Annotated in this window: 53 protein-coding genes (2 of these 53 cut by a window edge); 41 read left to right on the top strand and 12 right to left on the bottom strand. The window is 64.7% G+C overall.

Features of this window, described 5'->3' with window-relative positions; genetic code table 11:
- Positions 1-708, bottom strand: partial view of a helix-turn-helix domain-containing protein gene (locus WH303_RS17840; RefSeq protein ID WP_116926318.1) — the 5' portion only. 45 nt of this gene lie to the left of the window's left edge; the window shows 708 of its 753 coding nt (coding positions 1-708); it begins with the start codon at positions 706-708; its stop codon lies beyond the left edge, outside the window.
- Positions 709-799: 91 nt separating this feature from the next.
- Here WH303_RS17840 and WH303_RS17835 point away from each other — a divergent pair, with 91 nt between their 5' ends.
- Genes WH303_RS17835 through WH303_RS17825 form a run of 3 tightly spaced genes read left to right on the top strand, consistent with a single transcriptional unit; the run spans position 800 to position 4008 of the window.
- Positions 800-1654 carry a hypothetical protein gene (locus WH303_RS17835; RefSeq protein WP_339520124.1) on the top strand — a complete coding sequence of 285 codons (855 nt, stop codon included), beginning with the start codon at positions 800-802 and terminating at the stop codon, positions 1652-1654.
- 55 nt (positions 1655-1709) lie between these two features.
- A complete protein-coding gene (locus WH303_RS17830; RefSeq protein WP_339520123.1) occupies positions 1710-3686 on the top strand; it encodes an MFS transporter in 1977 nt (658 codons plus the stop codon).
- Between the two features lie 28 nt (positions 3687-3714).
- A complete protein-coding gene (locus WH303_RS17825) occupies positions 3715-4008 on the top strand; it encodes a putative hemolysin (RefSeq protein ID WP_339520122.1) in 294 nt (97 codons plus the stop codon).
- Between the two features lie 83 nt (positions 4009-4091).
- On the opposite strand, the gene WH303_RS17820 is transcribed toward WH303_RS17825, so the two are convergent.
- The 3 genes from WH303_RS17820 to mdeB all read right to left on the bottom strand — a co-directional run bounded on the left by WH303_RS17820 (position 4092) and on the right by mdeB (position 9252).
- The gene (locus WH303_RS17820) at positions 4092-5000 is read right to left on the bottom strand and encodes a dienelactone hydrolase family protein (RefSeq protein ID WP_339520121.1); all 909 of its coding nucleotides are present in this window, start codon (positions 4998-5000) and stop codon (positions 4092-4094) included.
- 151 nt (positions 5001-5151) lie between these two features.
- Entirely contained in the window at positions 5152-6357 is a 1206-nt protein-coding gene (locus tag WH303_RS17815; RefSeq protein WP_021028330.1) for an ABC transporter substrate-binding protein, read from the bottom strand.
- A 255-nt stretch (positions 6358-6612) separates the two neighbouring features.
- The gene (gene mdeB, locus WH303_RS17810) at positions 6613-9252 is read right to left on the bottom strand and encodes an alpha-ketoglutarate dehydrogenase (protein ID WP_339520120.1); all 2640 of its coding nucleotides are present in this window, start codon (positions 9250-9252) and stop codon (positions 6613-6615) included.
- Between the two features lie 224 nt (positions 9253-9476).
- On the opposite strand from mdeB, the gene WH303_RS17805 reads away from it, so the two are divergent.
- The 3 genes from WH303_RS17805 to WH303_RS17795 are packed head-to-tail and all read left to right on the top strand — an operon-like array spanning position 9477 to position 11295.
- On the top strand, positions 9477-9977 hold the full coding sequence (locus WH303_RS17805; protein ID WP_021028332.1) for a YiaA/YiaB family inner membrane protein: 501 nt from the start codon (positions 9477-9479) through the stop codon (positions 9975-9977).
- A 38-nt stretch (positions 9978-10015) separates the two neighbouring features.
- Complete coding sequence (locus WH303_RS17800) at positions 10016-10492, top strand: hypothetical protein (protein ID WP_339520119.1); 477 nt, start codon at positions 10016-10018, stop codon at positions 10490-10492.
- A gap of 17 nt (positions 10493-10509) precedes the next feature.
- Positions 10510-11295, top strand: a complete 786-nt coding sequence (locus WH303_RS17795; RefSeq protein WP_339520118.1) for a DUF2145 domain-containing protein — start codon at positions 10510-10512, stop codon at positions 11293-11295.
- On the opposite strand, the gene WH303_RS17790 is transcribed toward WH303_RS17795, so the two are convergent.
- Both WH303_RS17790 and tgt read right to left on the bottom strand, forming a co-directional pair.
- Positions 11292-12713 (bottom strand): GGDEF domain-containing protein, encoded by a 1422-nt coding sequence (locus WH303_RS17790; RefSeq protein ID WP_148293327.1) that lies wholly within the window; start codon positions 12711-12713, stop codon positions 11292-11294. The two genes, WH303_RS17795 and WH303_RS17790, sit on opposite strands and share 4 nt — an antisense overlap.
- A 386-nt stretch (positions 12714-13099) precedes the next feature.
- Positions 13100-14272, bottom strand: coding sequence for a tRNA guanosine(34) transglycosylase Tgt (tgt, locus tag WH303_RS17785; protein ID WP_339520117.1), 1173 nt, complete (start codon positions 14270-14272; stop codon positions 13100-13102).
- A 125-nt stretch (positions 14273-14397) separates the two neighbouring features.
- Between tgt and WH303_RS17780 the strand changes: the two genes are divergently transcribed.
- A complete protein-coding gene (locus WH303_RS17780; RefSeq protein WP_339520116.1) occupies positions 14398-14883 on the top strand; it encodes a universal stress protein in 486 nt (161 codons plus the stop codon).
- A gap of 76 nt (positions 14884-14959) precedes the next feature.
- On the opposite strand, the gene WH303_RS17775 is transcribed toward WH303_RS17780, so the two are convergent.
- Entirely contained in the window at positions 14960-15493 is a 534-nt protein-coding gene (locus WH303_RS17775; protein WP_312986278.1) for a MarR family winged helix-turn-helix transcriptional regulator, read from the bottom strand.
- A gap of 116 nt (positions 15494-15609) precedes the next feature.
- On the opposite strand from WH303_RS17775, the gene WH303_RS17770 reads away from it, so the two are divergent.
- Genes WH303_RS17770 through WH303_RS17710 form a run of 13 tightly spaced genes read left to right on the top strand, consistent with a single transcriptional unit; the run spans position 15610 to position 28880 of the window.
- Positions 15610-17937 carry a bifunctional salicylyl-CoA 5-hydroxylase/oxidoreductase gene (locus WH303_RS17770; protein ID WP_339520115.1) on the top strand — a complete coding sequence of 776 codons (2328 nt, stop codon included), beginning with the start codon at positions 15610-15612 and terminating at the stop codon, positions 17935-17937.
- Positions 17938-17949: 12 nt separating this feature from the next.
- A complete protein-coding gene (locus WH303_RS17765) occupies positions 17950-18723 on the top strand; it encodes an SDR family NAD(P)-dependent oxidoreductase (RefSeq protein WP_339520114.1) in 774 nt (257 codons plus the stop codon).
- A 23-nt stretch (positions 18724-18746) separates the two neighbouring features.
- On the top strand, positions 18747-19601 hold the full coding sequence (locus tag WH303_RS17760; RefSeq protein WP_339520112.1) for an enoyl-CoA hydratase family protein: 855 nt from the start codon (positions 18747-18749) through the stop codon (positions 19599-19601).
- Position 19602: 1 nt separating this feature from the next.
- The gene (locus tag WH303_RS17755) at positions 19603-20778 is read left to right on the top strand and encodes an acyl-CoA dehydrogenase family protein (RefSeq protein ID WP_339520110.1); all 1176 of its coding nucleotides are present in this window, start codon (positions 19603-19605) and stop codon (positions 20776-20778) included.
- A gap of 59 nt (positions 20779-20837) precedes the next feature.
- On the top strand, positions 20838-22469 hold the full coding sequence (locus WH303_RS17750; protein ID WP_339520108.1) for a benzoate-CoA ligase family protein: 1632 nt from the start codon (positions 20838-20840) through the stop codon (positions 22467-22469).
- Between the two features lie 44 nt (positions 22470-22513).
- The gene (locus WH303_RS17745; protein ID WP_339520106.1) at positions 22514-23698 is read left to right on the top strand and encodes an ABC transporter substrate-binding protein; all 1185 of its coding nucleotides are present in this window, start codon (positions 22514-22516) and stop codon (positions 23696-23698) included.
- A gap of 3 nt (positions 23699-23701) precedes the next feature.
- Positions 23702-24622 (top strand): branched-chain amino acid ABC transporter permease, encoded by a 921-nt coding sequence (locus tag WH303_RS17740; RefSeq protein ID WP_312986286.1) that lies wholly within the window; start codon positions 23702-23704, stop codon positions 24620-24622.
- Positions 24615-25625 (top strand): branched-chain amino acid ABC transporter permease, encoded by a 1011-nt coding sequence (locus WH303_RS17735; RefSeq protein WP_339520105.1) that lies wholly within the window; start codon positions 24615-24617, stop codon positions 25623-25625. The genes WH303_RS17740 and WH303_RS17735 overlap by 8 nt, the downstream gene beginning before the upstream one ends.
- An 11-nt stretch (positions 25626-25636) precedes the next feature.
- Positions 25637-26401, top strand: a complete 765-nt coding sequence (locus WH303_RS17730) for an ABC transporter ATP-binding protein (RefSeq protein ID WP_339520103.1) — start codon at positions 25637-25639, stop codon at positions 26399-26401.
- Positions 26401-27111, top strand: coding sequence for an ABC transporter ATP-binding protein (locus WH303_RS17725; protein WP_339520101.1), 711 nt, complete (start codon positions 26401-26403; stop codon positions 27109-27111). The genes WH303_RS17730 and WH303_RS17725 overlap by 1 nt, the downstream gene beginning before the upstream one ends.
- A 1-nt stretch (position 27112) precedes the next feature.
- Entirely contained in the window at positions 27113-27568 is a 456-nt protein-coding gene (locus WH303_RS17720) for an acyl-CoA thioesterase (protein ID WP_021029000.1), read from the top strand.
- A 27-nt stretch (positions 27569-27595) separates the two neighbouring features.
- On the top strand, positions 27596-27994 hold the full coding sequence (locus WH303_RS17715) for a RidA family protein (RefSeq protein ID WP_312986293.1): 399 nt from the start codon (positions 27596-27598) through the stop codon (positions 27992-27994).
- Positions 27984-28880, top strand: a complete 897-nt coding sequence (locus tag WH303_RS17710; RefSeq protein ID WP_339520099.1) for an alpha/beta hydrolase — start codon at positions 27984-27986, stop codon at positions 28878-28880. Before WH303_RS17715 ends, WH303_RS17710 begins: the two co-directional genes overlap by 11 nt.
- 46 nt (positions 28881-28926) lie before the next feature.
- On the opposite strand, the gene WH303_RS17705 is transcribed toward WH303_RS17710, so the two are convergent.
- The 3 genes from WH303_RS17705 to WH303_RS17695 form a co-directional block, all read right to left on the bottom strand.
- Positions 28927-30117, bottom strand: a complete 1191-nt coding sequence (locus WH303_RS17705) for a phospholipase A (RefSeq protein ID WP_339520097.1) — start codon at positions 30115-30117, stop codon at positions 28927-28929.
- A 63-nt stretch (positions 30118-30180) separates the two neighbouring features.
- Positions 30181-30606: a hypothetical protein gene (locus WH303_RS17700; RefSeq protein ID WP_339520096.1), complete on the bottom strand. Its 426-nt coding sequence runs from the start codon at positions 30604-30606 to the stop codon at positions 30181-30183.
- Positions 30607-30612: 6 nt separating this feature from the next.
- Positions 30613-32691: an ATP-dependent helicase gene (locus WH303_RS17695; RefSeq protein ID WP_312986298.1), complete on the bottom strand. Its 2079-nt coding sequence runs from the start codon at positions 32689-32691 to the stop codon at positions 30613-30615.
- Positions 32692-32963: 272 nt separating this feature from the next.
- Between WH303_RS17695 and WH303_RS17690 the strand changes: the two genes are divergently transcribed.
- The 5 genes from WH303_RS17690 (at position 32964) to WH303_RS17670 (ending at position 36210) form a co-directional block, all read left to right on the top strand.
- On the top strand, positions 32964-33668 hold the full coding sequence (locus WH303_RS17690; protein ID WP_339520092.1) for a hypothetical protein: 705 nt from the start codon (positions 32964-32966) through the stop codon (positions 33666-33668).
- A complete protein-coding gene (locus WH303_RS17685; RefSeq protein WP_027011406.1) occupies positions 33665-34231 on the top strand; it encodes a GTP-binding protein in 567 nt (188 codons plus the stop codon). The genes WH303_RS17690 and WH303_RS17685 overlap by 4 nt, the downstream gene beginning before the upstream one ends.
- Positions 34228-34626, top strand: a complete 399-nt coding sequence (locus WH303_RS17680; protein ID WP_021028992.1) for a roadblock/LC7 domain-containing protein — start codon at positions 34228-34230, stop codon at positions 34624-34626. Before WH303_RS17685 ends, WH303_RS17680 begins: the two co-directional genes overlap by 4 nt.
- Before the next feature lie 109 nt (positions 34627-34735).
- A complete protein-coding gene (locus WH303_RS17675) occupies positions 34736-35095 on the top strand; it encodes a hypothetical protein (protein ID WP_021028991.1) in 360 nt (119 codons plus the stop codon).
- Between the two features lie 164 nt (positions 35096-35259).
- Entirely contained in the window at positions 35260-36210 is a 951-nt protein-coding gene (locus tag WH303_RS17670; RefSeq protein ID WP_339520090.1) for an AEC family transporter, read from the top strand.
- Here the strand turns inward: WH303_RS17670 and priA are convergent.
- Positions 36207-38318, bottom strand: coding sequence for a replication restart helicase PriA (gene priA, locus WH303_RS17665; RefSeq protein WP_445228307.1), 2112 nt, complete (start codon positions 38316-38318; stop codon positions 36207-36209). The two genes, WH303_RS17670 and priA, sit on opposite strands and share 4 nt — an antisense overlap.
- A gap of 780 nt (positions 38319-39098) precedes the next feature.
- On the opposite strand from priA, the gene WH303_RS17660 reads away from it, so the two are divergent.
- From WH303_RS17660 to WH303_RS17635, 6 genes are all read left to right on the top strand, one after another.
- The gene (locus WH303_RS17660; protein WP_339520088.1) at positions 39099-39926 is read left to right on the top strand and encodes a lysophospholipid acyltransferase family protein; all 828 of its coding nucleotides are present in this window, start codon (positions 39099-39101) and stop codon (positions 39924-39926) included.
- An 82-nt stretch (positions 39927-40008) separates the two neighbouring features.
- On the top strand, positions 40009-41025 hold the full coding sequence (locus WH303_RS17655) for a M48 family metallopeptidase (RefSeq protein ID WP_445228308.1): 1017 nt from the start codon (positions 40009-40011) through the stop codon (positions 41023-41025).
- Positions 41026-41065: 40 nt separating this feature from the next.
- The gene (locus tag WH303_RS17650; protein WP_021028985.1) at positions 41066-41497 is read left to right on the top strand and encodes a rhodanese-like domain-containing protein; all 432 of its coding nucleotides are present in this window, start codon (positions 41066-41068) and stop codon (positions 41495-41497) included.
- Positions 41498-41598: 101 nt separating this feature from the next.
- The gene (locus tag WH303_RS17645; protein ID WP_027011402.1) at positions 41599-42426 is read left to right on the top strand and encodes an ABC transporter permease; all 828 of its coding nucleotides are present in this window, start codon (positions 41599-41601) and stop codon (positions 42424-42426) included.
- Positions 42416-43798 carry an ABC transporter ATP-binding protein gene (locus WH303_RS17640; RefSeq protein WP_339520084.1) on the top strand — a complete coding sequence of 461 codons (1383 nt, stop codon included), beginning with the start codon at positions 42416-42418 and terminating at the stop codon, positions 43796-43798. The genes WH303_RS17645 and WH303_RS17640 overlap by 11 nt, the downstream gene beginning before the upstream one ends.
- Before the next feature lie 5 nt (positions 43799-43803).
- Positions 43804-46674 carry a class I SAM-dependent methyltransferase gene (locus tag WH303_RS17635; RefSeq protein WP_339520083.1) on the top strand — a complete coding sequence of 957 codons (2871 nt, stop codon included), beginning with the start codon at positions 43804-43806 and terminating at the stop codon, positions 46672-46674.
- Between the two features lie 78 nt (positions 46675-46752).
- Here the strand turns inward: WH303_RS17635 and lysM are convergent, their stop codons facing one another.
- The gene (gene lysM, locus WH303_RS17630; protein WP_021028981.1) at positions 46753-47217 is read right to left on the bottom strand and encodes a peptidoglycan-binding protein LysM; all 465 of its coding nucleotides are present in this window, start codon (positions 47215-47217) and stop codon (positions 46753-46755) included.
- Positions 47218-47393: 176 nt separating this feature from the next.
- On the opposite strand from lysM, the gene WH303_RS17625 reads away from it, so the two are divergent.
- The 10 genes from WH303_RS17625 to WH303_RS17580 all read left to right on the top strand — a co-directional run.
- Entirely contained in the window at positions 47394-48167 is a 774-nt protein-coding gene (locus tag WH303_RS17625; RefSeq protein ID WP_027011401.1) for a type III pantothenate kinase, read from the top strand.
- A 113-nt stretch (positions 48168-48280) separates the two neighbouring features.
- A complete protein-coding gene (gene rfbB / locus WH303_RS17620) occupies positions 48281-49336 on the top strand; it encodes a dTDP-glucose 4,6-dehydratase (protein ID WP_339520080.1) in 1056 nt (351 codons plus the stop codon).
- A 59-nt stretch (positions 49337-49395) separates the two neighbouring features.
- Positions 49396-50289, top strand: coding sequence for a dTDP-4-dehydrorhamnose reductase (gene rfbD / locus WH303_RS17615; RefSeq protein WP_339520079.1), 894 nt, complete (start codon positions 49396-49398; stop codon positions 50287-50289).
- A gap of 2 nt (positions 50290-50291) precedes the next feature.
- A complete protein-coding gene (rfbA, locus tag WH303_RS17610) occupies positions 50292-51182 on the top strand; it encodes a glucose-1-phosphate thymidylyltransferase RfbA (RefSeq protein WP_339520078.1) in 891 nt (296 codons plus the stop codon).
- A 4-nt stretch (positions 51183-51186) separates the two neighbouring features.
- The gene (gene rfbC / locus WH303_RS17605) at positions 51187-51735 is read left to right on the top strand and encodes a dTDP-4-dehydrorhamnose 3,5-epimerase (protein WP_021028976.1); all 549 of its coding nucleotides are present in this window, start codon (positions 51187-51189) and stop codon (positions 51733-51735) included.
- 109 nt (positions 51736-51844) lie between these two features.
- Positions 51845-53581 (top strand): type II secretion system ATPase GspE, encoded by a 1737-nt coding sequence (gspE, locus tag WH303_RS17600; RefSeq protein ID WP_021028975.1) that lies wholly within the window; start codon positions 51845-51847, stop codon positions 53579-53581.
- The gene (locus tag WH303_RS17595) at positions 53574-54848 is read left to right on the top strand and encodes a type II secretion system F family protein (RefSeq protein ID WP_021028974.1); all 1275 of its coding nucleotides are present in this window, start codon (positions 53574-53576) and stop codon (positions 54846-54848) included. Before gspE ends, WH303_RS17595 begins: the two co-directional genes overlap by 8 nt.
- A 27-nt stretch (positions 54849-54875) precedes the next feature.
- Positions 54876-55307, top strand: a complete 432-nt coding sequence (gspG, locus tag WH303_RS17590; protein WP_021028973.1) for a type II secretion system major pseudopilin GspG — start codon at positions 54876-54878, stop codon at positions 55305-55307.
- A 40-nt stretch (positions 55308-55347) separates the two neighbouring features.
- Positions 55348-55845, top strand: a complete 498-nt coding sequence (locus WH303_RS17585) for a GspH/FimT family pseudopilin (protein WP_312986317.1) — start codon at positions 55348-55350, stop codon at positions 55843-55845.
- Positions 55842-55934, top strand: partial view of a type IV pilus modification PilV family protein gene (locus WH303_RS17580; RefSeq protein WP_021028971.1) — the start only. The gene runs 348 nt beyond the window's last position; the window shows 93 of its 441 coding nt (coding positions 1-93); it begins with the start codon at positions 55842-55844; its stop codon lies off the right edge, out of view. The genes WH303_RS17585 and WH303_RS17580 overlap by 4 nt, the downstream gene beginning before the upstream one ends.

The following is a 55934-nucleotide window of genomic DNA, read 5'->3' as shown; positions in this document are numbered from 1 at the left end:
CGACAGCTCCCAGCTGCGCATGGCCAGCAGCAGGGTGTAGCCCTCGCGCTCCTTCTCGGGCAGGCGCTGGTCGGTCAGGTGCTGCTGTGCAAAGTCCTGGGCCACGCGCTGCAGGCGCTCCAAAAAGGCCGGCGCCAGGGTGCGGCTGATGGCGCCATGCACGAGCATCAAGCCCTCGCCGGATTTGTCGAAGGTGCCCGAGAAATAGTCGTGCACCGCGTTCTCGCGGAAATACTCCATCACCGGGCCATGCGGGCGCCAGCGGAAGGTCTTGGCCAGCTTAAGCCGGTAGCGGTTCATCGGGCGCAGCTCGATGATGCCGATACGGTCGAGCTGCGCCAGGTACTTGATGCCCTCGGCCTCGCTCAAGCGGTAGGTGGCCAGCACCTGCTCCAGCGTCCACTGGCTGAGCACGCAGATGGCCATCAGCAGCAGCTTCTTGTCTGCCACCACCGCCTGCTCTTGCTGCTGCGTCAGCTCCTTGATCAGCGGCTGGTTGTCGGCCACGCGGCGCGCCAGGTCGGCAAAATCGAGGCGCAGCACATGGCAGATGGCATCGATGCGCGACAGCGGCATGTCGCCCTTGGCCAGCATGCGCTTGACGCTGGACTCGGCCATGCCCAGCGCCTCGGCCAGGTCGGCATAGGTCATCTGTGCGGCCTTCAGCTCTTTCTTCAATGCCAGTACCAGATCGGCGGTGGTGCTCATGGGTATCGTCCTGTCATACTTTGGGTGCCATCATAGGGGATCGCGCCGGGATTGCGAGACGCTCTGGCGCGCCAGCGGCACAGTGCAGGCCATGACTGATACCTCCCAACCCCCAAGCCCCCGCAGCCTGGCTGCGGAATACGCGCTGTACGCCTTCTATGCCGCCATGCTGGCTCTCGCCTGCCTGGGGCCCCATGTGCCGCAGGCGGCCCATTACCATGACTTTGCCGACCAGCGCCCGCTGCTGGGCCTGGTCAATGCGGCCGATGTGCTGAGCAATCTGCCGTTCTTGCTGGTCGGCATCTGGGGCTTGCTCGCGGCTTTCAAAACGCCCGCGGAGACGCTGCGCTCCCAAGGGGCGACGCCCTGGTTGCTGCTGGTGTTTGGCGGCCTGGTGCTGACTGCCGTTGGTTCGTCCTACTACCACCTGCTGCCCGGTGATGTGCGCGTCTTCTGGGACCGCATGGGCATGGTGCCGGTGTTTGCCGGTGTGCTGGGCCTGGCGCTGCAGTCGCTGCTGAACGCCCGCGCCGCCTGGCTGACAGCACTCGCCGTGCTGCTGGGCGGGCCGCTGGCGCTGTGGAGCTGGTTGCAGACCGGGCAGTTGCTGCCCTGGGCCGTGTTGCAAGGCGCAGGCATGGTGCTGCTGGTGGTACTGGCGCTGTGGCAGCAGCGCAGCCCACCGGCCGCTCATCTCATCCGCTGGCCCCTGGCCGCCGTTGTGGCCTGGTATGCGCTGGCCAAGCTGTTCGAGCTGGGCGATGCCGCTGTCTGGGCCGGCAGCGGCCATCTGGTGGCCGGCCATGCGCTCAAGCACCTGGCCGCTGCGCTGGCGGTGTTGCCGCTGCTGCGCAGCTTGCAGCAACTGCGCCATCGGGCGCACGCAAACCGCGCGTCCGCAGGCACAATCGGGGGCGGCGCGCTGGGGGCAGGGCGTTTGCGCTGAATGCCCGGTACCGACCACCCCCACCGCCCTTGATCCGCCAGGAGATGCTTGTTCCATGAACCGTCCACATGCCCCGTCTGTGCCTGCCACTGAGGCGCCAGACCATCCCAACCAGTTTGCCTTGCTGGGCCAGCGCCGCTTTGCCCCTTTCTTCTGGACCCAGTTCGCCGGGGCCGCCAACGACAACCTGTTCAAGTTCGCCTTCACCGTCATGGTGACCTACCAGCTGCAGGTGGCCTGGATGCCGCCTGCCATGGCCGGCCTGGTGATCGGGGCCTTGTTCATCCTGCCGTTTTTGCTGTTCTCGGCCACCTCGGGGCAGCTGACCGACAAGTACGAAAAGCACCGCATGATCCGCTTCGTCAAGGATCTGGAGATTGGCGTGATGCTGATCGCTGGTGTGGGCTTCTGGATCGAGAGCCCGGCGCTGCTGCTGGGCTGCGTGTTCTTGATGGGCCTGCATTCCACGCTGTTCGGGCCGGTGAAGTTTGCCTACCTGCCCCAGGTGCTGCGCGACGATGAGCTGACCGGCGGCAATGGCATGGTCGAGATGGGCACTTTTGTCGCCATCTTGCTGGGCAATGTCGTGGGTGGCCTGCTGGTGGCTCTGCCCGGTATCGGCCATGCCGCGGTGGGCGTGGCCTGCCTGGGCCTGGCGGTGGTGGGGCGCCTCACGGCGCAAGGCGTGCCGGTGGTGCCGGCCACCGACCCGGGCCTTAAGATCAACTGGAACCCGGTGAGCGAGACCTGGCGCAACCTGAAGCTGGCGCACGGCAATGTGGTGGTGTTCCGCTCGCTGCTGGGCATCAGCTGGATGTGGTTCTTTGGCGCGGTGTTTCTGAGCCAGTTCCCCAGCTTTGCCAAGGAGGTGCTGCATGGCAACGAGCATGTGGCCTCGCTGCTGCTGGTGGTGTTTTCCATCGGCATCGGCCTGGGTTCGCTGCTGTGCGAAGTGCTCTCGCGCCGCCAGGTGGAGATTGGCCTGGTGCCCATTGGCACCATCGGCATGAGTGTGTTTGCGATTGACCTGTACTTTGCCTCGCGCGGCCTGGCGCAGCCGGCCCAGGCCTGGACGGCGCTGGCCTTCATCAGCCAGCCGGCGCACTGGCGCGTGATGGCCGATCTGGCGCTGCTGTCGCTGTTTGCGGGCCTCTACAGCGTGCCCATGTATGCGCTGATCCAGCTGCGCAGCCAACCCACGCACCGCGCCCGCATCATTGCGGCCAACAATATCTTGAATGCGCTGTTCATGATTGCCAGCTCGGTCATTGCCGGCGCCTTGCTGGGCGCGGGCTTCACGGTGCCGCAGATCTTTCTGTTCACTGGCATTGCCAATGCCATCGTTGCCACCTACATCTTCTTGCTGGTGCCCGAATACCTGCTGCGCTGCATTGCCTGGCTGGTCACCAACCTGGTCTACCGCTTTCGCGTGCAGGGCGCGCAGCACATCCCCACCAGCGGGCCGGCGCTGCTGACCTGCAACCATGTCAGCTTTGTCGACCCCATCCTGATGATGGCCGCCAGCCCGCGCCCGATCTACTTTGTGATGGACTACCGCATCTTCCGCACGCCCCTGCTGGGCTGGCTGTTCCGCCTGTGCAAGGCGATTCCGGTGGCGCCCCGCAGCGAAGACCCTGCCGTCTACGAAGCCGCCTTTGCCCGGGCCGCGCAGGTGCTGCGCGAGGGCGATCTGCTCGCTATCTTTCCCGAAGGCGGCATCACCCGCGATGGCGAGCTGCAGGCCTTCAAGGGCGGCGTGATGAAGATCCTGGAGCAGGCCCGTGCCGATGGGCTGGAGGTACCTGTGGTGCCGATGGCGCTGACCAACCTCTGGGGGTCGTTCTTCAGCCGCATCGAGCCCAAGGGCGCGATGACCCGGCCGTTCCGCCGAGGCTTCTTCAACCGCGTGACCTTGCGCATTGGCGCTGCCAGCCCGGCTGCCGAGTGCTCTGCCGAGCAGCTGCGCCAGCGCGTGGGCGAGTTGCTCGACCAGGAGAGGGGCCATGGCAGTGGCTCGCCCGCTTTGGGATAATGCAGGCTGGACAACGAATGGCTTTGTGATGACCTCTCTAACGATTCTGTACAAAAGCGTGGCAGCCCTGGTGGCCATGTCCGCCCTGGCCGCCTGCAGCAGTACTTCGGGCCTGAAGCCGCTGCATGACCCTGAAGAGAAGGAGGCTTTCACACGCGCCACCGTCTATGCCGGCCCGCGCAGCCCCGCATCGGCCTACTGCGTGCAGATGGGCGGCGCCTTGCTCAACACGCCCAAGGGCAAGAACACGGTGTGCAAATTCCCCGACGGCAAGGAAATGGACCCCTGGGACCTGTTCTGGCGCGACAACCCAATGAACTGAGCGCCCCAGCAACGACAAACCCCTGCCCGCGCATCGTGCGCTGGCAGGGGTTTTATCTTGCGGAGTCGCTGGCGATCTAGGTTTTAGATGACGCCATGCGTCTTGAACCAGTCCTGCATGCGCTTCCAGCCGTCTTCGGCCGCATCCTTGCGGTAGCTGGGGCGGTAGTCGGCATGGAAGGCGTGGCCCGCTTCCGGGTAGACATGGAAGCTCGACGCAGCAGCGGCGGCATTGCCAGCGGCACCGGCTTTTTGCAGGCTTTGCTTCATGGCTTCCACGGACTCAAGCGGAATGCCCTGGTCCTTGCCGCCGTAGAGGCCGAGCACGGGGGCCTTGAGTGCGCCGCTGAGGTCAATGGGGTGCTTGGGCTGCAACTCGCTCGCAGCGCCTTGCAGGCGGCCATACCAGGCGACACCGGCCTTGACCTTGCCGGTGGCGGCATAGAGCCAGGTGATGCGGCCACCCCAGCAAAAACCGGTGATGCCGGCGCGGCTGGTGTCGCCGCCATTGTCCTTGGCCCAGGCCAGGGCAGCGTCCAGGTCCTTGATGACCTGGGCATCGGGTACCTTGCTGACCAGCTCGCTTTGCAGCTGGCTGATTTCGGTGTATTTGCGCGGGTCGCCCTGGCGCGCAAACAGCTCGGGTGCAATGGCCAGGTAGCCCAGCTGGGCCAGGCGGCGGCAGGTGTCGGCAATGTAGTCATGCACGCCAAAGATTTCCTGGATCACCAGGACCACCGGCAGGTGGGTCTTGCCAGCGGGCGCTGCGCGGTAGGCGCTGACCTGGAAGCCGTCAACCGTGTACTGGATCGTGCCGGCCGTCAGCCCGGTATCGGGGGTCTTGATGGCGGTTTGCGCCATCACTGGCACCGCTGCTGCGGCGTAGCCTACGCCCAGCGCCATTTGCAGGGCGCTGCGGCGGGTGCTGCCGGCCAAGGTGGCGCGGCCCGGGAGAAGGGAGTCGAAATCGGCATTGCTGGGAGTCTGGGACATAGGATTTCCTTTTCTGCGGATGGCAGCCCCATTATGGGGGACGATAAAAAACAGCCCGTGACAAGGTGGCTGGCGCGCCGGCGCCGCCGTGTTCATGCAAGAAAAATGCCTGGCATCGCCAGGCATCGTGGTGGGGGTGGCTGGGCTCAGCTCACTTCCACAGCGCGCACTTGGTTTCTTCCTTGGTCGTGAAGACCTCGTCACCGGGCAGCTTCTTGACGATCTTGTAGTAGTCCCAGGTGCCCTTGGATTCCTGCGGGGTCTTGACCTGGACCAGGTACATGTCGTGGATGTAGCTGCCGTCGGCGCGCAAGGTGCCCGAGCCAAAGAAGTCGTCCATCTTCATGCCGCGCCAGGTCTCCATCACCTTGTCGGCATCGGTGGTGCCGGCAGCCTGCACGGCCTTGAGGTAGTTCATCGTGGCGGAGTAGTCGGCGGCCTGGATTTCGGTGGGGCGGCGCTGGGTTTTCTTCATGTAGGCGTCGGCAAACTTGCGCGTTGCATCGTTCATGTCCCAGTACCAGCTGGTGACGAACTGCATGCCGGCGGTGTTCTTCAGGCCCAGGCTGTGGATGTCGCTGTAGAAGACAAGCAGGGGGGCAATCTTCATCGACTTGTCGATGCCGAATTCCTTGGCCGCCTTGATGGCGTTGATGGTGTCGCCGCCGGCATTGGCCAGCGCCAGCACCTGGGCCTTGGAGCTTTGCGCCTGCAGCAGGAAGGATGAGAAGTCGGAGGCATTGAGCGGGTGGCGCACGGCCGCAGCCACGGCGCCGCCCTTGGCCTTGACGACCTTGGTGGCATCGGCTTCCATCGCATGGCCAAAGGCATAGTCGGCGGTCAGAAAGAACCAGTTCTTGCCGCCGTTGTCGACAATGGCGCCGGCCGCACCCTTGGACAGCGCCACGGTGTCATAGGCATAGTGCACGGTGTAGGGCGTGCAGGCTTCGTTGGTCAGCGCCGAGGTGCCCGCGCCGTTGTTGATCATCACGCGCTTTTTCTCATCGGCCACCTTGGCCAGCGCCAGCGCCGTGCCCGAGTTGGTGCCGCTGAAGATCATCGTCAGGTTCTGCGTGTCGATCCACTCGCGTGCCTTGCTGGCGGCGATGTCGGCCTTGTTCTGGTGGTCGACCACCAGCATTTCGATCGGCTTGCCCAGCACCTTGCCGCCAAAGTCGTCAATCGCCATCTGGATGGCGGTGGCGCCACCCTTGCCTTCGAGGTCGGCATAGAGGCTCGACAGGTCGGAGATATAGCCGATCTTGACCTTGTCCTGTGCATGGGCCGTGCCCATGGCGGCGGTCAAGCCCAGCAGTCCCAAGGTGGCCAAGGCTTGCGCCAGGCGAGTGCGTTGCATAGTTGCTCCTGATGTTTATGGTGTTGTCTCGATGCGGCAGCCGCATGGAGCAGATACTGGCATGCACAGCGCCAGGTGGTATTGGGACAATTACTGCGCTGCACCGGGTGCCTTATTGGGCACAGCTTCCATAAAAATAGCTGCCAGTGCTTGTCTCAAAAGCACGGGCAGCTATCAATTCAGGAGTTTCGCGACCGCCTGGGCGCTTGTGCACAGTGGCTTGGCTTTTTTGCGCATCCCTCGTTGAACGGGTGCTCAGCGCTGCTGGCTGCGCAGATAGGTCTGCACGATGGCGGCGGCATCGACGGCGAAATGCTGGCGCAGCGCCGCGCGCGAATCACTGCGGCCAAAGCCGTCCGTCCCCAGCGTGTAGTAATGCTGGCGCGGCAGGCCACGGTCGTCCGTGGGCAGGTAGGCGCGCACCAGCTCGGGCAAGGCGCGCACATAGTCGCTGGCGGCAATGATGGGGCCTTGCGAAGACGCCAGCTGCTGCGCAAACCAGCTGGGGGCGCTGGCCTTGCCAGCACGCCAGAGCTCCAGCTGGGCCTCGCCATCGCGGGCCAGCTCGGCATAGCTGGTGACACTCCAGACATCGGCAGCGACGCCATGCTCGCGCTCCAGAATGGCAGCGGCCTTGAGCACCTCGCCCATGATCGCGCCGCTGCCCAGCAGTTGCACCCGGCGCGGGCTGTGCGCAGAGCCGGCCTGCAGCCGGTACATGCCCCGGATGACGCCTTCATGGGCCTCAGGCGGCAGGCTGGGGTTGGCCACGTTTTCGTTGGTGACGGTGATGTAGAAGAACTCGTCGCGCTGCTCTTGCAGCATGCGCTGCATGCCATGGTCGATGATGACGGCCAGCTCGCCGGCAAAGGCGGGGTCGTAGCTCTTGCAGTTGGGCACGGTGGAGGCGCTCAGCAAGCTGCTGCCGTCCTGGTGCTGCAGGCCTTCGCCGCCCAAGGTGGTGCGCCCGGAGGTGGCGCCGATCAAAAAGCCGCGTGCGCGCTGGTCGGCAGCGGCCCAGATCAAATCGCCCACGCGCTGGAAGCCGAACATGCTGTAGAAGATGAAAAACGGCAGCATGGCCGTGCCATGGGTGCTATAGCTGGTGGCGGCTGCTGTCCAGGACGACAGCGCGCCCGCTTCGCTGATGCCTTCTTCCAGAATCTGGCCGCTGCTCGCTTCGCGGTAGAGCAGCATCGAGGCATTGTCCTCGGGCAGGTAGAGCTGGCCAAAAGGCGCGTAGATGCCCACCTGGCGGAACAGCCCGGCCATGCCAAAGGTGCGCGCCTCATCGGCCACGATGGGCACGATGCGCGGGCCCAGGGTCGGGTCCTTGAGCAGGTTGCCCAGCTGGCGCACAAAGGCCATCGTGGTGCTCATCGGCTTGCCCTCGGCCTGCAGTGCAAAGCCGGCCGTCGCCTGCAGATCGGGCACGGCCACGGGCGTGGCCTGGCCTTTGCGCGCCGGCAAAAAGCCGCCCAGCGCCTGGCGGCGCGCCAGCAGGTAGCGCATCTCGGCGCTGCCATCGGCGGGCTTGAGGAAGGCGGCCGAGGTGGCCTGGGCATCGCTCAGCGGCAGGTTGAAGCGGTCACGAAAGGCCAGCAGGTCTTCGGCGCCGAGCTTTTTTTGCTGGTGCGAGGTCATGCGGCCCTGGCCGATGCTGCCCATGCCGTAGCCCTTCATGGTCTTGGCCAGCACGACGGTGGGTTGGCCGCTGTGCGCAGCGGCGCTGGCAAAGGCGGCGTGGATCTTGACCGGGTCATGGCCGCCACGGCGCAGGCGGTCGATGTCGCTGTCGGACAGGTGGGCGACCAGCGCCGCCAGCTCCGGGCTCTGGTTGAAGAAATGCTCGCGGTTGAAGGCGCCATCGTTGGCCGACAGGGTCTGGAACTCGCCGTCGACCGTGTGCGCAAAGGTGCGCGCCAGCACATGGCTGTGGTCGCGCGCCAAGAGCGCATCCCACTCGGAGCCCCAGAGACACTTGACGACGTTCCAGCCCGCGCCGCTAAAGAGCGCTTCGAGCTCATCGACGATACGGCCATTGCCGCGCACCGGGCCATCGAGCCGCTGCAGGTTGCAGTTGATGACGAAGATGCAGTTGTCCAGCCCCTCGCGTGCGGCCAGGGTGAGGGCGGCGATGGATTCGGGCTCGTCCATTTCGCCATCGCCAAAAAAGCCCCAGACCTTGCGGCCTGCGGTATCGGCCAGGCCCCGGTCGGCCAGGTAGCGCATGAAGCGCGCCTGGTAGATCGCATTGATCGGTCCGATGCCCATCGAGCCGGTGGGGAACTGCCAGAACTCGGGCATCAGGTAGGGGTGCGGGTAGGAGCACAGCCCCTGGATGCCCTGGCTGGCGGCCACCAGCTCCTGGCGGTAATGGGCCAGGTTCTCTTCTCCCAGGCGCCCTTCCAGAAAGGCGCGCGCATAGACGCCGGGTGAGGAGTGGGGCTGGAAATACACCAGATCAGCGGCCTGGTGGCCATCATCGGCGCGGAAGAAATGGTTGAATCCGGTCTCGAACAGATCGGCCGCCGAGGCATAGCTGGCGATGTGGCCACCCAGCTCGCCATGCGCGGCATTGGCGCGCACCACCATCGCCAGCGCGTTCCAGCGCAGGATGGCCGAGAGCTTTTTCTCCAGCGCCACATCGCCGGGGTAGGGCGGCTGCTCATCCACCGTGACGGTGTTGACGTAGGGCGTGTTGCCCGAGGGCTTCCAGGCCACATGGCGCTTGCGGGCATGGGCCAGCAGCGCGTCGAGCAACGCGCCCGCCTGCTCCTTGCCCTGCGCCGAGCCATAGGCCGCCAGCATTCCATCGAAGGCATCGCACCACTCGGCCAGTTCGGCGGGGTCAGCTGGCGGGGTGGCGGGCACATGGTGGGGCGGCTGGCGCACGGTGGTCTCCTGTCTGGTTCTTGGTGAATGCTTGGGATCATGCCATGGAAGCGTCGCCCAGGCGCGAGGCGCCGCGACAACGGCAGCGCCTTGAAAGTATTGCCTCGCGATACCTGATTCTTTGAAAACTGCTACCGGCATTAAAAGGGGATGCTGGCGCAGCCGCTTGCCCGCATCATCGCGGCGTGTTCAACCAAAGCGGGGCCCTGATGCTCCGACCCACCATGTCTCCATTCTCCAATCCTGTTCAGCGTGACACCCGTGCATGGCAATACCAGGTATGGATCTCGTTCGGTATTGCGGTCTCGATGTGCGCGATCGGCCTGGCCTGGCTGCCAGGGCAACACCTGGAGCAGGCGTTCATGGTGATGGGCTATATGTTCTGCCTCTCGGCCGCCTTTGTTCTAGCCAAGTTTGTGCGGGACAAACAGGCGGACAGCCGCCAGGCAGCTGGCGACACCCCCATGTGGCGCTTTGTGGTCTGGGGCGGTTTTGCGATCGCGATGGGGCTGACCGGCTGGGGTTTGCTCAGCATGGACATCAACCCGACCTACAAGGCCTTTTTGGGCGTGAGCTGGATGTACATGATCACCACCGCCTTCACCCTGGCCAAGATGCTGCGCGACAAGCATGAGTCGGACCTGGCCAGCGCTATCCAACAGGCCCGCAGCATGCGCAGCGCGCCCCGCGAGCAGGACGCGGGCCACCCGCAGGAGCGCGTGTGAGCACCCATCGGATGATGCAGCCAACACGGGAGCAGCATATGTTCAATCTTACGGTTCGCAAATGGCAGCGCCGCGCTGCTGCCACTCTGGCCAGCACCGCGCTGGTGCTGGGTTTGGCCACCGCCCCGGCGGCCCGGGCACAAAGCGATGCGTCGTTGGTGCTCTCGGCCCTGCCGATTGCATCGGTGGTCGTGGGCACGGCGGCCTCGGTGGGGGCGTCGGCCAGCGTGGTCGCCCTGCCGGTCGCGCTGTCGGTCGATGGCGCCCAGCTTATCGTCAAGGGCGTGCAGGCATCGGCCAAGGGCACGGTCTGGTTGCTGGAGAGCGCATCGGACGGCGCGGCGGCCAGCATTGAGCTGTCAGCCGGTGCCCTGGGCGCCAGCGCCGCCGGTGTCGGCACGGCCCTCCTCGTCAGCGTGGTGGGCACGGGGGTGCTGCTGTCAGCCGCTGGCGAGGTGATTGCCTTTATTCCCAATGAGGTGGGTAAGGCACTGCTCTACAACGAGCGCTTGTGATGACCAAGGAGATGGCCATGTTGAAACCTCTGCGCCTGGGCCTGCTGGCCGCCGCACTGCTGGCCGCCACGGCCGCCCAGGCCGGCCGCAGCTGCGAGCCGCAAAAGCCCACGCTCGACAGCGTGCGCCAAAGCCTGAGCCTGGCGCAAAACGTCGCTCAGGCGCTGGATGCCAGCGGTGCGCAGCTGGTGTTGCTGGGCCGCCAGGGCCAGGATCTGCGCAAGTACCAGCTGCAGTTCTCGCACATGGGCTGGGCCTACAAATCGGCCACCGGCGCCTGGCGTGTGGTGCACAAGCTCAATGACTGCGGCACTGCCACTTCCCATGTCTACCGCCAGGGCCTGGGCGAGTTTTTCCTGGACGATATGTGGCGCTACCAGGCGGTGGTGGTGGTGCCCACCAAGGAGGTGCAGCAACAGCTGCTGCTGGCGCTGTCGGCCAACGCGCAGCCCTTGCAGCTGCACGAGCCGCGCTACAGCATGCTGGCCTATCCCTGGAGCCAGCGTTACCAGCAAAGCAACCAGTGGGCGCTGGAGACCCTGGCCCAGGCGCTGGCGCCGCAAACCGTGCATGACCGGGGCCAGGCGCAGGCCTGGTTGCAGCTGCAGGGCTACCAGCCCAGCGACTTGCGCATCGGTGCGATGACCCGGCTGGGCGGCCGCATGACGCGCGCCAATATCGCCTTTGACGACCACCCGCCCGAAAAGCGCTTTGCCGGCCATATTGAAACGGCGACGGTGGATTCTGCGTTGGCGTTTTTGCAGCGCAGCGGCTTGGCGTCGGCGCCGGTGCTGCTGCGTTAAGCCGCAGAGAGCGGCGCCGTCCAGACCGCGCAGTCGCGGCCCTGGGCCTTGGCCTGGTACAGGGCCAGGTCCGCTTCGCGCAGCAGGTCTTCGAGGCTGTCACCCGCCCGCAGCGCTTGTTTGTAGGCCAGGCCGATGCTGAGCGTGGCCTGCAGCGGCTCGTGGTGCGCCGTCAGAAAGTGGCCGCTGCGCACGGTATGGCAGAGGCGCTCGGCAATGGCGGTGGCATCTTCAAAGCTGATATGGGGCAGCACCACGGCAAACTCTTCGCCACCGATGCGGCCCAGCACATCCTGGGGGCGCAGCGATTCGGTCAGCACCTGGCTGACATCGCGCAGCAGGCGGTCGCCGCTGGCATGGCCGTGGTTGTCGTTGACACGCTTGAAATGGTCCAGGTCCAGCATCAGCACCGCCGCCGAGCTGCCTTCATGGGTCAGGCGCTTGAGCAGCGCGTGGCTGGCCTGCACAAAGCCATTGCGGCTGAGCACATCGGTGAGGCTGTCATGGTGGGCCTGGTAGCGCATGCGGTGCAGGAGCTCGGCGCGTGCGGCGTGCGAGCCCGCCACCGACAGCGGCCCCAGGATCAGCATCGTGATGCCCAGGCGCAGGCTGGCCACATCCAGCACATTGGCCGGGATAAAGCCCACGATGTTGGAGATCACGATCACCTTGGTCACAAACACCAGCATGGTGATGATGGCCGTGGTCAGGATGCGGTAGGACAGCGCGCACCACAGCAGCGCAGGCAGCGAGAACACCAGCGAGCCGACCTTGTTGCCCACCATGTAGCTGGTCATCTCCAGGCCGACCACGGCCAGCGCGGGCAGCAGTTTCAAGGCCCAGGACTGGCGCTCTTGCTTTGCGCCGCTGCTGCGTGCCGAGGGCAGCGCCAGCAGGAACGGCAGCAGCATCATCGCGTTCATCCATTCGCCGGTCCACCACATCAGCAGCCCCTGGCTCATCGACAGATCAAAGGCCCAGGCGCTGATAGGCCCGCCAATGGCCGCCGATGCCGTGGAGGCCATGCCGCTGGCAAAGAACACCAGCAAGGCGGAATACTGGCCCTCCATCTGCAGATCGCGCTGGGATTGCCGGCGCAAGAACAGCCAGCCGCAGGCGGCGCCGCACAGGTTGGCGGTGGTAAAGCCCAGGGACAGCCACAAGGAGGTGCCGGTGATCAGATCGGCCAGCACAAAGCTGGCAAAAAGGGCGGCTAGCCCCAGCGGGCGCATGAGGCGCGGGTAGCGCAGCAGCAGCACCAGCACGATCTGGTTGGCGGGCCAGAACACCGAGAGGTAACCCAGCGGCCGCAGCAGGATGCCGACCATCGCTGCCGCAAACACCGCCAAGCTGGCGCAGAGCAGCAAGCGACCGCTATGGGGTTGCTCCAAGGGGTGGACGGGCGACGCGGTCAGCATGGGTGTGAGGGAGGATGGGCGAAATATACCCGCTCCCCTGCACCGCCATGGGCCCGACCCCGTGGGCCAGTCACACATTGGCAGGTGGGCTGAGTGCTGCAGCCGCGCAGGGCCTGGCTGAGATTTTGATTAATCGATAATCTCAGTCAATCGCTATTGCTTCCAAAATGGGAGCTAAGAACGCATGCCAGTCTGCGCATGAATCTGAAATATGCCGGGATCAAACAGCGCTGTTGCCGTGGGCAGCTGCGGTGCACCGAGGGGCGCAAAGCCCCAGACGGCGCTGTCTCTTACTTTACGCAGGGGCTGTCAAGCGCCGTGCTGCGCTGTCTCTTGGCCCCCACGCTTTGCATGGCATGGCATGGCAGGGGAGGGGGGCCGAGAACTTAGATACCGCGTGCCCGGTCCGACTTGAACTGCGCGCGGAACTGGGCAAAGTGGCCGGCATCGAGCGACTGGCGCACTTCCTGCATCAGGTTCAGGTAGTAGTGCAGGTTGTGGATGGTGGTCAGCATGGGGCCCAGCATCTCACCGCAGCGGTCCAGGTGGTGCAGGTAGGCGCGGCTGAAACCCTCGCGCCCTCCGTTGTCCCAGCTCACGCCGCTCTTGCCGGCGCAGGCGTGGCAGGTGCAGGAGGTGTCGATGGGCTGGTGGTCGGTCTTGTGGCGGGCGTTGCGGATCTTCAGGTCGCCATAGCGGGTGAAGATGGTGCCGTTGCGCGCATTGCGCGTGGGCATCACGCAGTCGAACATGTCCACGCCATCGGCCACACCATGGACCAGGTCCTCGGGCGTACCCACGCCCATCAGGTAGCGCGGCTTGTGGGCCGGCAGCAGATGGGGCGTGTGCTGCATGATGTCCAGCATCTCGTCCTTGGGCTCGCCGACCGAGACGCCGCCCACGGCGTAGCCGGGGAAGTCGATATCCAGCAGGCCCTGCAGCGATTCCTCGCGCAGGTTCTTGAACATGCCGCCCTGCACAATGCCGAACAAGGCATTGGGGTTGCCCAGGCGCTCGAACTCTTCCTTGGAGCGCTTGGCCCAGCGGCGGCTCATCTCCATCGACTTGCGCGCCTCGGCCTCGGTGGTCTTTTTGCCGTTGGTCTCGTACGGCGTGCACTCGTCGAGCTGCATGACGATGTCCGAGTTCAGAATCGTCTGGATCTGCATGCTGACCTCGGGCGACATGAACAGCTTGTCGCCATTGACCGGGCTTTGGAAATGCACGCCTTCTTCGGTGATCTTGCGCATCGCGCCCAGCGACCAGACCTGGAAACCGCCCGAGTCGGTCAGAATGGGCTTGTCCCATTTCTCGAAACCGTGCAGGCCGCCAAAGCTCTTCATCACATCCAGCCCCGGGCGCATCCACAGGTGGAAGGTATTGCCCAGAATGATCTGGGCGCCCATTTCCTCGAGGCTGCGCGGCATCACGCCCTTGACGGTGCCATAGGTGCCCACGGGCATGAAGATGGGGGTCTGCACCACGCCATGGTTGAGCGTGAGCGTGCCACGGCGTGCGTGGCTGGTGGGATCGGTTTTGAGAAGGTCGAACTGCAGCATAACCGGGCATTTTCGCAGATGTGCGGTAGTTGACGGCGCGGCGGGTTTCGCAGGCTCGTCTCTGACACAGGGGCTGCCGGCAGATCGCTACACTGGTCTTATCTTTCACTGCCAAGGAGAAGCCCATGCTCAACATCATGATCGCCGTCGACGGATCGCCCAACTCGCTGCAGGCGGTGCAGCACGGCGTGCAGCTGGTGCAACAGGGCTTGCGCGCCCATGTGGTGGTCGCCCATGTGCAAAAGGAGGCGAGCTTTCTGGAGCTGGCCACGCAGGATTCGGAGCTGATCGCCAATGCCAGCCTGGAAGCGGGCATGGACCTGGTCGCCCCGGCGCTGGACATGCTGCGCCTGGCCGGTGTCTCGTATGAGGTGGAGATCCGCCTGGGCGATATCTACGCGAGCCTGCTCGACATCGCCGAGGAGAAGGGCTGCGGCCTGATCGTGCTCGGTGCCACCGGCGAGAGCATGCTGGGCAGCATTCTGATCGGCTCGGTCTCGCGCGAGGTGGCCCGCCACAGCAAGGTGCCGACCACCATCGTCAAGATGCCCGAGGTGCTGGAGGCCGATGAGGCCGATAGCGACCTCAGCCAGGCCGATACCGCGATGTAATTCTTCAAAGAGAAGCCTGAGAGCCTGCCGGACCAGGGGCGGTCCGCAGGCTCTTTGTCATTTTTAGGGCTGGCACTCAGTCGGCAAGCTGCTCCACCCGCTGGCCCACGATCTGCCGCAGCAGGCCCAGCTGCTCATACAGCTCACGCGCGGCATCTGCGCCCAGGGGCGCGAGCAAATGCTCCAGCCATTGCTCATGCGCCTTGGCCATGGTGCTGAACTGCTTTTTGCCGCTGCGCGTCAGGCGCACCGTCATCGATCGCCGGTCCTCGTCATCGGCCACCCGCTCCACCCAGCCTTCTGCCACCAACTGGTCCGTCAGACCGGTGATATTGCCGCCCGTCACCATCAGGTACTCGGACAGCGTCTTCATGCGCAGGCCCTTGGGGAAGCGGCTGAGCTGGGCCAGGTAGTCAAAGCGCGGCAAGGTGGTGGCGAACTGGGTGCGCAGCTTGCTGCGAATCACCTGTTCGATCTGCGTGCTGCAGGTCATCAGCCGCAGCCACAGGCGCACGGCCTGGTGTTCGTCATGGGCGAGGCCGGCCTCGCGGCCAGCCATGCCGCCACCGGTGTCGGAGGGGGAGTTGCAGAGGGTTTGCATGTCAGCCATGGCGCCCATGGTGCAGTACCGCAGGCGGCTCCAGTGATAGGGTATGTGCGTATTTTAGTGAATTATTTATGCATCAATAATTTAGTTATAAAGTATTTTTCAGGACGGTCCTGGCCATGAAAATTGTCTGCATCGGCGGCGGCCCCGCCGGCTTGTATTTCGCACTGCTGATGAAGCAGATGGACCCCGCGCATGACGTGACCGTGGTCGAGCGCAACAAGCCCTATGACACCTTTGGCTGGGGCGTGGTGTTCTCTGATGCGACGATGGACAACATGCGCGAATGGGACCCGGCGACGGCTGCGCAGATCGAAGAGGCCTTCAACCACTGGGACGATATCGAGTTGCTGTTCAAGGGCCGCAAGATCCGCTCGGGCGGCCATGGCTTTGTCGGCATCGGCCGCAAGCATTTGCTCAATATCCTGCAGGCGCGCTGCGAGCAGCTGGGTGTTCAGCTCGTGTTCGAGACCGATGTGCAGTCCGACGAGGACTATGCCGATGCCGACCTGATCATCGCCAGCGATGGCGTGAACTCGCGCATCCGCAGCAAGTACGCCGAGGTGTTCAAGCCCGATATCGTCACTCGCCCCAACCGCTTTATCTGGCTGGGCGCCAACAAGGTCTACGAGGCCTTCACCTTTGACTTTGTTCGCACCGAGCACGGCTGGTTCCAGGCCCATATCTACCAGTTCGACGACAAGACCTCGACCTTCATCGTCGAGACCACCGAAGAGACCTGGAAGGCCTGCGGCCTGGACACGGCCGACCAGGCGCAGTCGATTGCCTTTTGCGAAAAGCTGTTTGCCGACAACCTGCAAGGCGCGCGGCTGATGACCAATGCCCGCCATTTGCGCGGCTCGGCCTGGATCAATTTCCAGCGCGTGGTCTGCGACCAGTGGTGGCTGCAAAACGCCAAGGGCAGCCATGTGGTGCTGATGGGTGATGCCGTGCACACGGCGCATTTTGCGATTGGCTCGGGCACCAAGCTGGCCATTGAGGATGCGATCGAGCTGGCGCGCCAGTTCCAGCAGCTGGGTGACGGCAAGGCGCAGATACCTGCGGTGCTGGAGGCCTACCAGGCGCTGCGCCGGGTGGAGACCTTGCGCATCCAGAATGCCGCCTGGAACGCGATGGAGTGGTTCGAGGTCTGCGGCAAGCGCTACTGCGACCAGCTCGAACCCGAGCAGTTCATGTACTCGATGCTGACGCGCAGCCAGCGCATCAGCCATGAGAACCTGCGCCTGCGCGATGCCGCCTGGCTGGGTGGCTATGAGGCCTGGCTGGCCGCGCAAAACGGGGTGGAGGTACAGGGCAAGGCGCCGCCGCCGATGTTCCTGCCCTATACCCTGCGCGGCCTGACCTTGAAGAACCGCATCGTCGTCTCGCCAATGGCGCAGTACTCGGCCGTCGATGGCGTGCCCGGTGACTACCACCTGGTGCACCTGGGCGCGCGGGCCATGGGCGGCGCCGGTCTGGTGTTTGCCGAGATGGCCTGTGTTAGCCCCGAAGGCCGCATCACCCCCGGCTGCCCGGGCACCTACAGCCAGGCACAAAAGCAGGCCTGGCAGCGCATCAGCGACTGGATCCACAGCCACAGCGATGCCAAGTTTGCGATGCAGATCGGCCATGCCGGAGCGAAAGCCTCCACCCGCCTGGCCTGGGAAGGCACCGACCTGCCGCTCGCCGAGGGCAACTGGCCGATCATCTCGGCCTCGCCCCAGCAGTACCTGGAAGGCGTGAGCCAGATCTCGCAGGCGATGAGCCTGGCGCAGATGGACGAGGTCAAGCAGCAGTTTGTGCAGGCTGCCCAGATGGCTGCCGAGGTCGGCGCCGATTGGCTGGAGCTGCACTGCGCCCATGGTTATCTGCTGTCCAGCTTCATTTCGCCCTTGACCAACCACCGGAGCGACGCCTATGGCGGCAGCTTGGAAAACCGCCTGCGCTACCCGCTGGAGGTGTTCCGGGCCGTGCGTGCCGTCTGGCCGCAGGAGCGGCCGATGTCGGTGCGCATCTCCGCCCATGACTGGGTGCCCGGCGGCATCACCCCCGATGACGCGGTAGAGATTGCCAAGGCCTTCAAGGCCGCAGGCGCGGACCTGATCGACTGCTCGTCCGGCCAGGTCAGCAAGCAGGAAAAACCGGTCTATGGCCGCATGTTCCAGACGCCTTTTGCCGACCGCATCCGCCAGGAGGCAGGCATTGCGACGATGGCCGTCGGCGCGATCAGCGAGGCCGACCATGCCAACTCCATCATTGCGGCCGGCCGCGCCGATCTCTGTGCCGTCGCCCGCCCGCACCTGGCCAACCCGGCCTGGACCTTGACCGAGGCGGCCAAGATTGGCTACACCGCCATCGCCTGGCCCAAGCCCTACTTTGCCGGCAAGCGCCAGATGGAAAGCCTGTTCGAGCGCGAAAAGGCCCAGCAAGCGGCCGCTGGCCATTGAGGAGTGCTGCCGATGCCAAGCAAGACCTTTAAAGGACAGCATGCACTGGTAACCGGCGCCGGCCAGGGCATTGGCGAGGCGATTGCGCGCCAGCTGCTGGCGCAGGGCGCGCGGGTGACGGTGCTGGGCCGCCGGCCCGAGCCGCTGCAAAAACTGGTGGATGCCTACCCAGGCCAGTGCCAGCAGGTGCTGGCCGATGTGGCGCAGGGGCCGGAGGTGGTCGCGGCCTTTGCGCAGGCTGTCGCCGCCTTTGGCGATATCCAGATCCTGGTGAACAACGCCGGCCAGGCGCAGAGCGCGCCCTTTATGAAGACCGATGCCCAGCTCTGGTCGCAGATGCTGGCGGTGAACCTGACCGGCACGATGCTGTGCATGCAGCAGGTGCTGCCAGCGATGCAGGCGGCCGGCTATGGCCGCATCGTCAACGTGGCCAGCACGGCAGGGCTGATCGGCTACGCCTATGTGTCGGCCTATGTGGCGGCCAAGCATGGCGTGGTGGGCCTGACCCGGGCGCTGGCGCTGGAGGTTGCAAGCCGGGGCATCACGGTCAATGCCGTGTGCCCGGGCTATACCGAAACCGACCTGGTCAAGACCAGCATCGACCGGGTGGTGGCCAAGACCGGCCGCAGCCCCGAGCAGGCCATGGCCGAATTTGTGCGCGACAACCCCCAGGGCCGCCTGGTGCAGCCGCAAGAGGTGGCCGATGCGGTCGTCTGGCTCTGCGGTAAAGGCGCTGGCGCGATGACCGGCCAGGCCATTGCGGTGGCTGGCGGCGAAGTGATGTGAACCCCGAATTTGTGGAGACAGGCATGAGTGAATACACCATTGACCCCGCGCTGGTGGCGGGCAACCACCAACAGCTGGTTGGCTACCAGGCACAGCATTTTTTGTGGCAGGTCCATGCCGGCGTGGCGACGATCACCTTGAACCGCCCCGAGCGCAAGAACCCACTGACCTTTGACTCCTATGCAGAGCTGCGCGACCTGTTCCACCGCCTGAAGTGGGCGCAGGATGTCAAGGCCGTGGTGCTGGTGGGCGCGGGCGGCAACTTCTGCTCGGGCGGCGATGTGCATGAAATCATCGGCCCGCTGGTGGCCCTCAAGGCCCCTGAGCTGCTGATGTTCACCCGCATGACGGGCGAGCTCATCAAGGCCATGCGCGCCTGCCCGCAGCCCATCATTGCGGCGGTCGATGGCATCTGCGCGGGCGCTGGCGCCATCATGGCCATGGCCTCGGACATGCGCCTGGGCACGGCCCGCAGCAAGACCGCGTTCCTGTTCAACCGCGTGGGCCTGGCCGGCTGCGACATGGGCGCCTGCGCCTTTTTGCCGCGCATCATCGGCCAGGGCCGGGCCAGCGAGCTGCTCTACACCGGCCGCAGCCTGGGCGGCGACGAGGGCGAGCGCTGGGGCTTTTTCAACCGCCTGGCAGAGCCCGAAACGCTGCTGGTGCAGGCCCAGCAGATGGCCGCCGACTTGGCCGCCGGCCCGAGCTTTGCCAATGGCATCACCAAGACCCAGCTGCACCAGGAATGGGCGATGACCATCGACCAGGCCATTGAGGCCGAGGCGCAGGCGCAGGCCATCTGCATGCTGACCGAAGACTTCAAGCGCGCCTACGAGGCCTTTGTGGCCAAGCAAAAGCCGCAATTCCAGGGGAACTGACATGGCCGACACCCGTTACCTGCAGTGGCCGTTTTTTGAGCCGCACCATGCGGACTTGGCGCAGACGCTGGATGCCTGGGCCGCCCAGCATGTGGCCCATGTACACAGCGGCGATACCGATGGCGATTGCCGCAGCCTGGTGCAGGCGCTGGGCCAGGCGGGCTGGCTGCGCCATGCGGTGGCCGGCGAGGCGCATGGCGGTGCGGCCGCGCAGATCGACACCCGCGCCATCTGCCTGATCCGCGAGACCCTGGCGCGCCACAACGGCTTGGCCGATTTTGCGTTTGCGATGCAGGGGCTGGGCTCGGGCGCGATCAGCCTGGCGGGCACGGAGGCGCAGAAGGCACGCTACCTGGGCCGGGTGGCAAGGGGCGAGGCGATTGCGGCCTTTGCCTTGTCCGAGCCCGATGCCGGCTCGGATGTGGCTGCGATGGCCTGCGCGGCCCGCTTGGACGGTGACCACTATGTCATCGACGGCGAAAAAACCTGGATCTCGAACGGCGGCATTGCCGACTTCTATGTGGTGTTTGTGCGCACTGGTGAGGCGCCGGGCGCGCGTGGTATCTCGGCGCTGATCGTGGATGCGGATACGCCCGGCCTGGAGATTGCCGAGCGCATCGATGTGATCGCGCCGCACCCGCTGGCGCGGCTGCGCTTTAGCGGCTGCCGCGTGCCGGTCAGCCAGCGCATGGGTGCGGCGGGCGAGGGCTTCAAGCTGGCGATGCGCACCCTGGATGTGTTCCGCACCTCGGTAGCGGCCGCCGCACTGGGCTTTGCGCGCAGGGCAATGGATGAGGCCTTGCAGCGCGCCACCAGCCGCCGCATGTTCCAGGGCGTGCTGGCCGATTTTCAGCTGACCCAGGCCAAGCTCGCGCAGATGGCCACGCAGATCGACAGCGCCGCGCTGCTGACCTACCGCGCCGCCTGGCAGCGCGACCAGGGCCAGAGCGTGACCAGCGAGGCGGCGATGGCCAAGATGACCGCCACCGAGAACGCGCAGCAGGTGATCGATGCGGCGCTGCAGATGTGGGGCGGTCTGGGCGTCGTCAGCGATCAGCCGGTCGAGCGCCTGTACCGCGAGATCCGCGCGCTGCGCATCTACGAAGGGGCGACCGAGGTGCAGCAACTCATCATCGCCCGTGAGCTGCTCAAACAAGTGGCGCCCGCTGCGCCTTGACCATTGCCGAGGACCTGGACGCCGGTCCTGGTTTCCGCCTTCAGCCTGGAGTTTGCGAGATGTCTGCCACGCCCTATACCGCGCATACCGACCGCTTTGCGGCCACGCATTTGCCGCCGCCCGAGTTGCAGCCCGACTACCTGTTCGAGCTGCCCGAGCTGCAGTTCCCCGAGCGGCTCAACTGCGCCGCCGAGCTGCTGGACCGCCATGTGGCCGAGGGCCGGGGCGAGCGCCTCTGCCTGCAGGCCCAGGGCCTGCGCTGGACCTATGCCGAGCTGCAGGCCCATGCCAACCGCATTGCCAATGTGCTGACCGCCCAGATGGGCCTGGTGCCTGGCAACCGCGTGCTGCTGTGCGCGCCCAACAACCCGATGATGGTGGCGAGCTGGTTTGCCGTCGTCAAGGCTGGCGGCATTGCGGTGGCTGCGATGCCGCTGCTGCGTGCCAAGGAGCTGGGCACCATCATCGAGATTGCCCAGATCAGCCATGCGCTCTGCGATGCGGCCTTGCTGGCCGAGGTGCAGGCAGCGCAGGCGGCCTACCCACGCTTGCAGGCGGTGCGCTACTTCAATGGCAGCGGCCTGCCAGCAGCGCAGGCGCTGGAGCCGCTGATGGCCCAGGCATCGCCGCATTTTGACGCCGTGCAGACGGCCGCCACCGACACCTGCCTGCTGGGCTTTACCTCGGGCACCACGGGCGTGCCCAAGGCCACGATGCATTTCCACCGCGATGTCATGGCGGTTTGCGCCTGCTGGCCGCGCCATGTGCTGCGGGCTGCGCCCGATGATGTCTTTATCGGCAGCCCGCCGCTGGCCTTTACCTTTGGCCTGGGTGGCCAGGTGCTGTTCCCGATGGCGATTGGTGCCTCGATGGCGCTGCTGGAGAAGGCCGGACCGCTGCAGCTGGTCGATGGCATCGAGCAGTTTGGCGCCACCGTGGTGTTCACCGCGCCGACCTCGTACCGCGTGATGGCCCAGCAGGGCGAGCGGCTGCGCCAGACCCGGCTGCGCAAATGCGTATCGGCCGGCGAGGCCTTGAATGCCTCGACGCGCGCGCTGTGGAAAGCTGCCACCGGCATCGAGATCATCGACGGCATCGGCTCGACCGAGATGCTGCATATCTTTATCTCGCACCGTGAGGACGAGGCACGGCCCGGCGCCACCGGCCGCGCCGTGCCCGGCTACCGCGCCAAGGTGGTCGATGAGCAGGGCCAGGAAGTGCCGGCCGGCACGGTGGGCAAGCTGGCCGTGCAGGGCCCCACCGGTTGCCGCTACCTGAACGACAGCCGCCAGACCCAGTATGTGCATGCGGGCTGGAACCTGACCGGTGACGCCTATGTGATGGATGCGGACGGCTACTTCGTCTACCAGGCCCGCACCGATGACATGATCATCTCCTCGGGCTACAACATTGCCGCGCCCGAGGTCGAAGACGCCTTGCTCGCGCATGCGGCGGTGGCCGAATGCGCGGTGATTGGCCTGCCCGACAGCGAGCGCGGCCAGATCGTCAAGGCCTTTGTGGTGCTGCGCCCGGGCTTTGCGGCGGACGCGGACATGGTCAAGACCTTGCAGGATTTTGTCAAAAGCACGGTGGCGCCCTACAAATACCCACGGGCCCTGGATTTTGTCGCGCAGCTGCCGCGCACAGCTACGGGAAAACTACAACGGTTTCGTCTGCACAGCCCGGCATAGTAGCGGCTCGGCAAATTTTTACGTACTTCAACCAGGGAACCAGCATGAAGCCTCATCTCTTGCATCGCAGTCTTGTCAGTCTGTCCATCGCGCTGCTCTGCGCCAGCAGCGCCAGTGCCGCCGACCAGGTCAAGGTGGGGTTGCTGAGCACCTTGTCGGGCCCCGGCGCCGGTCTGGGCACCGATATCCGCGACGGCTTCCAACTGGCCGTCAAGCACATGAACGGCAAGATCGGCAACCTGCCCGCCGAGGTGGTGGTGGTCGATGACCAGCAAAACCCCGAGGTGGCCAAGCAGACGGCCGAGCGCCTGCTCAAGCGCGACAAGGTGGATTTCATGACCGGCACCGTGTTCTCCAACGTGATGCTGGCCGTGGGCCCGGCGGCGTTCCAGAACAAGACCTTCTTCATCAGCCCCAATGCCGGCCCCTCGCAGTACGCCGGCGCCCAGTGCAACCCGTATTTCTTCAATGTCTCGCAGCAAAACGATGCGCTGCATGAGGCCGCCGGCCAGACCATGCAGGACAAGGGCTTCAAGCGTGTGGCGCTGATCGCACCCAACTACCCCGCAGGCAAGGACTCGATCGCCGGCTTCAAGCGCTTCTACAAGGGCGAGATCGGCATGGAGACCTATACCTCGCTGAGCCAGCTGGACTATGGCGCCGAGATCTCCAAGATGCGTGCGGCCCAGGTCGATGGCGTCTATATCTTTCTGCCCGGTGGCCTGGGCGTGAACTTCATCAAGCAGTTTGTCGGGGCCGGACTGTCCAAGGACATCACCTTGTATGCGCCGGGCTTCTCGGCCGATGAGGACGTGATCCGTGCGGTGGGCGACTCGATGCTGGGCACCTTCAACACCTCGCAGTGGGCGCATGACCTGGACAATGCGGCGAACAAGAAGTTCGTCGCCGACTTCCAGAAGGAGTTTGGCCGCAGCCCCTCGCTCTACGCCTCGCACGGCTATGACGCCGCCCGCCTGATGGACGCGGCGGTGCGTGATGTCAAGGGCAAGCTCGATGACAAGGCGGCCTTGCGCAAGGCCATCGAGGCGGCCAAGTTCGAGTCGGTGCGCGGCAGCTTCAAGTTCAACAGCAACCACTTTCCGGTGCAGGACTATTACCTGCGCGTGGTGAGCAAGGATGCGCAGGGCAAGCTGACCAACCGCACGGTGGGCACGGTGTTCAAGAACCACCAGGATGCCTACGTCAAAGACTGCAAGATGCCCTCCTGATCGATGAACACCATCCTGATTCTTGAGCAGACGCTCAACGGCCTGCAGTTCGGCCTGATGCTGTTCCTGCTGGCCGCTGGCCTCACGCTCGTGTTCGGCATCATGGACATGATCAACCTGGCCCATGGTTCGCTCTACATGATCGGCGCCTACCTGGTGGCCAGCCTCAGCCAGGCCACCGGCTCGTTCTGGCTGGGCCTGGGCCTGGGGGTGCTGGCCACCGTGGTGGTGGGCGTGCTGCTGGAATACACGATCCTGCGCCGCCTCTACCACCGCGACCACCTGTCGCAGGTGATGGGCACCTTTGCCATCTTGCTGATGAGCAACGAGATCGTGCGCATCATCTGGGGCGCGCAGCCGCTGATGCTCAACCCACCCGCCGCGCTGGCCGGGCCGGTCCAGCTGATGGATGGTTTTTCCTACCCGGCCTACCGGCTGCTGATCATCGGCGTGGGCCTTGCCGTGGCTTTGCTGCTGTGGCTCCTGGTGACCCGCACGCGCTTTGGCATGCAGGTGCGCGCGGGCGCGGCCAACCGCGAGATGGCAACTGCCATGGGCGCCAATGTGCGCCGGCTGTTCACCCTGGTGTTTGCGCTGGGCGCTGCGCTGTGTGCCGTGGCGGGCGGCATGCTGGGCCCGCTGCTGGCGGTGCAGGTGGGCATGGGCGAGAGCATTCTGATCCTCGCCTTTGTGGTGATCGTCATTGGCGGCATCGGCTCGATCCGGGGCGCGCTGCTGGGCGCCTTGCTGGTCGGCCTGGTCGATACCGCCGGCCGTACCCTCGTGCCCTTGTTGTTTGACAAGGCCATGGGCCCCGAGGTGGCGGCCAATGCCGGCCCGGCCGTGGCCTCGATCCTGATCTATGTGCTGATGGCTGCCGTGCTCTTCACCAAACCCCAAGGTCTGTTCCCCGCCCATGACTGACACCTCCGCCCCCCAGACCGCTGCGGCCCAGGCCACGCCAGCGGCGCAGCCCAGCGTCTTCGACCACCGCTTGCAGCCGCGCTGGGTATTGCCGCTGTTGGCGCTGCTGATCGCCTTTCCGCTGATCGCCCAGGCGACGGGTGAAGAGTTTTACATCGGCGTGGCCAGCCGTGTGCTGGTGTTTGGCCTGGCCGCTGCCAGCCTCAACTTCATCCTCGGCTTTGGTGGCATGGTGAGCTTTGGCCACGCGGCCTTTGTCGGCCTGGGTGCCTACACCGTGGGCCTGCTGATGCAGCAGGGTGTGACCTCCGCCTGGCTGGCCTGGCCGCTGGCGATGCTGATGGGCGCGGCCTTTTCGCTGCTGGTGGGCGCCATCAGCCTGCGCACCCAGGGCGTCTACTTCATCATGATCACCCTGGCCTTTGCGCAGATGCTGTACTACCTGATCATGTCGTTCAAATCGCTGGGCGGTGATGACGGGCTGTCGCTGCCCAGCCGCTCGGAGATTGGCCTGGGTCTGGACCTGGGCCAGGACGCGACCTTCTACTACGTGGTGCTGGCGCTGGTCAGCGCTAGCCTGCTGGCGATGGCGCGGGTGCTGAACGCCCGTTTTGGCCATGTGCTGCAGGCCATCAAGGAAAACGAGACGCGCATGCAGGCCATCGGCTTTCCGGTCTACCGCTACAAGCTCGTCGCCTTCACCTTGGCCGGTGCCTTTGCCGGGCTGGCAGGCGCGATGCTGGCCAACCAGGGGAGCTTTGTCGGCCCCGGCATGCTGCAGTGGACCCAGTCCGGCATCCTGCTGATCATGGTCATCCTGGGCGGTGTCGGCCATCTCTATGGCGGCCTGGTGGGCGCGGCGGTGTTTTTGCTGCTGGAAGAAGTGCTGGCCGCCTACACGGTGCACTGGCAGTTGGGCCTGGGCGCCGTGCTGCTGATCGTGGTGCTGGTGGCACCCAATGGTTTGCTGAGCCTGCGGCGCGGCATGTGGAGCAAGCGATGAGCACGGCCAAGATGCCAACCCCTTTGTTGCAGGTGCAGAACCTGGTCAAGCGCTTCGGCGGCCTCACCGCCACCGACCATGCCAGCTTTGCGGTGCAGGCTGGCCAGATCCATGCGCTGATCGGGCCGAACGGCGCGGGCAAGACGACCTTGATCCACCAGCTGTCGGGGGCGCTCGTGCCTGACGAAGGGCAGATCCTGTTTGCCGGTGAGGCGGTGGAGCGCAAGCCCATGCCCGCGCGGGTGCAGGCCGGCCTGGTGCGCTCCTACCAGATCACCAGCATCTTCAAGCGCCTGACGGTGCTGGAGAACATTGCGCTGGGTGTGCAGGCACGCGATGGATCGAGCTGGCGCTTTTGGCGGCCCGCACGCAGCGAGAGCGCGCGCTATGCGCAGGCCGCCGAGGTGGCCGAGCGCGTGGGCCTGGCTGCGCAGTTGCAGCAAACCGCCGGTCTGCTGGCGCATGGCGAGCAGCGCCAGCTGGAGGTGGCACTGGCGCTGGCCACGCGGCCGCGCATGCTGCTGCTCGATGAGCCGATGGCGGGCATGGGGCCGGACGAATCCGAGCGCATGGTGCAGCTGCTGCTGCAGCTGCGCCAGGACACGACGATCCTGCTGGTGGAGCACGACATGGACGCGGTCTTCCGCCTGGCCGACCGCATCTCGACGCTGGTGTTTGGCAAGGTGATCGCGACGGGCACGCCCGATGAGATTCGGCGCAACCCGGATGTGCGGCGCGCCTACCTGGGTGATGAAGCCGCAGAGGAGGCCGCCTGATGAGCACTTTGCTGGAAGTGGAAGCCTTGGAGACCTGCTACGGCAGCAGCCAGGTGCTGTTTGGCATCCATCTGCGCATGGCGGCGGGCGAGGTTGCGACCTTGCTGGGGCGCAATGGCATGGGCAAGACCACCACGGTGCGCAGCCTGCTGGGCATGACACCGGCATCGGCGGGCAGCGTGCGGTTTCGCGGCGAGCGCATCGAGCACCTGCCTGCCGACCGCATCGCCCGCATGGGCATGGCCGTGGTGCCCGAGGGCCGGCAGATCTTTGCCAACCTGACGGTGCAGGAAAACCTGCAGGCCTTTGCGGCCAACCGCAATGCCTCGGAGAACCCCTGGTCGCTGGACCGTGTCTACCAGCTGTTCCCGCGCCTGGCCGAGCGCGCCGGTAACCCGGGCAACCGGCTCTCGGGCGGCGAGCAGCAGATGCTGGCCATTGGCCGGGCGCTGATGACCAACCCGCATCTGCTGATCCTGGACGAGGCGACCGAAGGCCTGGCGCCGCTGATCCGCGAGGAGATCTGGCAGTGCCTGGCGGCCTTGCGCGCGCAGGGCCAGGCGATTTTGGTGATCGACAAATACGTCAAGCGGCTGATGGCGCTGGCCGACCAGCACACCTTGATCGAGCGCGGCCAGGTGGTATGGCAGGGCAGCTCGGCCCAGCTGGAGGCGCAGCCCGCGCTGTGGCAGCGCTATATCGGGGTCTGACATGGCAGCCCTGACCTGGCCTGAGGCCGGCCCCGTTTTCCGCGTGGCCACCGGCATCCGTTTTGCGCAGTGCGATCCGGCCGGCATTGTGTTTTATCCGCAGTACCTGGTGCTGTTCCAGTCGCTGGTCGAGGACTGGTTCAACCAGGCGCTGCACCACCCCTATGCCCAGATGCTGGGGCCCGAGCGCACGGGTCTACCCATCGTGCATCTGGCCTGTGATTTTCGTGCCATTGCCCGCATGGGCGATGCGGTGCAGCTGGAGCTGGCCGTGCTGCGGCTGGGCAGCCGCTCGCTGCAGCTGGCGCTGCGCTGTGTGGGCGACGATGGCCAGGTGCGGGCACTGGCCCACCAGGCGCTGGTGTTCACCAGCCTGGACAGCCACGAGGCCATCCGCATACCGCCAGCCATCCACCGCCGCATGGCGGCCTGGCTGGCCGGTGAGCGCTTTCAATAATGCTTGGTTTTTAGAAGGAATCGTCTCATGCAAGTACTACTTCCCCAGGGTTGGCCCCGGCCCAAGGGCTATGCCAATGGCGTGATGGTCAGCGGCCGGCAGATTTTTGTCGCCGGCATGATCGGCTGGGATGCGCAAGGGGTGTTCCACACCGACGACCTGGCCGGCCAGGTGCGCCAGGCGCTGCAGAACATTGTGGCGGTGCTCGAAGAGGGCGGCGCCCGGCCCGAGCATATCGTGCGCATGACCTGGTACATCACCGACAAAGAGGCCTATATGGCCCAGCAGGCGGAGATCGGCAAGGCCTACCGCGAGCTGATCGGCAGTTTCAACGCCGCGATGACCGCAGTGCAGGTGGTGGCCTTGATCGAGGACCGCGCCAAGGTGGAGATCGAGGTCACCGCCGTGGTGCCCGATGCCGGCTGACCCGGCCATGGCTGCGCCCGGGCCTTTCAAGCTGTACCGCGATTTTGAATCGCAGGCGCAGATTGATGCACAGTACGACCCGCTGCGCCCGGTGGCCGACCCGGCTGCCGCGCGCCAGCATTTTGCCGAGCGCAGTGCCCAGGCGCGTAGGGGGCTGCGCTGCACGCTGGATGTGCCGTTTGGCCCGACTCTGGCCGAGACGCTGGATATCTTCCCGGCCGAGGGCGGCGCGGCGGCGCCCGTGTTTGTCTATCTGCATGGTGGCTACTGGCGGGCCAACACCTCCAAGGAGTTCAGCTGCGTCGCCTTCGGCCCGCAGGCGCTGGGCTTTTGCACCGTGGTGGTGAACTATGCCTTGTGCCCGCAGGTCAGCATCGACGAAATCGTGCGCCAGTGCCGCGCCAGCCTGGCCTGGGTGCTGCGCCATATCGAGGCCTATGGCGGCGACCCGGCAAGGGTGGTGGTGGGCGGGCATTCTGCTGGTGGCCAGTTGGCTGCGATGTGCCTGCAAACGCCCTGGGAGCGCGACTATGGCCTGCCCGATGACCCGCTGCGCGGCGCGCTGCTGATCAGCGGCCTCTACGATATCGCGCCGCTGCGCTACAGCTACCTGCAGCCGCTGATCCAGCTCGACGACGGGCTGGTTGCGCGCAACTCGCCTGCGTTTGCGGCCAGACGCTGCGCCACCCCCATGCACCTGGTCTGGGGCGGGCGCGAACAAAGCGAGTTTGAGCGCCAGTCGCTGCTGATGCACAGCGCCTGGCAGGCGGCGGGCAATGTGGCCGAGCAGGCGGCGCTGCCCGGCTGCGACCATTTCACGGTGCTCCATGGGCTGGAGGATCCGCAGTCGGATCTGTGCCAGCGCCTGCTGCGGCTGTCTGCCTAAAGATCCTCTCGGGCAGCGGGAAACGTCTGCTGAGCAGACGTCCTGTTTAAAAGTCCAGCAGGCTGAAGCCCAGCGAGAACACAGTCCGCTTGTAGTTGTAGTCGATCAGGCTGTCGCCATAGCCGTGGAAGAGCTGGGCATGCAGGCGCAGGTTGCTCTTGCCGCCCATCCAGCCATCACCCAGGGTATGCATCCATTCGACGCGGCCAGAACCCTTGCCATGGCCGTTGAGCGAGCCGCGTGCGGTCACGCCCATCCAGTTGCGCTGGTTGACGTTCCAGCCCAGTTTCAGCTCGCTGCGGCCGATGTAGTTCTGGATATTGGGGTTGTTGTCGTCTTCCGCGCTCTCGTTGATGCGGTGCCAGATCTTGGCCTGCAGCTGCCAGCGGTTGTCCAGCTCAAACCCGGTCATCAGGTAGGTGCGGTTCCAGCTGCGCGAGAGCGGGTCGCTCTGGCCGTTGGACTGGTGCTCCAGGCCAATACCGCTGTAGCGCCAGCGCCAGCCAAAGGGCAGCTGGGCGGTGGTCGGGTAGACGTAGAAGATCTCGGGCTGGTGGTCGGTCGTGCGGAAGGGGCGCGAGAGGTCCGAGTTGAACACCTGCCAGTAGGACAGGCCGGTGTAGCCAATCCACAGCGAATCACGCAGCTTGCCATTGGGGTCGGTGAGCAGGTTTTGCGCCAGCTTGGTGCGCACCGACAGCTGGATGCGCATCTCCTGACGCTGGTAATCGGTCTCGGTGGTGGCCGAATTGACCGGATTGAGCGAGCTGGGCTGGCGGTTGACCTTGTCGCCGACGGCCACCGACACCGACAGTGGGCGGTAGCCACGGAAGCTGAACTGGCCGCAATCGGTGCCCGCTTCCAGCTCCCAAAAGCGCGACATCTCGGTGTAGGCGTCATCGCGGCAGCCACCAATCGGGGCGGGCGCATCGGCAGCGGCGAGGGCGCCAGCTGGCGGGGTCAGGCCGACCATGGCGTTGGCCGAGGCGGCGGGCGCGGCGGCCGCTGGCTGCGCCTGTTGGCTGACCAGGGGCTGCTGCGACTGCTGCTGGGCCCATTGGTCAAAACAGGCCAGGCGGGCGGGGCCGTCGCTGAGCGCCGTGCACTGCTGCCACACCGTGGCCGTTGTGGCGCTGGCGCTGGCAGGGGTTTGCGCAAAGCTGCCCAGCGGCAGACCGGCCATCAGCAGGCTCGCCGCCAGCGGTGCTGGCGAGCGCAGAAATTTCGTTGTTGTCATGGTCGAGGAGGAAGGTAGGACGCGTGGCTGGGACGGCTGCGAGGATGCCCATTATTGCGGCGATTAGGGCGTTTTCGATGGCTTGCGCATGACGAAGGCGTGGCTGTTGTCGTTCGCATCCAACCATTCGCCCCTGATCTCGCGGCCGCAGCTGCCGTCGACCACCTCGCCCAGCCAGGTGCCCGAGACCTTTTTGCCATCGGCCGACTCTTCCATCGTCAGCTTGCCCTTGTCCACATCACCAACGACGATGGCCGTGCTGCCGGGCCGCTGGATCTGGCCTTTGACGGTGCCGTTCCATTCGGGGTGGGGGGCCAGCTGCAGGGTGACGGGCCCGAGCAGGCCGGGCAGCTCGGCCTGCCAGTGGCCCAGCAGCTCGGGCTGCTCCATCTGCAGCGCGCTGGGGCAGGCGGGGCGGGGTGCGGGGGGGCTGGTGCAGGCGCTGCTCAGCGCTGCGCAAAAAGCGGTCAGGATCAGGGTCTTGGTCATGGATAGTCAGAGGGGATCGGGGCTGGCGGCAGCGGTGCTCTGGGCCTTGCGCGCGAACTCTTCGCGCAGCTGGCGCAGTTTCTCGCGCGGGTCTTCGCGGGCGGTGCTGCTGTCCAGGCCCATCTCGGCAATAAAGCGGCTGGGCAGGGCGGAGACCAGCTCGCGGCCCTTTTTGCGCCGCTTGGTCCAGCTCACGGCCAGCGAGCGCTGGGCCCGCGTGATACCCACGTACATCAGGCGGCGCTCTTCCTGCAGGCGCTGCGCGGTATCGTCGCTGACCTTTTGCTGGCGGCCATCATCGTCGTCGAGCTTGAAGGGCAGCAGCCCTTCGTTGACGCCGATCAGCATCACATGGGGCCATTCCAGCCCCTTGCTGGCATGCAGGGTGGAGAGGATCACCATGTCCTGCTCCTTTTCGCGCTCGCTGATGGTCGAGAGCAGGGCGATGGTCTGCGAGACTTCGAGCAGGCTCTTGGACTCGCTCACCGTCGTTGTGTCGGCCGCTGTAGTGGTCTGGCCGCCGGCGCGCTGGGCCATCCAGTCGCAGAACTCCAGTACATTGGTCCAGCGGGCGGCGGCGACCTTCTCGCTGTCTTCGGCGTCATAGAGGTGCTGCTCGTAGCCGATCTCCTTGAGCCAATCGAGCAGAAAGGCCAGCGATTGCTCGGCCCCGCGTGTCTGGCGGGCGCGGTATTCCAGGTCATTGATATAGCGGCCAAACTCCAGCAGGCTCTCGCGGCCCTTGGCGGGCATCGCGTCTTCCAGCATGGCATTGAACAGCGCACCAAACATGCTGCAGCGGTGGGCCTTGGAGAATTCGCCCAGGCGCCCCAAGGTGGTGTGGCCGATGCCGCGCTTGGGGTTGGTGATGGCGCGCAGAAAGGCCGGGTCGTCGTCGTTGTTGATCCACAGCCGGAACCAGGCGCAGAGGTCGCGGATTTCGGCGCGGTCAAAAAAGCTGGTGCCGCCCGATACCTTGTAGGGCACATTGGCCTTGCGCAGCGCCTTCTCGAAAGGCTTGGCCTGGTGGTTGGCGCGGTAGAGGATGGCGAAGTTCTTCCAGTCCGGCGGCGGGTTGGCCGCTGCGCGCAGGCTCAGGATGCGGGCGACGGCGCGCTCGGCCTCGTGCTCTTCGGAGTCGCAATCGACGATGCGCACCGGCTCGCCCTCGCCCAGCTCAGAAAACAAGGTCTTGGGAAACAGCTTGGGGTTGGGCTGGATCACATTGTTGGCCGCGCGCAGGATGGCGCTGGTCGAGCGGTAGTTCTGCTCGAGCTTGATGACCTTGAGCTGGGGGTAGTCGACCGGCAGCTTCTTGAGGTTGTCCAAGGTGGCGCCGCGCCAGCCGTAGATGCTCTGGTCGTCATCGCCCACGGCGGTGAGATGGCCGCGCTCGCCCACCAGCAGCTTGAGCAGCTCGTACTGGGTGGCATTGGTGTCCTGGTATTCGTCGACCAGCACATGGCCCAGGTTGGCCTGCCATTTGGCGCGGACCTCGGGGTGGTCGCGCAGCAGGCGCAGCGGCATGCCGATCAGGTCGTCAAAGTCCACGCTCTGGTAGGCGGTCAGCCGCTCGTCGTAGCGCTGCATCAGCACAGCAATCGCACGCTCGTTGTCATCGGCAGCCTGGGCCAGCGCCTCCTTGTAGTCGAGGCCCATGTTCTTCCATTTGCTGATGGTCCACTGCCACTGGCGGGCGGTGGCCACATCGGCGGTGCCGCCAGCGGCATCCTTGAGGATGCCGACCACGTCGTCGCTGTCCAGAATGCTGAACTGGGGCTTGAGCCCCAGGACATGGCCGTCCTCGCGCACCATCTTCACGCCCAGTGCATGGAAGGTGCAGACCAGCACATCCTTGGCCTGGCGGCCGATGAGGCTCTTGGCGCGCTCGCGCATTTCGGAAGCGGCCTTGTTGGTGAAGGTGATGGCCGCAATCTTGCGCGGCGCCATGCCGGTTTCGATCAGGCGGGCAATCTTGTGGGTGATCACCCGGGTCTTGCCCGATCCGGCACCGGCGAGCACCAGGCAGGGGCCCTGGGTGTAGTGCACAGCTTGTAATTGGGCGAGATTGAGACCAGCGGCCATGGTGGCGAGCGTACCTTTGCAGATCAGGAAGGAGAGCGCAGAAGAATAGCCGCAACGACAGGCATCTGCAGATTCAGGACTTTGGCTTTTACATGTTTGCTTACACAAAAAACCACAGATTTTTTGAAATTGTCAATGAATGTAGAGCAGATGGTAAAACCCCCAAAGAAACACTTGCGTCTGGCAGGCAAGCTTTTAGAATGCCGATAGTATTGCTGCGGCTAAGTGGCAAACCCTATTAATTAAGCCAATAAAAGTGTGAAATTATCGCCATGCAGACCGCCGGTATTTCCGCAGAATTGCTGACCCCCAGCAGCCGCAACCGCTTTGCGCCGCTGTATGGCGTGGCCTCGCGCAAATCGGTGCTTCCCTGGAAGGAGGTACCCCGTGAGCGCGCCCAGCTGATTGTGCTGGACCAGGGCATGGCCGATGCAATCTCGTCGCTGGGCAAGGCACCTTGCGTGGTCTGCATCGGGCAGGTCAAGACGGCGATGCTCGATGGCGCCAGCTGGGTTGGCCGGCTGGAGGCGGACTACACCTTGAGCGATTTGATCGACATGTTTGACCGCGCAGCGGTCTTTCTGCTCGACTGGGATGCGCGCAACAAGGTCATCCGCCAGGAATCGGTGCAGGCCGCTGCACAGCCTGCACCGACGACCCGCCAGGAGTTCCGCTACCAGCTCAAGTCCTGGGTGTCGGTGGGCGCGCCTTTCAATACCGGCGCCTGCATCCGCGCGCTGGCGCTGCTCTCGCGCGAACCGGTCTCCATTGTCCAGCTGTGCCTGCACAGCGGGCTGGACAACACGGTGGCCCGTGGTCTCCTGGTCGAGCTGGGCCGGCGCGGCGTGCTGCGCGGCGTGGCCATGCCTGTCATTTCCGCTGCTTCTTCCCCCTCCCACCATCGCGAGCCGCTACACTCCAAAGGTTTGCTCAGCCGTTTGGGCCGATGGATACGAGGGGGAGGTAAGCCGGGATGAATCAAGAATCAGGCGGAGTCGGGCCGCACAAGATGCCGCGCATTGCGCTGTGCGGGCCCATGGGTATTGGCAAGACCACCGCCGTGCGTTCGCTGTGCGGTGCGCTGATGTCCAGCTCCGATGTCCGCAACCTCGATCTGGCGGCCCACAGCAAGGAGCTCACCACGGTCGGCACCGAGTTTGGCGAGATCGATCTGGGCGGCGGTGAGGTGGTGCAGATCTGCGGCTGCCCGGGCCAGGAGCGTTTCAGCTTTGTGCGCCAGTGGGTGCTGTCGGTGTCGATGGGCGTGTTCATCATGACCGATGTGAACAGCCCGACCAGCCTGGCCGAGACCAACCATATCCTCGACGAGATCGGGCAACTGCCCCAGCCGCCTGTCACGCTGGTGCTGAGCGCACGCCCGGCCGCAACAGAACAAATTGAAACATTCGCCCAAGGCGTGTATTCTGCTGGCCATGGGGTGATTCCCGTTCTGGAAGCGGACCCGCGCGACCGTGGGCAGCTGCTGGATGCGATGAGCGTACTTGTTTCCATGCTGTCCCTGCAAAGCGAGAATTCATGACTGCATCACAACCTCTGATCCCTGCCCAGGTCGTCAAGGCAGGCCAGCAGGCGCTTGATAAGCTTATTGGTCCTGTTGATGGCGTGCGTGTGGCACTGCTGAGCACGCCCGATGGATTTGAAATTGCATCCTTGCGCACGAACAGCGAGCTGCAGCTCAACCGCCTGTCGGCCATGGCCGGCTCGCTGATGGCGATGGCGCGTGCCGTGGGGCGCGAAATCAACCACACCGGCTGCAAGCGCCTGACCTTCGAGACCGAGAGCGGCGTGGTCGTGTTCCAGTCCGTCACCTCCGAGTTCCCCTGTATTCTGTGCATGGTTCTCGATACCAATGCGATCCTGGGCCGCGTGCTGTGGGCCGCGGCCGAAGTGGGCGCGGAGATGAACAAAGTCTGATGGCAAGTCTGGCTGCGGCCGGCACCTTGTTGTGGGAGATCTGCGTATGCGCCGCACTGGCCGTATGGCGCAGCAACGATAAACCGCCAGTGTGTGAAGGGGGAGTGAGATGGCTTCGGTTCAAGACACGTTGACGCAACTTTTGACGGTGGAGGGCGCCATGTGCGCCGCGCTGGTGGACAGTGGCAGCGGCATGCTTTTGGGCAGTGCCGGATCGGGCCTGGACCTGGAGCTGGCAGCGGCCGGCAACACCGAGGTTGTGCGGGCCAAGCTCAAGACGATGAAATCGCTGGGTCTGCAAGACTCGATCGATGACATCCTGATCACCCTGGGCTCGCAGTACCACATCATCCGCCCGGTGGCGCTCAAGGAAGGTCTGTTCCTGTACCTGGTGCTGGACAAGCAGCGCAGCAACCTGGCGCTGGCCCGGCGTAAATGCGCGGAAGTCGAGAAATTGGTGACGATCTAAGTGCTTTAGATCGTTTTGGGCTCTGATCTGACGCGCAGGTGTAGACAGGGCCTTGCAAGACCGGCCATCGATGGGGCCGGTCTTTTCTTTTGTGGACCGCGCGCCAGCCAGTGCCGGTCCCTCGCGCTACATCTGTGCTGGCGCATTCTGGGCACAATCGAGCCGTGCTGTCCGTCTTCCAAGTCACCTTTCCGTTTTTTGCGCTGGTTCTGTGCGGCTTTTTGGCCACGCGGCGCGGCATTTTTCCGCTGCCCGCGATTGCGGGCGTGAATGCCTTTGTGCTGTATTTCGCGCTGCCTTGCATGCTGTACAAGGCCGGCTCGTCACTGCCTTTTGCGCAGCTGATGAACCTGCCCATCTTGCTGCTGTATGTTCTGTGCCAGTTCTTGCTGGTGGCGGGCTGCGTGGCGGCCTCGCGCCTGCGCGGCATGGACTGGAACAACAGCGCCTTTGGCGCGCTGGTGACCGCTTTTCCCAATACCGGGTTCATGGGCTTGCCGCTCTTGGTGGCGCTGCTGGGCGATGCGGCGGCCGGCCCGGCCATCGTCACGATGCTGGTCGACATGGTGTTCACCACCTCGCTGTGCCTGGCGCTGTCGCGCATGGACGGGGCGGCAGGCAATGCGCGTGCGGCGCTGCTCAAGGCGCTCAAAGGCGTGCTCACCAACCCCATGCCCTGGGCCATCTTGCTGGGCGCGCTCGCCTCGTTCATGGAGTGGAAGCTGCCCCAGGCGCTGGACCAGACCGCCGGCCTGCTGGGCAGTGCTGCCACCCCGGTGGCGCTGTTTGCCGTGGGCGCGGTGCTGGCCCGCTCCAAGATGGTGGAAGAGGAATACGCGGCCCCCGCCAGCTATGTGCCGCTGGCGCTGGTCAAGCTTTTTGTGCATCCGCTCTTGGTGCTGGGCCTGGGCCATGCCGCGATGGCGGCGGGCCTGCCGGTCCAGCCGTTTGCGCTGCTGGTCGTCGCGCTGGTGGCTGCGCTGCCCAGCGCCAGCAATGTCACCTTGCTGGCTGGGCGCTATGGCGCCCACAATGGCCGCATTGCGCACATTATCTTGGTCAGCACGGCGCTGGCCTTTGTCAGCTTTTCGGCGGCGGTGACCTGGTTGGTCTAGATAGCCTGGGGGTCGACATCGACCAGCCAGCGCACCAGGCCCTTGTGCTCCGGATGCGCGCGCAGCCAGTGCAGGCAAGGCTGCCAGGCGCGCAGGAACTGCTGCAAGGCCTTGCGTGAGGGGCTCTCGATCAGCATCTGGGCGCGCTCCACATTGGCCACGCGCTGCATCGACAACGGAATCGGCGGGTAGACAAAGACCTCGTTGCCTTCCAGCAGCTGCTGGCTGTGCGCGAGCTCGGAGGCGGCGCGCAAAAAGGCCTGGGCCTCCTGCTGCGACCTTGCATCGGCGCGGATGATGGCCTGGTGGGCAAAGGGCGGCATGGCCGCATCGCGCCGCTCCTTGAGCTGCTGGGCGGCAAAGCCGCTGTAGTCCCACTGGCGCAGGGCCTGGTAGACGGCATGTTCGGGCTGCTGGGTCTGCAGCCACATCTCGACGGCGCTGCCCTGGGCGGCCACGTAAGCCGCATCGCGCCCGGCGCGGCCGGCCGCCTGCAGCAGCAGCGAGAACAGGCGCTCGGGCGCGCGGAAGTCGCTGGACATCAGCGCATCATCGGGCTGCACGGCGGCCACCAGGGTCACGCGCCGAAAATCATGGCCCTTGGCGACCATCTGTGTGCCCACCAGCACGTCGACATCGCCGGCATGCATATCGGCCATCTTTTCTTCGAGTGCGCCCTTGGCCTTGGTGGTGTCGGCATCGATGCGGGCAATGCGGGCGGGCTGGCCATCGGGCCGCTGCACATTGCGCAGCAGGCGCTCGAGCGCCTCTTCCAGCTGCTCGGTGCCCTTGCCCAGCGGCAGAATATCCGGGTTGCCACAGCTGGGGCAGGCCAGCGGCACGCGCTGACTGTAGCCGCAGTGGTGGCAGCGCAGCGTGCGGTCTATCTTGTGGAAGACCTGGTGCGCACTGCAGTGCGGGCAATCGCTTTTCCAGCCGCAGTCGCCGCAGAACAGCACCGGCGCAAAGCCGCGCCGGTTCAGCAGCACCAGCGCCTGCTCGCCCCGCTCCACCCGCTGTGTAATGGCCTGCAGCAGCGCGGGTGAGAACAGTGCCTGGCGCGGCTGCTGGCGCATATCGACCAGGCGCAGCCGGGGCATCTGGCCGGCGCCAATGCGGCTGGGCATGGCCAGCCGCAGGTAGCGGCCGCCGGCATCCTCGCCGCTGGCAGGCCGGCTGGCCCACCAGCTCTCCAGCGAGGGGGTGGCCGAGCCCAGAATCACCTGGGCCTGCAGGTCATGGCCGCGCCAGATGGCCAGGTCGCGCGCCGAGTAGCGCGCCCCTTCCTGCTGCTTGTAGCTGGCGTCATGCTCCTCGTCGACGATCAATAGCCGCAAATGGGGAAGTGAGGCAAACACCGACATGCGTGTGCCCAGCACAATGCGTGCCTGGCCGGTATGGGCGGCGAGCCAGCTCTTGAGGCGCTGGGGCGCCGTCATGCCGCTGTGCATGCTGACGACCGCGCTGTCGCCCAGCCGGGCCGAAAAGCGTGCCTGGAAGCGGGCCTCCAGCTGGGGCGTCAGGTTGATCTCCGGCACCATCACCAGCACCTGGGCCTGGGGATCGCGCTCGAGCAAAGTCTCGGCCTGGTGCAGGTAGACCTCGGTCTTGCCGCTGCCAGTGCTGCCAAAAAGCAGGAATGGGCCCGGATTTTTGTCTATTTGCGCGCAAACTGCCATCTGCTCCTGGCTCAAGGCCAGCGCCTGGTCGGGGGCGATCTCGCTGTCTATCGCCGTTTTTTTGCGCTTGAGGCGCCGGGCCAGTTGCTCGACCGTAAGGTCCCGCAGCGCGGGTGGCAGCGCAGTAATTGCCATCTCGCCCAAGCTGCGCTGGTAGTAACGGGCGGCAAAATGCACCAAACGCAGCCAACTTTCAGGCAATGGCGCAATTGCCTCCAGCACCGCGGTGATCGGTTTGATCTTGGCCGGATCGCCGGCAAATGCGGTATCCGGACCCCAGACGACGCCCAGCACCTCCCGTTTGCCCAGCGGCACGCGCACCAGGCTGCCTGCGGGCAGCGCATGGGGAGCTTGGTAGGTCAGCAGTTCACTGGCCGCGCTGATGGCACTGTAGGCGGGCGTGTGGACGGCGATGGACAGAAAAATCAAGGGGAGGGCGGAAAGAGACGCGAGAGCTTCGAGTGTAGCGACTGGCGCGCCACTGCATGGGGCAAACCCCGCCCCGGTGCCTGAGCCGGCCCGTATGGTGTTTCTCCTGATTGCATCTGGGCCTACTGCAATCTTGTGACAAACCAAAGAACTTATACACAAGGCAAATCTCAAGAAAAATCAATACAGGACTTGGATTTCTGTGGATAACTTTGTTGAAATATCGGCGTTCTGACCTGGATCAGAATTACCACACATTGTCAGTTGGCTTGGAGGATTGGCTGACAAAATTTTTTTATTTATATCTTTCATTGAGTTATGTTTTGTGATCTGGCAATCTTGTCGATAGAGCCAGGATATTGTGCTAGAGGGTCTGCTTTCCACATTGTGTGCATAAGTGCTTGCTCCGGTGCCAGGCGCGGCACCGAGCGGGCGCGGAGGCCATCGCCTCTTATCCACATTTTTTCGTAAATTGGCTGAGTTATCCACCGCAATTCTTTGATGTGATTCAGAAATTAGCGTTTTCTTGACTGCTTATGCAGCCGCTCTATGCAGCTTCGTTCCACCGGCTGCGGACGGGGGCCTTGGCTTCCGATATGATTTAGCGCCAACCACGCCTGCGCCCTGCTGTTTTGCATGGCGTGGGTCGAAATTTTTGCAGCAGCCTTTGGCGCACTGTGCGACGCAGCTGCGCTGGTTCGCGGCTCTGGGCTGGGCCCGCTGGCGTTGGCAAGCCAGGGGCCTGGCTTTTTGCGTCCCCCTGCCTTTTCTACTTGATCCATGTCATTGCTCCGATCGATACTGCATACGCTCTTCATGGGCCTGACGGTCATTCCCTACACCCTGACCATCTTGCTGCTGCGGGTTTGTGGTGCCAGCAGCCGCGCCCGCTATGCGGTGGCGCGCCGCTGGCTCAAGCTGTCGGCAGACAGCGCTGGCTGGTTCTGCGGCATCAAAGTCCGGACGCAGGGCATGGAGAATTTGCCGGTCGCCGGCCAGCCCGGCAGTGACAAGGGTGTGGTGCTGCTGTGCAAGCACCAGTCGACCTTCGAGACTTTTTTGATGCCCGCGATCATGCCTACGCCGCTGGCCTATGTGTTCAAGAAGGAGTTGCTGAAGATTCCGTTCTTTGGCTGGTCCATTGGCAGCCTGGACATGATCCATATCGACCGCAAGGATGGCAGCCGCGCCTTTCACAAGGTGGTGGAGCAGGGCAAGCGCCTGCTGGGCCAGGGCATCTGGGTGATCATGTTCCCCGAGGGCACACGCATTGCACGTGGTGAAAGCGGCGAATACAAGACCGGCGCGACGCGCCTGGCCATCATGACCGGTGCCCAGGTGGTGCCGATTGCGGTGACTTCGGCCAAATGCTGGCCGCGCAAGGCCTTTGTCAAGACGCCCGGCATTGTCGATGTGTCCGTCGGCAAGCCCATCGACAGCAAGGGCCGCAAGCATGACGAGCTGATGGCCGAGGTCGAGTACTGGATCGAATCCGAAATGCGCCGCCTGGACCCCGAGGCCTATGTGGGCAAGCCGGCGCTGCAGGCGCCTGCCGCAACTGTGGCAGCAGCATCCGCCGCTGCCGAGCCGGGTAGCGCTGCCAAATAAAGGAAAAAGACTGCCGTGTCCGCCGCTGAGCGTGTCTTGTTGACTTACTGCTGCCGCAGAGCGGGGTGCTGCCATGGTTGATGTGCGCCGCCTGGTGCAGATGGCGCTGGATCTGTGGGAGCGTAGCGAGCCAGCTGCCGCTGCACGGCCACCACCACCGGCTCCTGCGGCGGCGACGGTCGCCGATGCCAAGCCTGTGCTGGCGCCTGCGCCTGCCGCTGCAGCGCCTCCGCGGCCTGTGCCCGTGCCGATGTCGGCGCCGCCGCCCGCACCGGTCGCCCGGCCAACCGGCCTTCCCATCCCTGCGGCCCCCGCAGCACCAGCCTCCTTGCAGGCCCACCCTGCGGCCAACCGCAGCATTCTGTTGCAGGGCCAGCGGGTGGCCTACTTGCTCCAGCGAGCCAAGCGGCGCAGTATTGGCTTTGTGGTCAGTGAGGACGGCCTGGTGGTGCGCGCGCCGCGCTGGGTGACGCAGCCGGGCATTGACGAGGCGCTGCAGGACAAGGCCGGCTGGATTGTGCGCAAGATCGCCGAGATGCAGCAGCGCCGCGCCAGCAGCCTGAGCGCCAGCATCCGCTGGGAAGATGGGGCGAGCCTGCCCTTTCTGGGCCAGCCGCTGCAGCTGGTGGTCGATAGCGAGCAGCGCGTGGCGCGCTCCGGGGCCGTCTGGCGGGTCGAGGAAGAGGCGCCGGGCTCGCCCTCGCGTCTCTATCTGGCGCTGCCGCCCAGTGCGGGGCGCACGCAGATCCGCGATCTGGTGCAGGCCTGGTTCATCCAGAGCGCGCGCCAGCATTTTTTGGCGCGGCTGGCGCATTTTGCGCCGCTGCTGGGCGTGCACTACACCAGCTTGCGCCTCTCGAGTGCCGAGACGCGCTGGGGCAGTGCCAAGTCCGATGGCTCGATCCGGCTGAACTGGCGGCTGATGCACTATGCGCCAGCCGTGATCGACTATGTGGTGGCCCATGAGCTGGCGCATTTGCGGGTGATGGACCACAGCCCCCGCTTTTGGGATACCGTGGCCGAGGTGGTGCCTGACCACCGCGCGCTGCGCCAGCAGCTCAAGGACATGCCGGCCCCGCCCTGGGACCGGGCAGCATAGCGGGGCTGGGTCTGCCCGCTATTTTTTGGAAGAGGTATCTATGAGCTTGACCGCAGAACAGCAGACCATTGCGCCTGCCAATGGCTATGCCGGTGATATTGGTGCCCGCCTGGCCTGGCATTGGGTGCAAAACCAGCAGGCCGTGCTGGTCGATGTGCGCACCGATGCCGAACGCGCCTGGGTCGGCCAGGTGCCTGGCGCCGTGGCCATTGCCTGGAAGCAATGGCCGGGCATGGCGATGAACCCGGATTTTGATGCCCAGCTGCTGGCCCTGGCCCAGCGGGCACCCGGCGCCAAGATCGTGCTGCTGTGCCGCAGCGGCGTGCGCTCGGTGGCGGCGGCGCAGCGCGCCAGCCAGCTGGGGCTGGAGGCCTACAACATCCTGCAGGGCTTTGAGGGCGATGCAAATGCCCAGGGGCAGCGTGGCCAGCTTGGTGGCTGGCGTTACCAGGGTTTGCCCTGGTCTCAATGAGCGGTGTAATCGTCGCCGCTTGTAACCGAGCCGCTTCCGAGGCAGTCGGGATAGCGCCGAGCCTGTAAACTTGGCCGCCTCATGATGGATGGAGTCTCACATTGACTGTCGGTGTAGGCAGCGCTGCCTCTGCGCGCGCGTTGGTGGGTAGCGTGCGTGCGCACTGGCCGCTGGTGGTCAAGATGACACGCCGGGAAGTGAGTGAGCGCTTCAAGGGATCGCTCGGCGGGTGGCTGTGGGCGGTGCTGATACCGCTGTGCATGCTGGTCATCTACACCTTTGTGTTCTCGGTGGTGTTTAAGGCACGCTGGGGCGAGGGGCCCGAGTCCAAGACCCAGTTTGCGATGGTGCTGTTTGCCGGCCTGATCGTCTACGGCCTGTTCTCGGATGTGCTGAACCGCGCGCCGCACCTGGTACTGGCCAATGTGAACTACGTCAAGCGCGTGGTGTTTCCGCTGGAGATTTTGGTGGTCGTGGCCGTGTGCTCGGCGCTGTTCCAGGCGCTGGCCAGTCTGGTGGTGCTGCTCGTGGCGCTGTTGGTGCTGAACGGCAAGATCCCGCTGACGGCCGTGCTGCTGCCGCTGGTCTGGGCGCCTTTGGTCTTGCTCAGTGTCGGCGTGGGCTGGTTTTTTGCGTCGCTGGGCGTGTTTGCCCGCGATCTCAAGCAGATCACCGGGGTGATGACGACGATGCTGATGTTTATCTCGCCGATTTTCTTTCCCGTGCATGCGCTGCCTGCGAGCTTTCAGACCGCGATGTGGCTCAATCCGCTGACTTTTTTCATTGAACAGACGCGCGCCGTGCTGATCTGGGGCCGCATGCCGGACTGGAGCGGCTGGGCGATCAGCATGCTGGCCTGCAGCCTGGTCGCCTGGCTGGGCTTTGCCTGGTTCCAGAAGACGCGCAAGGGATTTGCCGATGTCCTCTGAATCTCTGGCACTGGAAGTGCAGGGCCTGGGCAAGTGCTTCCATATCTATGACGCGCCCGGTGACCGCCTAAAGCAGTTTGTGATGCCGCGCCTCTCGCGCCTCATGGGGCGCGAGCCCAAACCCTACCACCGCGAGTTCTGGGCGCTGCGCGGGCTGGACCTGCAGGTGGCCAGGGGCGAGACGATTGGCATCATTGGACGCAATGGCTCGGGCAAGTCCACGTTCCTGCAGATGGTCTGCGGCACCTTGGCGCCCAGCTGCGGCGCGGTCACCACGCATGGCCGCATCGCGGCCCTGCTGGAGCTGGGTGCAGGCTTCAACCCCGAGTTTTCGGGCCGGGACAATGTGGCGATGAATGCGGCGCTGCTCGGGCTGAGCGATGCGCAGATCGCCGAGCGTTTTGACTCGATTGCCGCCTTTGCCGATATTGGCGAGTTCATCGACCAGCCGGTCAAGACCTATTCCAGCGGCATGTATGTGCGGCTGGCCTTTGCGGTGATTGCCCATGTGGATGCCGATATCCTGGTGGTCGACGAGGCGCTGGCCGTGGGCGATGCGGTGTTCACCCAGAAGTGCATGCGCTTTTTGCGCAGCTTTATGGAGCGCGGCACCTTGCTCTTTGTCAGCCACGATACGGCCGCCATCAAGAGCCTGTGCGATCGCGTGGTCTGGATCGACAAGGGCCAGGTGATGCAGATCGGCCCGACCAAGGAGGTCTGCGACCGCTACATGCAGGCCTGCTATGAGGCCGAGCAGGGCAGCGGGCCGGCCGCTGCGGCTCCGGCGGCGCCGGTGTTCGATGCCGGCCTGCCCTGGCATGATCAGCGGCGCGATTTCTTCCGTGCCGAGCCGCTGCGCAACGATATCGAGGTGTTTCGCTTCAACCCCGAGGCGCCTTCGTTTGGCCTGGGCGGCGCACGCATTACCGGCGCCTGGCTGATGGACACGCAGCAGCGCCCCTTGCACTGGGTGGTGGGGGGCGAGCCGGTGGTCTTGCGCATCCAGGCCCAGTGCCACCAGCCCCTCGCATCACCCATCGTCGGCTTTGTGGTCAAGGACCGTACTGGCCAGGCCGTTTTTGGTGACAACAGCTATTTGAGCTACTTGGGCCAGCCCGTGGCTTGTGCCGGCGGCCAGGTTCTGCAGGCCGAGTTCAGTTTTGACATGCCCCGCATGCCGGTGGGCAATTACGCGATCGACGTTGCACTCGCTGATGGCTCGCAGCACGACCATGTGCAGCAGCACTGGATCCAGGATGCGCTGCACTTCAAGTCGGAGTCCACGAACATGGCCACCGGACTGCTGGGCATTCCGATGCGGTCCATCGTGCTGCAGGCCGGCCAGGCGAAACAGGAAACCTCTTCCCCATGAACCGTATGACAGACCTCCCGGGGCAAGCGCGCGCCAGCGATGGCTGGTTGCTGCCCGCCGCGTTGATGGAGCCCTACCATCTGACCCATCCTGCGCCCTGGGCCGGGCATATTCCGTTTGCCGCCTGGCTGATGGCGGTGGCGCAGCCGCGCAGCCTGGTCGAGCTGGGCGCATATTCGGGCATCTCCTACCTGGCTTTTTGCCAGGCGATTGCGGAGCAGGGCTTGCTGACGCGCACCTATGCGGTCGACACCTGGGAGGGCGATGCCCATGCCGGCGCCTATGGCGAGGGCATTTTGGCCAGCCTGCGCCAGGCCCATGACCCGCACTACACCCAGTTCTCGACCCTGATGCGCATGCGTTTTGACGAGGCCTTGCCGAGTTTTGCCGACGGCAGCGTGGATGTGCTGCATATCGATGGCCTGCACACCTACGAGGCGGTGCGCCATGATTTCGAGACCTGGCTGCCCAAACTGAGCGAGCGTGCTGTGGTGCTGTTCCACGACAGCAATGTGCACCGCGACGACTTTGGCGTGCACCAGCTCTGGGCGGAACTGGAGGGGCGCTACCCCAGCCTGCATTTTCCGCACAGCAATGGCCTGGGCGTGCTGCTGGTGGGCGCGCAGCAGCCTGCATTGCTGCGCCGCCTCTGTGATCGCAGTGATGCGGCCTTTCAACGTGAGGTCTGCCGGGTGTTTGCTACATTAGGCGCGCGCCTGGAGGTCAAGGCCGAGATGATGGCGCTGCAGCATGCGCTGGGTGACCAGCGCCAGCAGATACAGTCCTTGGAGGCGGCCGGCCAGCAGCGCCACAGCTGGATCGAGAAGCTCGATGCAGATATCCGCAGCCTGGAGCTGGAGCGCCAGCAGCTGCGGGGCCATCTGGAAGGCTCCCAGGCCCAGGCCCAGCAAAGCCAGAATGCGCTGGAGCAGGCCCAGACCCAAACCCAATGGCTGACTGCTCAATGGGAGAGTCGCCAACAGCAGCAGCAGCAACATATCGCGCAGCAGGACATCCAGCTGGCGGCCTTGCAGCAGGAAGCGTCGCAAAAGCAGTGGCAGATCGAGCAGCAGGCCCAGCAGATGCAGGCGCTGGCGCGCAAGCTCTCGCCGATGTGGCAGATTACTGATTTGCTGCGCAAAGGCAAGCGTGTGGTCTTCCGGCTCAAGCAAAAGCTGGCGCCCTATGAGCCCGCAGGCCTGCGCCGGCTGCGCCATGCGCTGCGCCGCAAGATGCGCCAGGCCCGGGGCGCGCCTATGCCGGCGGTGGCCCTGCTGCCTGGCAGCAACCGGCATTACGGCATTTTGGCCACGGCGCACACGCAGTTTGTCGCCCATGGGCTGGCCCAGGTGCTGCGCAAGGCCGGCTTTGAAGTGAGCCTGCTGCAGGATGTGCCCGCCGAGGGCTTTGGCCTGGACATGTATATCGTGGTCTGCCCGCAGATGTTCAAACAGCTGCCGCCCGGTGAGAAGCGCATCGTCTTCCAGATGGAGCAAAGCGTCAGCCCGCGCTGGTTCACCGATGACTACCTGGCGATTTTGGAAAACTCGCTGTCCGCCTGGGACTATGCGCCAGCCAACCTGGCCTTTTTGGAGGCCAAGGGCATCCGCTACCCGCACACCTTCCTGGTGCCCATTGGCGGCGTGGCCGCGTATTCGCAGCTGTTGCAGGACTGCGGCGAGCCTGCATTGCCGCCCGCCGAGCCGAGCTGCGATGTGCTGTTCTACGGCGATGTGAATGCGCCGCGCCGCCAGGAGATGCTGCAGGCCTTGCAGCGCCAGTTCAAGGTGCGCATTGAGGGCAACCTGTTTGGTGATGCCTTGCGCCAGGCCGTGCGCCAGGCGCGGGTGGTCGTCAATATCCACTACTACGAAGGCGCCTTGCTCGAGACCACCCGGGTGTACGAATGCCTGAGCCTGGGCACGCCTGTGGTGACCGAGAGCAGTGCCGATATCCACCAGCATGCGGCCTTGCTGGACAACCCCGCGCTGCGGGTGACGCCGGTGGGCGACGCCCAGGCGATGGTGCAGGCCGTGCAGGAGATGCTGCAGCAGCAAGCGCAGGCGCCTGCACAGCTGCAGCAAGGGTTGGCGGATGAGGTGGCCCGCAGCGGCCAGCAGTTTGAATTCATGGTGCTGCGCGCCCTCTATGCGCTGGGCCGCATCGATGCGGCGCAGTGGGAGGCGCTGACGGTGCAGCAGCCGCTGCCTGGCAGTTGCATGGTGCTGAGCATGCCCGAGACCGTACGCCGCCGCGCCCATTTCATCGAGCAAACCTTGCCGGGCCTGCAGTCCGAGGTGGCGGTGTTCGATGGCGTGCGCTTCAGCCCCGGCTGGCTGGGCTGCGCGATGAGCTACCAGTACCTGGCGCGCAAGGCCTTGCAGACCGGCGCGACGCAGCTGGAGATCATGGAAGACGATGTCGAGATGCCGCCCGACTATGCCCAGCGCCGCGCCCGCGTCGATGGCTGGCTGGCCGCCCATGACGGCCAGTGGGATATCTTTGCCGGCCTGATCGCCAAGATCCACCCGGGCACCCAGGTGCTGGAGGTGCAGGAGCAGGACGGCGAGACCTTTGTGGTGCTGGACCGCATGACCAGCATGGTGCACAACATCTACGCCCGGCCGGCGCTCGAAGCGCTGTCCGAGTGGAACTCTTCCATCCGCGACCCGCACACCAACACCATTGACAGCTACCTGCAGGGCCGTGCCCAGATGCGGGTGGTCACCACCTTGCCGTTCTTGGTGGCCCACACCACCGACATGGACTCCTCGCTCTGGGGCATCAACAACCACGAGTACCTGGCGGTTATCTACAAGGCCGAGCAGGACCTGCGCCAGTTGGTCGAGCGCTTCAAGCAGACGCAGGCCCGTTAACCAGCACACCTGGACAAAAAAAATCCCGCAGCGGCCAGGGCCGTCTGCGGGATTTTTTATCCAAGCTGCTGGGCTGGATTACAGCGCAGGAATGCGCAGCTTCTGGCCGGGGTAGATCTTGTTGGGGTCGCTCAGCATGGGCTTGTTGGCGTCGAAAATCACCATGTACTTGTTGGCATCGCCATACATCTTCTTGGAGATGGCCGACAGCGTGTCACCCGAGACCACATCGTAGTACTTGGCTTCTGGCTCGGGGTTGGTCACGGTCATCTGGTTGTCCACATCGCTGACGCTCGAGACATTGCCGCAGCACAGCGTGACTTTTTCCTTTGCCGACTGGGTGGGAGCCACACCGGTTACCGTGACTTTGCCGGCATCAAAGGCCACCTTCACATCGGACACGCCCAGGTTCTGGGTGCCAATGTATTTTTCGATGGCAGCGCCCGCTGTCGCGTTCAGGTCTTGTGCTGCGGTTGCGGCAGCCGCTTCCTTGCCGCCGAACAATTTCTCACCGGCTTCCTTGATAAAGCTGAACAGTCCCATGGTGACTCCTAGAGGGTTGGTTACAGGAACTGTCCAATATATAGCTATTTGTGAACGCGATGAAGTCAGACGGGGTCGCTTGAAAAAAATTCACAGTGGCGCCAGGAAGACGCGCGGCCCCCGGGATGTTGCACGTGCAACAAGGCGGGCGGCCAAAAAGGCCGATAATGCCGCCCATGCATTTTCTGGCCATCGACGTAGGGAACACGCGCCTCAAGTGGGCGATGTATGACGCAGCACAACCGGGCGCCGCCGTGCTGGCCCATGGCGTGGAGTTTTTGGACAATATCGAGCGCCTGGCCGAGGGCAGCTGGGCCGAGCTGCCCGAGCCGCAGTACATGCTCGGCTGTGTGGTCGCTGGCGACGTGGTGCGCCGCCGCGTGCAGACGCAGATGGACATCTGGGACCTGGCGCCCAACTGGGTGGTGTCGTCCAATGCGGAGGCGGGCCTGACCAATGGCTACGACCACCCCAGCCGCCTGGGCACGGACCGCTGGGTGGCGATGGTGGGCGCCTGGCACCATGTGCTGGCCCAGGGGCGCCAGCGCCCGGTGGTGGTGGTCATGGTGGGCACGGCGGTGACCGTCGAGGCCATCGATGCCGATGGCAAGTTTCTGGGCGGGCTGATACTGCCGGGCCACGGCATCATGCTCAAGGCGCTGGAGTCGGGCACGGCCGGCCTGCATGTGCCGACCGGCGAGGTGCGGCCATTTCCCACCAACACCAGCGATGCACTGACCAGCGGCGGCACCTATGCAATCGCCGGTGCGGTCGAGCGCATGGTGCAGCATGTGATGGCCCACTGCGGCCAGGAGCCTGCCTGCGTGATGACCGGCGGCGCCGGCTGGAAGATGATGCCCAGCATGACGCGGCCCTTCGAGCTGGTCGAAAACCTGATTTTTGACGGCTTGCTGCATATCGCCCACAGCCGCTTTGGCGCCAAGGGCTGAGCCCCGCCCACATGCGGTTACAGCGATAGCCCCTGGATTGGCCGAGCCAGGGCAGTGCAGCCGAAGGGCAATGCGATAATGGACGGTTATTTGTTGAACTACCTGTACTGACCATGATTCTCGTCACCGGAGGCGCCGGCTTTATCGGCTCGAATTTTGTGTTGGACTGGCTGGCGGGTTCGGATGAACCGGTGGTCAATCTCGACAAGTTGACCTACGCGGGCAATCTGCACAACCTAGCGGGCCTGCAGGGCGACAGCCGCCACCATTTTGTGCACGGCGATATCGGCGACCGCGCGCTGCTCGACCGCCTGCTGGCCGAGCACCAGCCGCGCGCCATCGTGCACTTTGCCGCTGAAAGCCATGTGGACCGCTCGATCCACGGCCCCGAGGACTTTATCCAGACCAATGTGGTCGGTACCTTGCGCCTCTTGGAAGCTGCCCGCGCCTATTGGAGCGGCTTGGAAGGTGAGCGCAAGGACGGTTTCCGTTTTCTGCATGTATCGACCGATGAGGTCTACGGCAGCCTGGAAAAGGACGATCCGGCCTTTACCGAAACCCATAACTTCGAGCCCAACAGCCCCTACAGCGCAAGCAAGGCGGCCAGCGACCACCTTGTGCGTGCTTGGTTCCACACCTATGGCCTGCCGGTGCTGACCACCAACTGCTCGAACAACTACGGCCCCTACCACTTCCCCGAGAAGCTGATCCCGCTGATGATCGTCAACGCGCTGGCGGGCAAGAGCCTGCCGGTGTATGGCGACGGCATGCAGATCCGCGACTGGCTCTACGTCAAGGACCACTGCAGCGCCATCCGCCGTGTGCTGGAGGCGGGCCGTCTGGGCGAGACCTACAACGTGGGCGGCTGGAACGAGATGCCCAATATCGAGATCGTCCAGCATGTCTGCAGCCTGCTTGACGCGCAGCGCCCGCGTGCCGATGGCCGCTCTTATGCCGAGCAGATCAGCTATGTGAAGGACCGCCCCGGCCATGACCGCCGCTATGCGATCGATGCGCGCAAGCTGGAGAAGGAGCTGGGCTGGAAGCCGGCAGAAACCTTTGACAGCGGTATCCGCAAGACCGTGCAGTGGTACCTGGAGCACCAGGATTGGGTGGCCCAGGTGCAGTCGGGTGACTATAAGGACTGGGTCAACAAGCAGTACGCCTGAGGGCGCTAGCGAGGCGGGCCTGGCATCTGCATGCCGGGGCTGCCTGACAGGACGATGCGATGAAAATACTGTTGTTGGGCAAGAACGGCCAGGTCGGTTGGGAGCTGCAGCGCAGCCTGCTGCCGCTGGGCGAAGTGGTTGCACTGGACCGCGCCAGCACCCCGCTGTGCGGCGACCTGCTGCGCCCCGAGGCGCTGGCCGAAACCGTGCGTGCGCTGGCGCCCGATGTGATTGTCAATGCCGCAGCCTACACCGCGGTGGACAAGGCCGAGAGCGAGCCCGAGGCTGCACGCACGATCAATGCTGACGCCGTGGGCGTGCTGGCACGCGAGGCCCAGGCGCTGGGCGCCTGGCTGGTGCACTACAGCACCGACTATGTCTTCGATGGCGGTGGCGACCAACCCTGGCAAGAGGACCAGGCCACCGGCCCGCTGTCGGTCTATGGCCAGACCAAGCTCGACGGTGAGCGGCAGATTGCGGCCAGCGGCGCCAAGCATTTGATTTTTCGCACCAGCTGGGTCTATGCCGCACGCGGCGGCAACTTTGCCAAGACCATGCTGCGCCTGGCGCAGGAGCGCGACAAGCTGGCCGTCATCGACGACCAGTGGGGGGCGCCCACCGGTGCCGACCTGATCGCCGATGTGACGGCCCATGCGCTGCGCACGGCGATGGGCGCGGCGCAGGAGCTGAGCGGCATCTACCATCTGGTGGCCGGTGGCGAGACCACCTGGAACCGCTATGCCCGCTTTGTGCTGGAGACGGCGCGCAAGATCAACCCGGCGCTGAATCTGACGGCGCAGGATGTGCAGGCGGTCGACACTTCGGCCTTCCCGACGCCAGCGCGCCGCCCCCACAATTCCCGTTTGAACACCCACAAATTGCAGCAGCGCTTTGCGCTGGATTTGCCTGACTGGCAAACCGGCGTGCAGCGCATGCTGCAGGAGATTCTCTGAACATGACAGTGCAAGCACGCAAAGGCATCATCTTGGCGGGCGGCTCCGGCACCCGCCTGCACCCGGCCACCCTGGCCGTCAGCAAGCAGCTGCTGCCGGTGTACGACAAGCCGATGATCTACTACCCGCTGACCACCTTGATGCTGGCGGGCATCAAGGAGATCCTGGTCATCAGCACGCCGCAGGACACGCCGCGCTTTGAGCAGCTGCTGGGCGATGGCAGCCAGTGGGGCATCCACCTGGAATACGCGGTGCAACCCAGCCCCGATGGCTTGGCACAGGCCTTTTTGATTGGTGAGAGTTTCCTGGCCGGCGCGCCCAGCGCGCTGGTGCTGGGCGACAACATCTTCTACGGCCATGATTTCCACAAGCTGCTGGCCAGCGCGATGCAGCGCGATACGGGTTCCAGCGTCTTTGCCTACCATGTGACCGATCCCGAGCGCTATGGCGTGGCCGACTTTGACAAGCAGGGCAAGGTGCTGTCGCTGGAAGAAAAGCCAGCCAAGCCCAAGAGCAACTATGCGGTGACCGGCCTGTATTTCTACGACAGCCAGGTGGTGGAGCTGGCCAAGGGCCTCCAGCCCTCGCCGCGCGGCGAGCTGGAAATCACCGATCTGAACCGCCTGTACCTGGAAAAAGGTCAGCTGAGCGTGGAGATCATGGGCCGGGGCTATGCCTGGCTCGATACCGGCACGCATGACAGCCTGCTGGATGCTGGCCAGTTCATCGCCACGCTGGAAAGCCGCCAGGGCCTGAAGATTGCCTGCCCGGAAGAGATTGCCTGGCGCAGCGGCTATATCGGCGATGCGCAACTGGCCGCGCTGGCCAAGCCCTTGGCCAAGAACGGTTACGGACAGTACCTGCAGCGCCTGCTGCAGGAGCCCAAGGAGTAAAGGCATGCAAGCCATCGACACGGCGCTGCCCGACGTCAAGATCATCGAGCCCAAGGTATTTGGCGACACGCGTGGCTTTTTCTTTGAGAGCTTCAACCAGAAAGCCTTTGATGCGGCGGTGGGCCAGCACTATGACTTTGTGCAGGACAACCACAGCAAGAGCAGCCGAGGTGTGCTGCGCGGTCTGCACTACCAGCTGGAGCAGGCCCAGGGCAAGCTGGTGCGGGTGGTGCAGGGCCGGGTGCTGGATGTGGCCGTTGACATCCGCAAAAGCTCGCCCAGCTTTGGCCAATGGGTGGCTGTGGAGCTGAGCGAGGACAACCAACGCCAGCTGTGGGTGCCGCCGGGCTTTGCCCATGGCTTTGTCGTGTTCAGCGAGACGGCCGAGTTCCTCTACAAAACAACGGACTACTACGCGCCGGCCCACGAGCGCTGCATTATCTGGAATGATGCACAGTTGTCGATCGACTGGCAGTTGAACGGTCTGGAGCCGCAGCTGTCGGCCAAGGACCAGCAGGGCAAGGCCTTTGCCGAGGCCGATGTTTTTGCCTGAGTTTGCTTTTCCTCCCATTTGTCTCCCATGCCTGGCGCCTACACTGGGTGCCCTATAGGCTAAGGGGATGAATACCACGCCTGTCATAGGCATTTGAGACCATAGACGCATGAGCACCAGCACCATTGACGATTTCAGCGATGCAGCCCTGGCCACAGAGCCCGGGCGCCGCCCCTTGCTGGGCGAGATGCTGGTGCAGGCGGGCAAGCTGTCGCCGCGCGATCTGGAGCGTGCGCTGCAGGCCCAGCAGGAGATGGGCAGCCTCATAGGCCAGGTGCTGGTGCAGCTGGGCCTGGTCTCCGAGCTGGACCTGATGCATACGCTGGCGACCCAGCTGCAGATTCCATTCACCTTGGGCACCGATTTCCCCGCCGAGGCGATCAGCGTGCCGGGCCTGATGCCCGAGTTCCAGCATTCGCAGCATGTCTTCCCCTTGCAACTGCAGGATGGCGTGCTGGATGTGGCGATGGCCTCGCCCCAGGACCCGTTTGTCATCAAGGCGCTGCAGATGTCGACCGGGCTGCAGATTCGCCCGCACCTGGCACTGCAGGCCGATATTGAAAAGGCGCTGCAGGAGCCCGAGCCCGAAGCCGAAGAAGACGACGGCGATGACATGTTTGGCGATGGCTCCGATGTGGGTGACTTTGTCGAGCATCTGAAGGACCTGGCGAGCGAGGCACCCGTGATTCGCCTGGTCAACAGCATCATCGGCAAGGTGACCGATCTGCGCGCCTCCGATATCCACCTGGAGCCTTTTGACGATGGGCTGCATGTGCGCTACCGGGTCGATGGTGTGATCCACCCCGGTGAGCTGGTGCCGCCGCGCCTGTCGGCGGCTGTGGGTTCGCGCGTCAAGCTGATGGCGCATCTGGACATTGCCGAGCGCCGCCTGCCGCAGGACGGCCGTATCAAGACCCGCGTCAAGGGCCGGGAGCTCGACCTGCGTGTCTCGACCGTGCCCACCGTGCATGGCGAGAGCATCGTGATGCGGGTGCTGGACCGCGCCAGCGTGCGGCTGCAGCTCGAAACCATGGGCTTCGCCAAGGACACGCTGTCCAAGTTCAACGACCTGCTGGGCCGCCCGCACGGCATTTTGCTGGTGACGGGACCCACGGGCTCGGGCAAGACCACCACCTTGTATGCAGCGTTGTCCAAGATTGATGCGCTCGAGAACAAGATCATCACCGTCGAAGACCCGGTCGAGTACCAGCTCGAAGGGATCAACCAGATCCAGGTGCATGCCCAGATCAACCTGACCTTTGCCAATGCGCTGCGCTCCATCCTGCGGCAAGACCCGGACATCATCATGATCGGTGAAATGCGTGATGGCGAAACCGCGCAGATCGCGGTGCAGTCGGCGCTGACGGGTCACTTGGTGCTGTCGACCTTGCACACCAACACCGCCGCCGGTGCCATCACCCGTATGCAGGACATGGGGGTGGAGAGCTACCTGATCACCTCCTCGGTCAATGGGGTGCTGGCCCAGCGCCTGGTGCGTACCTTGTGCGGCAATTGCAAAGAGGCCTACGAGCCGGGCGAAGAGGTGCGCAAGCGCTCCGGCCTGGCGCGCTTTAGCGAAGTAGGCCAGGTGATTTACCGCGCTGTGGGCTGCAATGCCTGCCGCCAGACCGGCTACAAGGGCCGTACCGGCATCCACGAGCTGTTTGTGCTCGACGAGCCGATGCGCAATGCGATCAATGCGGGCAAGGACTCGAACGAGCTGTTCAACCTGGCGGCCAAGTCCGGCATGCTGAGCCTGCACGAGGACGGCCTGCGCAAGGTGGCCGCCGGCATGACCACGTTGGACGAAGTCGCCCGCGTCACCCAGGACCAGATCGATGGCTGATTTTGCCTGGCATGCGATCAATGCCGCGGGCGAGCAGGTTCGCGGCACTTTCCAAGCGCCCAACGCCGCTGCGGTGCAAAAGCACCTGCGCGCGCAAAAGCTCACGCCGGTGCGCATTGTCGATGCGGTGGATGCTGCCGCACTGATGCCGGCAGGCGCCAAGGCCGCTGGGGCCAAGCCGGCCGCTGCCAGCGCCATTGGCAAGGCCAAGGCGCCCAAGTCGCAAAAGGGCCCGGCCAAGGCCGCCGATGTGCTGGCGATGACCTCGGAGCTGTCGATCATGCTCAAGGCCGGCCTGGCGCTGGATAACGCGCTGCGCGTGCTGATCGACATGGCCTTCAAGGACAGCATGCGCGAGCTGCTGACCGGCGTGCTCGAAGCGGTCAAGGGCGGGGTGCCGCTGTCCAAGGCGCTGATGGTGCACCAGGAGCTGTTTGGCGATTTCTACATCAACATGGTGCGCTCGGGCGAGGCCAGTGGCCAGATGTCGGCCGTGCTGCAGCGCCTGGTGGAGCATCTGGAGCGCCAGCGTGCGCTCAAGGAAAGCGTGGTCTCGGCCACCATCTACCCGATGATCCTCGTGGCCGTGGCGATTCTGTCGCTGATCGCGATGCTGGGCTTTGTGGTGCCGCAGTTCGAGAAACTGTTCACCGACATGGGCGATGCACTGCCCACGCCGACCAAGATCGTGATGACCATCGGCCAGGTGTTCCGCAAGAACGGTTGGGTGGTATTGCTGGGTGGCGCCGCCGTGGTCTATGTGATGCGCAGCTGGCTGCGTTCGCCCAAGGGCCGGTTGTGGTGGCAGGGCGTGTTGCTGCGCATGCCGATTCTGGGGCGCCTGGCACTTAAATACCAACTGACCTTGTATTCGCGCTCGCTGGGCACCTTGCTGGGCAATGGTGTGCCTTTGCTCACCGCGCTGCATATCGCGACCGATACGGTCAGCAACCGCCTGATCCAGGCCGAGCTGGCCAAGATTCCGCCCATCGTCAAAGAGGGCGGCAAGATGGTGCAGGCGATGAACACCACGACGGTGTTCGAGCCGCTGGCCGTGAACCTGGTGCGCGTCGGTGAAGAGACCGGGCGCCTGGGCTCGATGATGCTGGAGTTGTCGAATATTTTGAACCGCGAGGTGGAAACCGGCATCAAACGCGCCCTGACCATGATCGAGCCAGTGCTGATCCTGGTGCTGGGCATCATGATTGCTTCCATCATTGTGTCTATCTTGATGGGCATTCTGTCCGTCAACGATCTGGCTGCTTAATTTTTAATACTGCAAGGAGAGCCCGCCATGAAGGCCTTTTTCACCCAAAAGACGCCACGCAAAAGCCGTGGTTTTACGCTGATAGAACTGCTGGTGGTGCTGGCCATCCTGACCTTGCTGGCTGGCCTGGTGGGCCCCAAGGTGCTGAGCCAATTGGGTGGCGCCAAATCCAAGACCGCCGGCGTGCAGATTGCCGACTTACAAAAGGCGCTGGATATTTTCAAGCTCGATACCGGCCGCTACCCGACCACCGAAGAAGGTCTGGACGCGCTGGCCAAGCAGCCGGGCAATGTGCGCGGCTGGAACGGCCCTTATCTGTCGGGTGGCGTGCCCAATGACCCTTGGAACAACCCCTACCGTTACAGCTACAACGGTGGCCGGGTCGACATCCTGTCGCTGGGCGCTGATGGCCAGCCCGGTGGCGAAGGCGAAGCCGCCGATGTGCGCAACGCGCAGTAAACCGGCGCCTGCCACTTTTCCGGTCTGACCAGGAATCCCCGTGCCGACTGCCTTGCCATGGCTGCGCCGACACCCCCGCGCTACGCAGCGCCCAGCAGCCCATCAAGGCTTTACCTTGATCGAGCTGATGGTGGTGTTCGCCATCATGGCCCTGGTGGTGGCGATGGCGCCGGTCGCCTATGACCGGCTGAAAGACGGGGTGCAGTACCGCGACACCGTGCGCACGATGATCAGCCAGCTGCGCTCGGCCCGCTATACCGCCGTCTCGCAAGGCGAGCCGGTGCGCTTTACCGTGGACCTGCAGACGAGGCACTATGGCTATGCGGGCGCGGAAAAGGAAATTCCCGAGACCGTCGATCTGCGCACCACGGTCGCAGACCGCGAGTTTGTGCCCAACAGCTCGGCCTCGATTGTGTTCCTGGCCTCGGGGGGCTCCACCGGCGGCAGCGTGGAGATTCTGCGCAAAAACGGCGCTGGCACGCGCCTGCGGGTGGACTGGCTCTCAGGCCGCGTCACCCAGGAGCCCTTGTTCCAATGAGGGCGCTGTCGTCTCTGTCCCTGCGGCCGCGCCAGCAGCAAGGCATGACCTTGCTGGAGATTTTGGTGGCACTGTCCATCATGGCGATC

Origin of the sequence: Comamonas sp. MYb69 (assembly GCF_037479315.1) — a bacterium.
Classification (GTDB): domain Bacteria; phylum Pseudomonadota; class Gammaproteobacteria; order Burkholderiales; family Burkholderiaceae_C; genus Comamonas.
Note: the sequence above shows the minus strand (reverse complement) of the source record. Positions and strands in the feature narration are given on the sequence as shown.

Excerpts from the sequence above, each read along its gene's own strand:
- WH303_RS17720 (WP_021029000.1), top strand. The coding sequence starts at position 27,113 with ATGGCAGCCCTGACCTGGCCTGAGGCCGGCCCCGTTTTCCGCGTGGCC.
- gspE (WP_021028975.1), top strand. The coding sequence starts at position 51,845 with ATGAGCACCAGCACCATTGACGATTTCAGCGATGCAGCCCTGGCCACA.
- tgt (WP_339520117.1), bottom strand. The coding sequence starts at position 14,272 with ATGCTGCAGTTCGACCTTCTCAAAACCGATCCCACCAGCCACGCACGC.
- WH303_RS17695 (WP_312986298.1), bottom strand. The coding sequence starts at position 32,691 with ATGGCCGCTGGTCTCAATCTCGCCCAATTACAAGCTGTGCACTACACC.
- rfbB (WP_339520080.1), top strand. The coding sequence starts at position 48,281 with ATGATTCTCGTCACCGGAGGCGCCGGCTTTATCGGCTCGAATTTTGTG.
- WH303_RS17750 (WP_339520108.1), top strand. The coding sequence starts at position 20,838 with ATGTCTGCCACGCCCTATACCGCGCATACCGACCGCTTTGCGGCCACG.
- WH303_RS17770 (WP_339520115.1), top strand. The coding sequence starts at position 15,610 with ATGAAAATTGTCTGCATCGGCGGCGGCCCCGCCGGCTTGTATTTCGCA.
- WH303_RS17715 (WP_312986293.1), top strand. The coding sequence starts at position 27,596 with ATGCAAGTACTACTTCCCCAGGGTTGGCCCCGGCCCAAGGGCTATGCC.
- WH303_RS17755 (WP_339520110.1), top strand. The coding sequence starts at position 19,603 with ATGGCCGACACCCGTTACCTGCAGTGGCCGTTTTTTGAGCCGCACCAT.
- WH303_RS17765 (WP_339520114.1), top strand. The coding sequence starts at position 17,950 with ATGCCAAGCAAGACCTTTAAAGGACAGCATGCACTGGTAACCGGCGCC.
- WH303_RS17745 (WP_339520106.1), top strand. The coding sequence starts at position 22,514 with ATGAAGCCTCATCTCTTGCATCGCAGTCTTGTCAGTCTGTCCATCGCG.
- WH303_RS17825 (WP_339520122.1), top strand. The coding sequence starts at position 3,715 with ATGACCTCTCTAACGATTCTGTACAAAAGCGTGGCAGCCCTGGTGGCC.
- WH303_RS17680 (WP_021028992.1), top strand. The coding sequence starts at position 34,228 with ATGACTGCATCACAACCTCTGATCCCTGCCCAGGTCGTCAAGGCAGGC.
- rfbA (WP_339520078.1), top strand. The coding sequence starts at position 50,292 with ATGACAGTGCAAGCACGCAAAGGCATCATCTTGGCGGGCGGCTCCGGC.
- WH303_RS17725 (WP_339520101.1), top strand. The coding sequence starts at position 26,401 with ATGAGCACTTTGCTGGAAGTGGAAGCCTTGGAGACCTGCTACGGCAGC.
- WH303_RS17710 (WP_339520099.1), top strand. The coding sequence starts at position 27,984 with ATGCCGGCTGACCCGGCCATGGCTGCGCCCGGGCCTTTCAAGCTGTAC.
- rfbC (WP_021028976.1), top strand. The coding sequence starts at position 51,187 with ATGCAAGCCATCGACACGGCGCTGCCCGACGTCAAGATCATCGAGCCC.
- WH303_RS17800 (WP_339520119.1), top strand. The coding sequence starts at position 10,016 with ATGTTCAATCTTACGGTTCGCAAATGGCAGCGCCGCGCTGCTGCCACT.
- WH303_RS17635 (WP_339520083.1), top strand. The coding sequence starts at position 43,804 with ATGACAGACCTCCCGGGGCAAGCGCGCGCCAGCGATGGCTGGTTGCTG.
- WH303_RS17760 (WP_339520112.1), top strand. The coding sequence starts at position 18,747 with ATGAGTGAATACACCATTGACCCCGCGCTGGTGGCGGGCAACCACCAA.
- lysM (WP_021028981.1), bottom strand. The coding sequence starts at position 47,217 with ATGGGACTGTTCAGCTTTATCAAGGAAGCCGGTGAGAAATTGTTCGGC.
- WH303_RS17700 (WP_339520096.1), bottom strand. The coding sequence starts at position 30,606 with ATGACCAAGACCCTGATCCTGACCGCTTTTTGCGCAGCGCTGAGCAGC.
- WH303_RS17830 (WP_339520123.1), top strand. The coding sequence starts at position 1,710 with ATGAACCGTCCACATGCCCCGTCTGTGCCTGCCACTGAGGCGCCAGAC.
- WH303_RS17805 (WP_021028332.1), top strand. The coding sequence starts at position 9,477 with ATGTCTCCATTCTCCAATCCTGTTCAGCGTGACACCCGTGCATGGCAA.
- WH303_RS17730 (WP_339520103.1), top strand. The coding sequence starts at position 25,637 with ATGCCAACCCCTTTGTTGCAGGTGCAGAACCTGGTCAAGCGCTTCGGC.
- WH303_RS17835 (WP_339520124.1), top strand. The coding sequence starts at position 800 with ATGACTGATACCTCCCAACCCCCAAGCCCCCGCAGCCTGGCTGCGGAA.
- WH303_RS17595 (WP_021028974.1), top strand. The coding sequence starts at position 53,574 with ATGGCTGATTTTGCCTGGCATGCGATCAATGCCGCGGGCGAGCAGGTT.
- WH303_RS17780 (WP_339520116.1), top strand. The coding sequence starts at position 14,398 with ATGCTCAACATCATGATCGCCGTCGACGGATCGCCCAACTCGCTGCAG.
- WH303_RS17625 (WP_027011401.1), top strand. The coding sequence starts at position 47,394 with ATGCATTTTCTGGCCATCGACGTAGGGAACACGCGCCTCAAGTGGGCG.
- WH303_RS17640 (WP_339520084.1), top strand. The coding sequence starts at position 42,416 with ATGTCCTCTGAATCTCTGGCACTGGAAGTGCAGGGCCTGGGCAAGTGC.
- WH303_RS17690 (WP_339520092.1), top strand. The coding sequence starts at position 32,964 with ATGCAGACCGCCGGTATTTCCGCAGAATTGCTGACCCCCAGCAGCCGC.
- WH303_RS17675 (WP_021028991.1), top strand. The coding sequence starts at position 34,736 with ATGGCTTCGGTTCAAGACACGTTGACGCAACTTTTGACGGTGGAGGGC.
- WH303_RS17775 (WP_312986278.1), bottom strand. The coding sequence starts at position 15,493 with ATGGCTGACATGCAAACCCTCTGCAACTCCCCCTCCGACACCGGTGGC.
- WH303_RS17795 (WP_339520118.1), top strand. The coding sequence starts at position 10,510 with ATGTTGAAACCTCTGCGCCTGGGCCTGCTGGCCGCCGCACTGCTGGCC.
- WH303_RS17660 (WP_339520088.1), top strand. The coding sequence starts at position 39,099 with ATGTCATTGCTCCGATCGATACTGCATACGCTCTTCATGGGCCTGACG.
- WH303_RS17735 (WP_339520105.1), top strand. The coding sequence starts at position 24,615 with ATGACTGACACCTCCGCCCCCCAGACCGCTGCGGCCCAGGCCACGCCA.
- WH303_RS17820 (WP_339520121.1), bottom strand. The coding sequence starts at position 5,000 with ATGTCCCAGACTCCCAGCAATGCCGATTTCGACTCCCTTCTCCCGGGC.
- WH303_RS17650 (WP_021028985.1), top strand. The coding sequence starts at position 41,066 with ATGAGCTTGACCGCAGAACAGCAGACCATTGCGCCTGCCAATGGCTAT.
- WH303_RS17705 (WP_339520097.1), bottom strand. The coding sequence starts at position 30,117 with ATGACAACAACGAAATTTCTGCGCTCGCCAGCACCGCTGGCGGCGAGC.
- gspG (WP_021028973.1), top strand. The coding sequence starts at position 54,876 with ATGAAGGCCTTTTTCACCCAAAAGACGCCACGCAAAAGCCGTGGTTTT.
- WH303_RS17685 (WP_027011406.1), top strand. The coding sequence starts at position 33,665 with ATGAATCAAGAATCAGGCGGAGTCGGGCCGCACAAGATGCCGCGCATT.
- WH303_RS17740 (WP_312986286.1), top strand. The coding sequence starts at position 23,702 with ATGAACACCATCCTGATTCTTGAGCAGACGCTCAACGGCCTGCAGTTC.
- WH303_RS17790 (WP_148293327.1), bottom strand. The coding sequence starts at position 12,713 with ATGCTGACCGCGTCGCCCGTCCACCCCTTGGAGCAACCCCATAGCGGT.
- WH303_RS17815 (WP_021028330.1), bottom strand. The coding sequence starts at position 6,357 with ATGCAACGCACTCGCCTGGCGCAAGCCTTGGCCACCTTGGGACTGCTG.
- rfbD (WP_339520079.1), top strand. The coding sequence starts at position 49,396 with ATGAAAATACTGTTGTTGGGCAAGAACGGCCAGGTCGGTTGGGAGCTG.